Here is a 53,890-nt window from a genome sequence, read left to right as displayed (position 1 = left end):
CGTGGTCGCGGAGTTCTCGCTCGCGGCCGCCGTCGATCCCGAGCCCGCTCCGGTCGTCCCCGTCCCGATCCCGGTGACCCCGGCGCCGTCCCCCACGAGCACCAGCACCGTGCCGACCGCGCCTCGCACGGCCGTCCCCACCGCCGGCCACGCGCTGGCCGAGACCGGATCGGATGCCGGAGCGCTGCTGCCGATCGGCGCGCTGGCGCTGCTCGCCGGAGCCGCGGCCCTGGTGACCGCAGGGCTGCGCCGCCGCGTCAGCTGATCGTCCGCGGGGCGGGGCGCTCGGTCGTCTCGCCCCGCAGCGTCCGCAGCAGGAGCGTCGCCCCCGCGGTGGCGGCGGGGGTCGCGACCACGGCGCCGCCTGGGATCAGGAACGCCAGGTAGACCGCGACTCCGAAGCCGAGGGACATCCCTCGGCGCTCGCCGAGGAGTCGGCGGCGCTCGGCCAGGGTCATCCCGCGTGCGTCCCCCGCGAACCCGGTCAGTTCGAGGGCCAGGGCTCGCCCGCCGACGAGGGCGCCCGCGAGGAGGCCGATGATCTGGCCGACGACCGGGATCACGCCCAGCAGCACGAGCACGATCCCGATGCCCACCGAGGTGGCGATCAGCACGGCGGAGTCGCGGAGCGAGCGGCCGAGCCCGCTCCAGAACCCGGTCTCGCGCTCGTCGGGCACCCCGCCGAGCTCGTTCTCGACGCCGCGCCAGATCCGCTCGTAGAAGGGATCGCCCACGAGCAGCGTGACGGCTGCGAAGACCACGACCCCCAGGGCGACGAGCGCCCCGACCGCGGCGACCGAGATCGCCAGGCGCGCGCTCGACGCCCAGGCGTCGCTCCAGTCGTCGGCGAACGGCGTCAGCGCCGTGACGACGTCGCCCACGCGGGTCACGACCAGCACGAGCAGGCCGACGAAGACGAGGCCGACGATCAGGGGAGGGATCGCCCCCAGCAGCATCGCCCGGGGCGAGCGCACCCAGGTGCCGAAGCCGCGGAGGAAGAGGCGGGCGCCGAGGCCGAGTTCGCGGAGGACCGTCATGGTCCGATCCTCCCAGCCCCGTGCCGCGGCTGTCAGACGAGTTCGAACGGAGCGAGCAGGCCGGACATCGCCTTCGGGAGCGGCCTCGCGAACTCGTCGCGCCGCGAGGTCGTGACGCCCATCGCCACGAGGCCCTCGACGAGGCGGACGGCGGCCGAGACCCCGTCGATCACCGGCACGCCCAGCTGCCGCGAGAGCTCGCGGCAGAAGTCGGCCATGCCGGCGCAGCCCAGCACGATCACGTCGGAGCCGTCGGCCGCGAGCGCGGCGGCGCACTCCTCGAGCACGACCCGGCGGGCGTCGGAGCGGGGGTCGTCCAGCTCGAGCACCGGGATGTCGCAGGCGTGGACGCCGGCGCACGCCTCGCCGAAGCCCGCCCGGCGCGCGATGTCCCACGCGCGTCCGCTGGTCCGCGAGAGCGTGGTCACGACGCTGAAGCGGCGGCCGACGAGGGTCGCCATGTGCATCGCGGCCTCGGCGATGCCGACGACCGGGCCCCGCGCGAGCTCGCGGGCGGCATCGACCCCCGGATCGCCGAAGCACGCGACGACGTAGCCGTCGCTGCCCGCCGCGTCGCCCCGGACGATCTCGTGCAGCAGTCCCGGCACCGCCAGCGCCTCGTCGTAGTGGCTCTCGATCGAGGCGGGCCCCATCGGAGGCGTCACCGCTGCGATCTCGGTGCCGAGGGAGGCGACGGAGCGGGCGGCCCGGCCGATCGCCTCCGTCATCCGCTCGCTGGTGTTCGGGTTGACGACGGTGATGCGCATGGGTTCCTCGGGGACGTGGCGGGAGGGGGAGGGCGGCTGCCCGCAGCGGGCGGCCGCCCGGGTGGATCAGGCGGCGCTGCCGTCGCTGACGTTCTCGAGGTCCTCCTCGAGGCGCCCGATGCGCGGGGCGCGGCGCTCGAGCAGGGCCATGGCGATGAAGCCCAGTCCGCAGCCGAGGAACCAGCTGTAGTCGCCCAGCCAGGTGAAGGAGGGGCCGCCGGCCTCGGCGATCCAGCGGGGCACGAGCACCGAGGCGACCGACGGGACTCCGCCGATGACGGTGGCCCACACGGCGTTCGGGTTGAAGCCCCTCGAGAACCAGTACCGGCCCGTCTCGCTCATCGTGTAGAGGTCGTCGACCCAGACGCGCTGACGGCTGATCAGGTAGTAGCCGGCGATCAGCACGCCGAACAGCGGGCCGATGAGGGCGCCCAGGATGCCGAGCGTGTAGTGGATCGCGGTGTCGTTCGAGTACCAGTTCCACGGGGTCAGCAGCACCGAGCCGACCGCGGCGATCATGCCGCCCATGCGCCAGCTGATCTTCTTCGGGTTGACGTTCGAGAAGTCGAACGCGGGCGAGATGAAGTTGGCGACGATGTTGATGCCGATCGTCGCGATGACGAAGGTCAGCCCGCCGAGCAGCACCGCGAACCAGGTGTCGATCCGCTCGACCGTCTCGATCGGGTCGGTGATGAGCTCGCCGAAGACCGGCACGGTCGCGGACGCGGTGATGACGGTGAGGAGGGAGAAGAAGAGGAAGTTGATCGGGAGCCCGAGCAGGTTGCCCTTCTTCACCGCGCCGTAGCTGCGGGCGTAGCGCGAGAAGTCGCCGAAGTTGAGCATGGGACCCGAGAAGTAGGACACGACGAGCGCGACGGCCGAGATCATCACCGGCAGCGACGCGGCGAAGTCGAGGACCTCGCCCGAGCCGAGGTTGAGCGAGATGTTCTCCCAGCCCGCCTGCGACACCAGGTACACGGCCAGGACCAGCATCACCACGTAGACGGCGGGGCCGGCCCAGTCGATGAAGCGGCGGATCGACTCCATGCCCCGCCAGAACAGCGCGGCCTGCGCGACCCAGAGGATCGCGTACGAGAGGTAGCCGAGCGCGGAGAGTCCGAGGAAGGACGCTTCCGGGGTGTTCCAGGAGGCGAGGTCGGGGAAGAACTTGAGGAACACGATGTTCAGCGACTGCGCCGCCAGGTAGGTCTGGACGCCGTACCAGGCGATCGCGATGAGGCCGCGGATGATCGCGGGGATGTTCGCGCCGCGGATCCCGAAGATCGCCCGGTTGATCACGGGGTAGGGCACGCCGGTGATCTGGCTCGGCTTGGCGACGAGGTTGCAGAAGATCTGCACGATCACGATGCCGACGACCAGGGCGACGAGCACCTGCCAGCCGGCGAGGCCGAGCGCGAAGAGGGATCCGGCGGTGACGTAGCCGCCGACGCTGTGCACGTCCGACATCCAGAACGCGAAGATGTTGTAGCTCGACCAGCGCTGCTTCACCAGCGGAGCGAGGTCCTCGTTCGCCAGGCGGTCGTCGTAGCCGGGCTTGATCAGGGCGGCACCGACGGGGAGCTCGGCGGCGATGGGCGGGACGGTGGGCAGGTCGGTGCGGGGTGCGGTGGCGCGGTCGGTCATGGAGGATCCACCTCTGGCGGCCGGGCGCGGGCCCGGCTCGGATCGGATGTGTCAGGGTGGTCGTGGTGGCGGACCGAGGCGGTCGGCCGTCCCCGCGGAGTGCGTGAGGCGCTGTGCGTGGATGCTGTGAAGCAGTCGCTTCACAGCATGTGAACCTATTGCTTGACACCCCCGGGCTCGTTTCGGCTCCGTTACGGGTGTGTGACGATCGCCGGAGGAGGGTCGCCGATGCTCACCGACGCCCCCGAGCCCGACTCCGACGGGCTGCCCGTCGCGCCCTCCGGCACCGTCCCGACGGACGACCCCGTGGAGGTCGCGGCGAGCGCCCTCGCCGCCGGGACGGATCGCGAGCGTCTCGGAGCGCGCCTCCGTGAGCTGCGGCTCGCCTCCGGCCTGTCGCTGCGCGCCCTCGCCCGCGAGCTCGGCATCTCGGCCAGCGCGGTCTCGCAGATCGAGCGCGGCTCGATGCAGCCCTCGGTCGGGCGCCTGATCGCGGTCGTCGGCGCGCTCGGCGTGCCGCTCTCGGCGGTCTTCGACGAGCCGGCGCCCCCGTCGGTCGCGACGGCGGTCGTGCGGGCGGGGGAGGTCGCTCCGGTGACCCTCGACGGCGGAGTGCTCTTCCGTCGGCTCGCGCCCCGCTCGGTCGAGGCGGTCGACTTCTTCGAGTCGACCTATCCGCCGGGGTCGACCTCGACGGCGCACCGCCGGTTCCTCCGGCACGACGGCTTCGAGGTGGGCACGGTGACGCTCGGCGAGCTGACGGTGGAGTTCGAGGACGAGACCGTCGTGCTCGCGGCCGGGGACGGGATCACGTTCCCGTGCGAGCGCCCGCACCGGATGGTGAACCGCGGGGAGTCGACCGCCGTCGCGACCTGGCTGATCGTGCACCGCTGACGCGATCGGCGACGGCCCGATCGCGCGGCACCACCTGCGTATGGGAGAGTGTCGGCACTCCTCCACAGCGGGGGAGGTGGTGGTGACTGTCCACACCCCCGGGCGGAACGAGGCCGAGGGACCTCCTCGATGTCGGTGCCGACCGGTGTGATGTGCGCCTCGAGCGATTGGTGCGGAACATGGACGGACGGCAGGACAGCGGGCGGAGCGACGGGTGCCCGGAGTGGTGCGCGGGCGAGCACGACGACATCGGAGGGCGCGCCGAGCGGCTGCACCGCTCGGCGGCGAGCAGCGTGCCGCTCGTGCAGTGGCCGGACCGGGGGCCGCTCGGTCGGCCGGAGGCGCTGCTCGTGCACGTGTCCCTCTGCCGGCCGGGTCCGGCGGGCGAGGTGAGGATCCGCCTCGAGGCGGACGCCCTGGGGGTGCTCGATCTCGATCTCAGCGGGGCGGCGCGCCTGGCCGGGGCGATCGACGCCTCCCTGCTCCTACGCGGAGCCGCGCGATGAGACGCGGGGCGGATTCGGCGGCAGGAGCTCGCTCAGCTCCAGGTCGAGCGCCTCGCAGAGGGCGAAGAGCGTCTTCAGCTGCGGGTTCGCGGGAGACCCGGGCTTGGACTCGCCCTTCTCGAACTTCTGATAGGTGTAGCCGGCGAGGCCCGCGGCGTGGGCGATCCGCTCCTGGCTCTCGCCCTTGGCCATGCGCGCGCGGTGGAGGTTCGTTCCGAGCTCCCGGGCGTACTCGGCCCAGTCTCGTTCGGGGCGGGGTGTCGACATGCTGGCCAGCTTCCGAGAAGAAGGGTCGGGGGTCAGCCATACGCGCATGGGTATTTCGCGATGGCCATACGAGCGTGCCACCCGGAGGAGGGGGAGGCCTCCGGGGCCCGCGGAAGCCACCGCGTAAGATGTCCGGGTGCCAGTGAACCCCGAACTGACCGGTCGCGCCTTCGCGCCCACCGCGTCGTACCAGGTGGGGCGCGAGAAGGTGCGCGAGTTCGCCCGCGCCGTGTCCGCCGCCTCCCCGCTCCACCACGACCCCGAGGCCGCGCGCCTGGCCGGGTACGACGACGTCATCGCGCCGCCCACCTTCCCCGTGGTGATGCAGGAGCTCACGGTCGCGCAGCTGCTCGCCGAGCCCGACGCCGGGATCGACTACAGCCGGGTGGTCCACGGCGATCAGCGCTTCGTGCACTCCCGCGCCATCGTCGCCGGCGACGAGCTCACCGCGACCCTCGCCGTCGCCAGCGTCAAGCAGCTCGGACCGCACTCGATGATCGTCCTCGAGTCCACCGTGGCCGATGCGCACGGCGAGCACGTCGTCACCTGCATCTCCACGCTCGTCGTCAGGGGTGACGAGTGATCGCCGCGGTCCCCGTCCTCGCCGACCTCGAGATCGGGCAGGTGGTCGGCGAGCGGAGCTTCCACTTCACGCGCGACGTCCTCGTCCGCTACGCCGCCGCGTCCGGCGACTTCAATGCGATCCACTACCGCGACGACGTCGCGGCCGAGGTGGGCCTGCCCGGCGTCCTCGCGCACGGGATGCTCACGATGGGCACGGCCGTGCAGGTCGTGGCCGACTGGATCGGCGACCCCGGCCGCATCGTCGACTACCGCGTCCGCTTCACCCGCCCGATCGTCGTCGATCCCCGCGAGGGAGCCGATGTCCTCGTCGTCGCCAAGGTCGGCGAGCTCGACGTCGACGCCGGAGCCGCGCGCATCGACCTGGCCGTCACGGTCGCTGGCCAGGCCGTCCTCGGGAAGGCGCAGGCGCGCGTCTCGCTCGTCTGATCCGATGCCCGCGCCCTCCCTCTCCGAGCTGACGACCCTCCGCGTCGGCGGTGCACCCGAGCGCTACTACGAGCCCGCCACCACGGCCGAGCTCGTCTCGGTGCTGCAGGAGCTCTGGGCCGCCGACGAGCCCTGGCTGCTCGTCGGCGGCGGCTCGAACCTGCTCGTGGGCGACGACGGCGTCGAGGGCGCCGTGGTCCGGGTGCGGACGGCGGGAGTGGAACGGCTCGACTCCGACCGCCCCGGCGCGGTGCACCTGCGGGTGCAGGCGGGCGAGTCGTGGGACGGCCTCGTGGCGCTCACCGTCGAGCGCGGCTGGACCGGGCTCGAGGCCCTCAGCGGCATCCCCGGCACGGTCGGCGCGTCCCCGGTGCAGAACATCGGCGCCTACGGCCAGGAACTGTCGGACACCCTGGTGGCGGTCGACTTCCTCGACGAGGGCGCGCGGGAGCCGGTGCGCCTCACGGCCGCGGAGCTCGAGCTCGGATACCGCACCTCCGTCCTCAAGCAGGGGCGCCGCGGAGCGGTGCTCGCCGTCGAGTTCGCCCTCGAGGAGACCGACGGGGTCGGCGCGCCGATCGCCTACGCTCAGCTCGCGTCGGCCCTCGGAGTCGAGCTCGGCGACCGGGTCCCGCTGGACCGGGTGCGCGAGACCGTGCTGCGACTGCGCTCCTCGAAGGGCATGGTCCTCGACGCCGACGATCCGGACACCGCCAGCGCGGGGTCCTTCTTCACCAACCCCATCGTGACCCGTTCCGCCGCCTCCGGTCTGCCCCCGACGGCGCCGCGCTGGCCCGTCGAGCCGTCCGCCGAGGCCGATGTCGTCACCCCTCTGGACGCCGTCGCCGCGGGCGCGCCGATCGGACTGCCGGCGCCCGCCGCGCCTGACGCCCTCGTGAAGCTCAGCGCCGCCTGGCTGATCGAGAACTCGGGGATCACCCGGGGCTTCGCCCTGCCGGGGTCGCGTGCCGCCGTCTCGAGCAAGCACACGCTCGCCCTGACGAACCGCGGCGGCGCGCGTGCCGAGGAGATCGCGGAGCTCGCCCGCTACGTGCAGGGCCGCGTCCTCGCCGAGTTCGGCGTCCTGCTGCACCCCGAGCCCGTGGTGGTCGGCACCAGCGTCTGACACGCTGTCGCAGCGACAGGGGTCGCCGGATCGGGCCGGATCCTGCGTCGCGTCGGATCGGATGTCGCGCCGGATCAGGCGTCGCGCCGGATCCAGCGGAAGGTGAGCCGGCTCGCGATCAGGCCCAGCACGAGCCAGACGCCGAGGACGATCGCGACGCCGCCCAGATCCCAGGCGCCGTCCACCTCGAGCTTCTCGAAGTCCGACGGCAGGAACACGGCGCGCATGCCCTGAGCGATCCACTTGAGCGGGAACACGCTCGCGATGTTCTGCAGCCAGTCGGGGAGCGTGGTGAACGAGAGGTACGAGCCCGAGACGAACTGCAGGACGAGCAGCGGCGGCACGATGACCGCGGTGGCGCTCTTGCCCGAGCGGGGGAGCGCCGAGACCGCGATGCCCAGGATCGCCGAGGTGGCGACTCCGGCGAGGTAGACCCAGGCGAACGTGGCCCAGCGCCCGCTGTCGGTCGGCAGCTGGACCGAGAAGACCGTGGCGGCGACGACCAGGAGCAGCGCCGTCTGAGCGAGGCTCGTGACGAGCACCTGGCCGAACTTGCCGAGGAAGTAGCTCAGCACCGGCAGCGGGGCGCCGGCGAGGCGCTTGAGGGTTCCGTCGCTGCGCTCGACCGCGATGTCGACCCCGAGGTTCTGCACGCCCGAGAGCAGGATGCCCGCGGCGGCCAGCCCCGGGACGTAGTACTCGGCCATCGTGATGCCCGGGTCCTGCGGATCGGCCTGCATGACCGCGTTCTCGCCGAACGCGACCGAGAAGATCGTGAGCAGCAGCACGGGGAAGAGGAAGGTGAAGAAGACCTGGTCGGGGGCGCGGAAGTACGAGCGAACCTCGTAGCGGGCGCGCGCGGCGCCCAGTCGCAGGGTGCGGCCGGGACCGGTCCGCAGCCGAGTGCGGGGAGGGGCCTGGACCGCGGTGCTCATACCGTCTCTCCGATCACGTCGAGGGCGATGCCGCCGTCGCCGGCCCGGTCGTCCCGGATGAGGTCGAGGTAGATGTCCTCGAGACTGGGCCGCAGCACCTCGAGCGCCGGGGGCTCGCCCAGCCGGGCGCAGAGCTCGGCGACGAAGCGCGCCGGCTCGGTCGTGCGCACGCGGTGCGCGACCCCCGACTCCTCCCACTGCACGATCGGGACGCGCGCCTCGTCGCCGCCGATCTCGCCGACCGGGCCGATGGCCAGCAGGCGCCCGCCGGCGATGACGGCGGCGCGATCGCCGAGGCGGGCCGCCTCGTCGAGGTAGTGCGTGGTCAGGAGGATCGTGGTGCCCTCGCTCTTCAGCAGCGCGACGAGATCCCAGAACGAGTGCCGCGCCTCCGGATCGAAGCCGGTCGTCGGCTCATCCAGGAACACCAGCTCGGGGCGTCCGATGATGCCGAGGGCGACATCGACGCGACGGCGCTGGCCGCCCGAGAGCTTGCCGATGCGCGAGCGCGCCTTGGCGGTGAGCCCGACGGCCTCGATCGTCTCGTCGACGTCGCGCGGACGGGGGTAGAGGCTCGCGAAGTGCGCGATCTGCTCGCGCACCGTCGCGTTGCCGGATTCGCCGCTGGACTGCAGCACGATGCCCAGGCGCGACTTCCAGGCGAGGTCGCCGTGGCGGGGATCCACCCCGAGCACCGAGGCCTCGCCGCCGGAGCGGTCGCGATAGCCCTCGAGGATCTCGATCGTCGTCGACTTGCCGGCGCCGTTGGGTCCCAGCAGGGCGAAGGTCTCGCCGCGGTGGATGTCGAACGAGATCCCGGTCAGGGCGGGCGCACCGCCGTAGTCCTTGCGCAGATCGCGGACACGGACTGCGGCGTCGGGGGTCATCGCACCAGCGTGCCCTGTCGCGCGCCCGAGCGACAGCGCCGGCACCGCTTCGGCGCACCACTTGCGCTGACCCCGCTCTTCGCGCAGTCGCCGCCGCGCATCCTCAGCTGTCGAGGGCCCCTACGGCCTGTGAGCGGTCGCCCCTTGCTCCTTGCGGAGGATGTGCATCCCGAGCAGAGCACTTCCGCGACCGCTCGTCCTCGCCCGCCGCGGTCCCCTCCCCGAGCGCACCCTCAGCCGAGCGCACCACTCGGCCACCATCGCGGCCGAGCCCCCTTCCCGCCTGACGTTCTCCACGACAGGCACAGGCGAGCGCAGCGTCGCGAAGCCGAACCGGTGATCCGCGTGTCAGCGGATCGCCGTAGGCGGACGCAGGACGCTCTGCGGAACGCGATCGCTCAGCCGGCCGACCGCGGCCGATCGACGACGGAGGAGGAGAGAGGCGAATCGGCACCGCCGAACCGGTGATCCGCGTGTCAGCGGATCGCCGTAGGCGGACGCAGGACGCTCTGCGGAACGCCCCGCCTCGTCGAGTCGACCGCGGCCGATCGACGACGCAGGAGGAGAGAGGCGAATCGGCACCGCCGAACCGGTGATCCGCGTGTCAGCGGATCGCCGTAGGCGGACGCAGAACGCTCTGCGGAACGCGACCGCTCAGCCGGCCGACCGCGGCCGATCGACGACGGAGGAGGAGAGAGGCGGCCCGGCACCGCCGAATCGGCACCGCCGAACCGGTGATCCGCGTGTCAGCGGATCGCCGTAGGCGGACGCAGGACGCTCTGCGGAACGCCCCGCCTCGTCGAGCCGACCGCGGCCGATCGACGACGGAGGAGGAGAGAGGCGGAAAACTCAGCCAAACAGCTTCTGCAGCCGCTGCACGCCCTCGAGCAGCGCGTCGTCGCCGAGGGCGTAGGAGAGGCGCAGGTAGCCGCTGGGGCCGAAGGCCTCGCCGGGGACGGTTGCGACCTCTGCCTTCTCGAGAATCAGGTCGGCGAGCTCGAGCGAGGTGGTCGGCGTGACGCCGTCCCACTCGCGGTTCAGCAGCCCGCGGACGTCCGGGTACACGTAGAACGCGCCACCGGGGGTGGGGCACTCGACTCCGTCGATCGCGTTCAGCTCGGCCACGATGGTGCGGCGGCGGCGGTCGAAGGCGAGGCGCATCTCCTCGGCCGGCTCCTGCGGTCCGGTGAGCGCGGCGATCGCGGCCCGCTGCGAGATGTTGGAGACGTTGCTCGAGAGGTGCGACTGCAGGTTCGAGGCGCCGGCGATGGCGTCGGCCGGGCCGACCATCCATCCGACCCGCCAGCCGGTCATCGCGTAGGTCTTGGCGACTCCGTTGACGAGGATCGTGCGGTCGCGCAGCTCCGGAACGGCCTCCACGATCGAGGTGGCGCGCTCGAGGGGGCCGGCGTCGTCCTGCCCGTCGACCGCGTAGACCAGGTTCTGGTAGATCTCGTCGGCGATCACCCAGAGGCCGTGCTCCTGGGCCCACTCGCCGATCGCACGGGTCTGCTCGGCGGAGTAGACGGCTCCGGTGGGGTTGGAGGGGGAGACGAAGAGCAGCACCTTGGAGCGCTCGGTGCGGGCCGCCTCGAGCTGCTCGACGGTGACGAGGTAGCCCTGGTCGGCGCCCGCGAAGACGTCGACCTGCACGCCGCCCGCGAGCTTGATCGCCTCGGGGTAGGTGGTCCAGTAGGGGGTCGGCACGAGGACCTCGTCGCCGTCGTCGAGGAGGGTCTGGAAGGCCTGGTAGACGGCCTGCTTGCCGCCGTTGGTGACGACGACCTGCGAGGGCTCGACCGCCCATCCGGAGTCTCGCGCGGTCTTCTCGGCGATCGCCGCGCGGAGGTCGGGGAGTCCCGCCGCGGGGGTGTAGCGGTAGTTCTTCGGGTCGAGCACCGCGGCGGACGCGGCCTCGACGATGTGCTCCGGGGTGAGGAAGTCGGGCTCGCCCGCCGCGTAGGAGATGACGGGGCGTCCCTGCGCCTGGAGGGCCTTCGCCTTGGCGTCGACCTTGAGGGTCGCGGACTCGGCGATGGCGGAGATTCGGGCGGAGACGCGCGTGGGAGCAGACACGAGCGAAAGCGTATCCTCTGCGCGCGAGGGGGCGCATCCGGGCGGCGCGGCCCGGCTGGACACTCCTCTCGGGTCCACGTACACTCGTCCGAGGTAGTCGAACTCTGCCAGTCTTCACCGCGCCCGACAGGGTCGGAGGAGGGTGCAGCGGGGTTCGCCTCCTCCTCGGATGCTCGCAACGGCATCCATAGGGCGGTGGCTCAATTGGTAGAGCAGCGGTCTCCAAAACCGCAGGTTGCAGGTTCGAGCCCTGTCCGCCCTGCACATCGATGCCCGTCGCTCGCGGTCCCCGCGATGCAGCGGTCATCGGTCCAGGGTCGCCCGCAGGGCGGCCGGCCACACCGGAGGTTCCGGTGCGGGAAAGGTGCGTGCAGGTGGCCGGGAAAGCAGTCGACGAGCCGAGCGAGGACGTCGTCGCGATCGCGAATCAGCAGCGTGCGGCGCGGCGCAATCCGTTCGCGCGGATCGCCCTCTTCATCCGGCAGGTCATCGCCGAGCTGAAGAAGGTCGTGACGCCGACCAGGAAAGAGCTCGGCAACTACGTCGTGGTGGTCCTGATCTTCGTCGTCATCATGATGGCGCTGGTCTCGTTCCTCGACTGGGTGTTCGCGCTGGCCGTGACCTACGTCTTCGGCACACCAGCCGCCTGACCCGGTGGCATCCGACACCGCTTGGGCGGAGGATGCCGGCCACAGCGGTACGCGCCCTCGCGGCGCCGACCGCATCGATCGAGAGAGAGTTGTGACGAGTGTCTGACAGAAACCGCGACGACGTCGACTGGTCGACGGCTGCCGAGCAGTCGTCGGAGGTCGAGGAGGCGCAGGAGGGCGGCACCCTCACGCAGGCCGAGGACTCCAGCGAGCCCGCCGAGGAGGGCGCCCTGAGCGTCATCGACGAGAACGAGTCCGAGGAGGACCTGGCGTCCGACCTCGAGGCCGCGCTCGACGCCATCGGCTCGGTCGACGACCCGGAGGCCGACGCGGCCGTCGACGAGGCCGCTCACATCGACACCGTCGAGGAGGCCGAAGCGGCCCTCGAGGCCGTCGAGGACGAGGCCGAGGTCGCCGCGGAGGACGCGGAGGCCGAGGGCGAGGACCTCGCCGACATCGACCCCTACGAGGCCTTCCGCACGGAGCTCCGCGGCAAGCCGGGCAAGTGGTACGTCATCCACTCCTACGCCGGCTTCGAGAAGCGCGTGAAGTCCAACATCGAGAACCGCAAGGTCTCGCTCGAGGCCGAGGACTACATCTTCGAGGTCCAGGTCCCGATGGAGGACGTGGTCGAGATCAAGAACGGCCAGCGCAAGATGGTCACCCGCGTGCGCATCCCCGGCTACGTGCTGGTGCGCATGGACCTCAACGAGGACTCGTGGTCGGTCGTCCGCCACACCCCCGGCGTGACCGGCTTCGTGGGCAACGCCCACAACCCGACTCCGCTGCGCTTCGAGGAGGCCTTCACGATGCTGAAGAGCCTCGTCGAGATCAAGGACGTCGCCCCCTCGAAGGCGCCCGGTGCGAAGGGCCAGAAGCAGGCCCAGCGCGTGCTGCCCGCCGAGGTCGACTTCGAGATCGGCGAGACGATCACCATCAAGGAGGGCTCGTTCGCGGGTCTCCCCGGCTCCATCAGCGAGATCAAGCCCGAGAGCGGCAAGCTCACGGTGCTCGTGTCGCTGTTCGAGCGCGAGACCCCGGTCGAGCTCTCGTTCGACCAGGTCACCAAGCTCTGACGTCCTGACGTCGCGACGACGCCCTCTCCGCTCCGGCGGAGGGGGCGTCCGTCGTTCCGGGACGCGCTCGTCGGCGCCGCGTCGGTGCGATCTGCAGGGGATCCGACTGGAGGAGCGCTTTCCTCCGCATCGCTGGGGACGACCCGGCCCGATTCCCCTGCAGATCGTGCCGGTGCCCGCAGATGGGGCGGGTGCCCGCAGATGGTGCGGGGCCTGCAGACGGTGCGGGTGCCCGCAGACGGCAGCGGCGGGTGCGGATCCGCCCTGTCGGGAGTGGCGATACCCGTGTAAGCTCGTACGGGTTTTCGTGTCGGCGCCCGTCCGCGTGCGCGCCGTCCGACCCTCCTCCACCGCGATCCGACTCCGTCGGGTGCGCGGGAGAGCGGCCGGGAACCCCCGACCACTCGAACCCTGAGAAAAGGAATCAGAATGGCCCCCAAGAAGAAGGTCACCGGCCTGATCAAGCTCCAGATCAAGGCCGGCGCGGCGAACCCCGCGCCCCCGATCGGTCCGGCGCTCGGTCAGCACGGCGTCAACATCATGGAGTTCTGCAAGGCGTACAACGCGCAGACCGAGTCGCAGCGCGGCAACGTCATCCCCGTCGAGATCACCGTCTACGAGGACCGCTCCTTCACCTTCATCCTGAAGACCCCGCCCGCGGCGGAGCTCATCAAGAAGGCCGCCGGCGTCGCCAAGGGCTCCTCGACCCCGCACACCGTGAAGGTCGCGAAGCTCACCCAGGCGCAGGTCCGCGAGATCGCCGAGGCGAAGCAGGTCGACCTGAACGCCAACGACATCGACGCGGCCGCGAAGATCATCGCCGGCACTGCGCGCAGCATGGGAATCACCGTCGAGGGCTGATCCCATTCCAGCGCTTGCACGGGGTGATTCCCGTGCTGCGCGGACGGCGGCAGCCCGACGGTCCAGTGGACCGTCGTCCTCGGGAGACTGCGAGAAGTGACAGCGACCCTCAATGGGTCGCACGACACCTCCTCCTGGCCTCCGGGAGCAGCCACACCGCTCTGCGACTCGTCACGTCGCGTCACTTAAGAACTCAACATTCCGTGGGAGAGCCCGCCAGGCTCTAGAACCACATTCTCGTTTCAAGGAGAAACAACATGGCACAGAAGTCGAAGGCCTACCGGGCCGCCGCAGCCAAGCTCGAAGAGGGCAAGTACTACACGGCCGATGAGGCCGTCGCCCTCGCTCGCGAGACCGGCTCGGCCAAGTTCAACAGCACCGTCGAGGTCGCGCTGAAGCTGGGCGTCGACCCGCGCAAGGCGGACCAGATGGTCCGCGGCACGGTCATCCTCCCCCACGGCACGGGCAAGACCGCCCGCGTCATCGTCTTCGCGACGGGACCGGCCGCCGAGGCCGCGATCGCCGCGGGTGCCGACGAGGTCGGCGGCGCCGAGCTCATCGAGAAGGTCGCGGGCGGGTACACCTCGTTCGACTCCGCCGTCTCGACGCCGGAGCTCATGGGCCAGGTCGGTCGTCTCGGAAAGGTGCTCGGCCCCCGCGGCCTCATGCCCAACCCGAAGACCGGCACCGTGACCCCGGACGTGGCGAAGGCCGTGACCGAGATCAAGGGCGGAAAGATCGAGTTCCGCGTCGACAAGCACGCCAATGTGCACCTCGTCGTCGGCAAGGCCGCGTTCACCGAGGAGCAGCTCCAGGAGAACTTCAAGACGGCTCTCGACGAGATCAACCGTCTCAAGCCCTCCTCCTCCAAGGGCCGCTACATCCAGAAGGCCGCCGTCTCGACGACCTTCGGCCCCGGCATCCCGCTGGACGTCAACGTCCTGTCCTAGGACGCCGCTGCCCCGAGGCAGCACCGACAGGAGGGGGTCCGCGCGAGCGGGCCCCCTCCTTCGTCGTTCCCGGGGTCGGAGCCGGCCGCGCGGCGGGGCAGACTGGTCGTCGTGCTCCAGGATCAGCAGCGACCCTCCGACGACGCCCCGACCGCGGTCCGCCGAGCGGTGCCCGCGGACGCGCCGGCGCTGGCCGAGGTCGCCGCTCTCACGTTCCCGCTCGCCTGCCCGCCGCACACGAGCGACGAGGCGAAGGCCGAGTTCATCCGCACGGTGCTGTCCGAGGAGCGGTTCGCCGCGTACCTCGTCGACCCGCACCGGTCCCTGTTCGCGGCCGAGGACGCCTCCGGGGCGCTGGTCGGCTACACGATGCTGGTGCGGGGCGAGCCGGCCGACGAAGACGCGGCTGCCGCGATCAGCCGGCGCCCGAGCGTCGAGCTGAGCAAGTGCTACGTGCTGCCCGGTGGTCACGGCAGCGGGATCGCCTCGGCGCTGATGGCGGCGTCGCTGGACGATGCGCGATCGACCGGCGCGGCGGGCGTCTGGCTCGGGGTGAACCAGGAGAACGAGCGGGCGCGCCGGTTCTACATCCGGCACGGGTTCGCGGTGGTGGGCGAGAAGCGCTTCCTGGTCGGCGACCGCTACGAGGACGACTTCGTCCTGGAGCGCCCGCTGCCCTGATCCCCGTCGCGAGGGACCGCTCCGCGACGGGACGCGCACGGGAAGGCGCACCGGAGTGGCATCCCGCGGAGGACCGAGGTCAGCCCTCGCAGACGGTGAGCACGATCTTGCCGCGCGTGTGGCCGGTCTCGAGCTGCTCGTGCGCCTCGCCCGCCTTCTCGAGCGGGAAGACGCCGTCGATGAAGACGCGCACGTCTCCCGACTCGAGCAGGCGCGAGACCACGGCGAGCGTCGCTCCGTCGGGCGCGACCTTGAAGGTGGAGGCGCGCACGCCGGCGGCGGCCGCCTCCTCGAAGAACCCGGGCCAGCTGCCGGTCGGCGCGTTCACGACGAGTCCGCCGGGGCGCAGCACGCGCAGCGAGCGCGAGCCCGTGTCGTCGTGCACGTTGCCGACCAGGTCGATCACGACGTCGATGTCCGAGAGCATCTCGTCGAAGCGCTCGGCCGTGTGGTCGATCACCTGGTCGGCGCCCAGCTCGCGGAGCCACTGCAGATTGCGCGTGGACCCGGTGGCGGTGACCGTGGCGCCGAAGTACGAGGCGAACTGCACGGCGAAGTGGCCGACTCCGCCGGAGCCCGCGTGGATGAGGATCCGCTGGCCCTCGTGCGCCTTGGCCAGCTCGACCACCATGCCCCACGCGGTGAGCGCGGCCAGCGGGACGCCGGCGGCCTCCACGTGCGACAGCGTCGAGGGCTTCCGCGTGACCGAGACGCTGGGCACGCTGACGTACTGGGCGTAGGAGCCGGAGTACCGGGGCACCATCACGAACCCGTAGACCTCGTCGCCGGGCCGCAGCGGATGCGCGGGGTACGGGCTCTGCACGACGACGCCCGAGAAGTCGTGGCCGAGCACCGCGGGGTACGAGGCGATCTGGGAGGCGACTCCGCGGCCCGCCCTGGTCTTCACGTCGAGCGGATTCACTCCGGCCGCGACCACCTTCACCAGGAACTCGGCGTTGATCGCCGAGGGGGTCGGCACGGTCGCGAGGTGCAGCGCCGAGGCGTCGCCCGGGGCGTCGATCACCGCCGCCGTCATGGTGTCGGGGAGGACCACCTCCTCGGGGATCTCGCCGATCGTGAGGCCGTGTCCGAGCGCACTGCTGTGCATCATCGCCCTTCCTGTGTCCCGGCCCCGGTGGTGGTTCCAGGGGTGGGCGACGCGCTGGCGTGCGTCCCCCGACCCCGTCTCCGAGCGCCGCGATCAGTCAATCGAGGTAATGAGTCCGGGCTGTTACGGCGGTGTCACCCGCCCGAGAAGATTGGCTCTCCGTCCCCCGATGGGGAGGTGAGGCGGCGTCGGGCTCGGGGCGCAGCGGCGTCTGGCACGATGAGGGGATGCTGCGACGACGTGCCGGAGGCCCCCTGCTGATCGGCGGATCGGTCCTCGTGCTCGTCGGTCTGATCCTCCTGCTCGGTGCGCGGCTCAGCCTCTCTCGCTGGGTCTACGTCAGCGAGATGGGAGCGCCGGACATGCCGACGGCGGGCGCGGTGCGGATCGCGCTGCTGCTCGTCGCGGCCGGCGGCACGGCCGTCGCGCTCGGCGCCCGGCACGTGCGGTCCCGGCTGCTGCCCTCGCTCGCGCCCTCCCTCGTGCTGCTCGCCGCCGCCGCGTGCTTCGCGCTCGCGTCGCAGGTGACCTGCACGGCGGGGTGCCCGCTGCCGGTGGGGGAGAGCTTCAGCTGGCAGGACCTCATCCACACCAGCGCGGCGGTGCTGGGCTTCGCGTCGGCGTGCGTCGCGATGCTCCAGCTCGCGGCGGCACGGGAGCGCCCGGCCGTCGCCCGGCTCTCGCTCGTGGCCGGAGTGGCGGTGGCCGTGATCGCGGGAGCGGGCGCGATCCTGTCGCTCCTCCGGGTCTGGATGCGCCTGGGCGGAACGCTGGAGTTCGTCGCGACCGCCGTGGCCCTGCTGTGGCTCGCGACCGTGGGCCTGGTGCTCGCGCGGGAGGACCTCAGCGCCGCGCGAGCCAGTCGCGGACGCGACTCCGCAGCACCTCGGTCTGCCGCTCCTGGCCGTCGTCGCGCGCCGGCACCCGCTCGAGCTCCGCGTCGGGAAGACCTCTCGCCCACTGCTCCGCCACGGCGACCGGGTGCACCGGATCGCGCTCGGCGGCGATGACGAGGGTGCGCGCGATGACCTGCGACAGCTCGCCGGAGTCGCGGTACGCGGCGTTGCGGGGAATCTCGGCGAGGCGCACGGCGCGCTCCGCCGCCCGAGGCGCGCGGAACTGCTGCACGAGGCCCTGAGCCCCGGCGGGCGACTCCTCCACGGCCCGCTGGAAGAGGCCGGAGGCGCGGAAGAGCCGCTCGCCCCGCTTGGCACCGTGGTCGTGCAGCAGCTGCGCGAGGACGGGGAAGACGGCGAGGTTCTCGGGCATCGGCTCGGAGGTGAAGGCGGGGCGCACGAAGACCGCCCGGTCGATCGGCAGCACGCGGCGCGCGACGAGGCGCAGGGCGATCGCGGCCCCCATCGAGATGCCGAGGACCGTGAGCGGCTTGTGCGCGGCTCCGGCGCGGATCACCTGCTCGGTCACCTCGTCGGCGAGGGCGTCGAGCGAGAAGTCGGAGCCGGCGCCCACGAGGTCGGAGGCCCCGTGCGCGCGGACGTCCGGGGCGAGGACCTCGCTGCCGGGCGGGAGCGTCGGTCGGAGCAGGCCGAGCGGCTGCGAGCGGTCGCTGCCGAGCCCGTGCAGGAGGAGGACGGTCACCGCGCGCCCGCGCGGGTTCTCTCGTGCAGCTCGGCCATCAGCATGCCGGCGAGGCGGACGAGGACGTGGATCTCGTCCTCGTCGCGGTCGACCCAGCGGAACTCGGGCTCGGCGTCGATCGGCACGAAGTCGCGGTGCTGCTCCCAGACCACGAGCGTGCGCTCGGCGCCCAGGACGTACTGCTGCCAGAAGACCTGCCGCAGGTAGTGGCGCGGGATGCTGCGCCACGGCTTCGTGGTCGTCTTGATCTCGCAGAGCTCGAGCCGGCCGTCCTCGCGCAGGCCGATGCCGTCGGGGGTGGCGAGGTGGCGCCGCTCCTGGCTCGCGTGGAACAGCGTGCTGCTGGGCTCGATCTCGTGCTCGCGGAGAACCCAGGCGGCGATCTCGGGCTCGCGGGCCCGGCCGTGATCGGTGAACGCGTTGCCGCCGAAGCCGCTGCCGTAGAGCTTGTCGAGGGCGACGCGGTCGATGGCGGCCGTGGAGGAGAGGCGCGCGACGTCGGTGGCGGTGATGCCGCGGGAGCGGGCCCGGAGCCAGGCGACGCGATCGGTGGAGTGGGCGACGACCCGCTTCAGGTGGGGCGGCTCGGCCTCCCGGAAGACGGGCTGCGTCTCCCAGGGGAACGTGAGCTGCAGATCGGGCACCGATACATTCTGCGCCCGTTCCGAGGAGGTGCCGAATCGGCACGCGGGGCCGCGGTGTTCGCCGAGCGCGAGATCGCGGAGGCTCCTCGAGATGCCGGTCCGGTACGTCTCCGGCGGCGCGTCGCGGACCGGAGTGGCAAGTCGCGGACGCTCGACCGGCGCGGGAGAGCGTCAGGAGGCGGCGAGGAAGGAGTCGACGACCGCGGGGGAGAGGAGGTGGCGGCGGACCATGAGGGCCGCTCCGCGGACGCCGCCGCCGCGGTCGCCCGAGGCCTGCACGATGTCGAGGGAGCGGGTGGCGAGGGGGAGGGAGCGGCGGTAGACGACCTCCCGGACGCCCGCGAGCACCTCGTGGCTCGCCTCCGCGATGCTGCCGCCGATCACGATGACGGAGGGGTTCAGCAGGTTCACGCACGTGGCGAGCACCTCGCCGATGTCGCGGCCCGCCGTGCGGGTCAGCTCGACGGCGGCCGGGTCGCCCTGGGTCAGCAGCCGCACGACGTCGGAGGTGCTCGCGACCCCGCCGCCGAGCCGCCGGGCGATGGCGGAGCCGCTCGCGATGGCCTCGAGGTCGGCGTCGCCGTGATCGCCGGGGACCTGGACGTGGCCGAGGTCGCCCGCGGCGCCGAGCGCTCCCCGCTGCAGCGCGCCTCCGCTGACGATGCCCGCGCCGATGCCGGTCGAGACCTTCACGTACAGCAGGTCGTCGACGCCGGAGTAGTGATCGGCGTGCTCGCCGAGGGCGAGGAGGTTGACGTCGTTGTCGACGAGCACCGGCACCGGGAGCGACCGCGCCACGAAGGCGGGGATGTCGAAGCGGTCCCAGCCGGGCATGATCGGCGGCTTCACCGGGCGGCCCGTGGCGTGCTCCACCGGCCCCGGCACTCCGACTCCGACCCCGGCGAGCGGGCCGGCGTCCGGGAGGTCCGCGAGCAGGGCGGCGGCGGTCTCGAGAGCGTGCCCGAGGACGGCGAGAGGGCCGTCGGCGATCGCGATCGCCTCCCGTCTCTCGGTCAGGACGGTGCCGTCGAGGTCGGTGACCGCGATCGTCGCGTGGGCGGCGCCGAGGTCGACGGCGAGGAGGGTGCGGGCCGAGGCGTCGAAGGCGATCCGCGCCGCGGGTCGGCCGCCGGACGAGGGGGCGTCGTCGCGACGGACGACGAGGCCGGTGGCGGCCAGCAGGTCCAGCTGTGCCGAGACCGCCGCGCGGGGGAGGCCGGTCTCGGCGACGACATCGGCCCGGGTGCGGGCGCCGCCGTCGGCGAGCAGCAGCAGCAGCTCGCCGGGGGCGCTCGTGGCGGAACGGCGACGGGACGGCATGGCCGAAGTCAATCACAGCGCGGGGCCTTCTGCTCCGAGCCCGTCCGACTTTCTCCGCCTCCTCAAGAAGTTCTGCTTGTTGATGGTCAAAAGCCCGCGTAGGGTTCGGAGCACCCACGTTCGACGTCGATCAGGAGCACCCCCGGTGGCCACATCCACAGACCTCTCCGTCCAGCTGTACTCGGTCCGCGAGCCCCTCGCCACCGACTTGCCCGCCACCCTCGACCGCCTCGCAGGCATCGGCTTCACGAAGGTCGAGCTCTTCTCGTTCGTCGACCTCGCCGAGGGCTACCGCTCGGCGCTGCCCGCCAGCGGCCTGACCGCCCCGAGCGCCCACGCGCGCCTCCTCGGACCGCAGGAGGGCACCTCCGTCGACGAGATCCTCGACATCGCGGCCTCGCTCGGCGTGCAGACCGTGATCGATCCGCACGTCGACCCGACCCGCTGGACCACCGCCGACGATGTCGAGAAGATCGCCGACGAGCTGAACGCGCTCGTCGACTCCTCCGCCTCGCGCGGCCTCACCCTCGGGTACCACAACCACGCGTTCGAGTTCGAGAACCGCGTCGACGGCCGGAGCGCCTTCGAGCACCTCGCGAGCCTGCTCGACGACCGGATCCTGCTCGAGCTCGACACCTACTGGGCCGCGGTCGGCGGCGACGACCCCGCCGCGGTGCTCGGCCGCCTCGGCGACAAGGTCCGCTTCCTGCACATCAAGGACGGACCCGTCTCGAGCGACACCCAGCAGCAGCTGCCCGCCGGCGACGGCGCGATGGACATCCCGTCGATCCTCGCCGCCGCCCCGCAGGCGCTCGCCGTGCTCGAGTTCGACGCCTACGCGGGTGACATCTTCGAGGGCCTCACCACCGGCTTCCGCTACGTCTCGGAGCTCTCCGCATGAGCGGCGCGGGACGCGTCGGCGTCGGGGTCATCGGCGCCGGGAACATCAGCACCCAGTACCTGACCAACCTCACGGTCTTCCCCGACCTCGAGGTGCTCTTCGTGGCCGACATCGACCTCGAGCGCGCGCAGGCGCAGGCCGAGGCGTTCGGCGTGCCCGGATCGGGCACGGTCGAGGAGCTCCTCGCGCACCCCGGCATCGAGATCGTCGTGAATCTGACGATCCCGGCCGCGCACGTCGAGGTCGCCCGCCGCGCCCTCGAGGCGGGCAAGCACGTCTGGACAGAGAAGCCCTTCTCGCTCGACCGCGACAGCGGTGTCGAGCTGCTCGCCCTCGCGAAGGAGAAGGGCCTGCGCGTCGCGACGGCGCCCGACACCTTCCTCGGCGCGGGCCTGCAGACCGCCCAGCGCGTCATCGAGAGCGGAGCCATCGGGACCCCGCTGTCGGCGATCACGCTCTTCCAGGGCCCCGGCCCCGAGGGCTGGCACCCGAACCCCGAGTTCTTCTTCGCACCCGGCGGCGGACCGCTGCTGGACATGGGTCCGTACTACATCACCACCCTCGTGCAGAACCTCGGGCCGGTCGAGAGCGTCACCGCGGTCTCCTCCCAGGCCCGCGCGACGCGCGTCGTCGGCTCCGGACCGCGCGAGGGCACGGAGTTCCCCGTCACGATCCCGACCCACATCGGCGGACTGCTCCGCTTCGAATCCGGTGCCTCGGCGCAGGGCGTCTGGAGCTTCGAGTCGAGCATGCAGCGGATGGGCTTCGTCGAGATCAACGGCTCCGAGGGCACGCTCGTGCTGCCGGACCCCAACATGCACGACGGCGAGGTCACCCTGTACCGCCGCGGAGAGAAGGAGCCCGAGGTCATCGCGGCCACGGGCTCGACCTTCTCGCGCGGCACCGGTGTGCTCGAGCTCGCCCGGGCGATCCGGGCCGATCGGCCCGAGGCGGCGTCGGGCGATCTCGCGTACCACGTGACCGACGTGATGCTGTCGCTCCTCGAGGCGGCCGACACGGGCGAGAAGGTGCTCGTCGAGAGCACCGTCGCGCCGCGCCCCGCCGTCCCCGAGGACTGGGACCCGAGCGAAGCGACCCTGGTCTGATGAGCGGTGCCCTGCGCGTCGGCGTGCTCGGCGGCGGGTTCATGGCGGCCGTGCACAGCCGCGCGGCCCGCAGCGCCGGCGCGGTCCTGGCGGGCGTCGCCTCCTCCAGCCCGGAGAAGGGCGAGAGGGCGGCGGGCGAGCTCGGCTTCGAACGCGCCTACGCCGACGCGCGGGCGCTGATCGAGGACGACGGCATCGACGTGATCCACGTCTGCACGCCCAACGCCAGCCACGCCGAGCTCGCTCTCGCGGCGATCGACGCGGGCAAGCACGTGGTGTGCGAGAAGCCGCTGGCGGCGACGGTGGCGGAGGCCCAGGCGCTCGCGAGCGCCGCGTCGGCCGCGGGGATCGTCGCCGCCGTGCCGTTCGCCTACCGGTTCCACCCGATGGTGCGCGAGGCGCGCGCCCGGGTCGCCGCGGGCGAGACCGGTCGGCTGGTCACGGTGCGCGGCAGCTACCTGCAGGACTGGCTGCTGGGCGCGTCCGACGACGACTGGCGTGTGGATCCGGCCGCCGGCGGGCGCTCGCGCGCCTTCGGCGACATCGGCTCGCACCTGGTCGACCTGCTCGAATTCGTGTCGGGCGAGCGGATCGAGTCGCTCGCGGCGATCACGAGCACGATCCACGCCGAGCGGGGCGGCCGCGCGGTCGAGACCGAGGACGTGGCCGGAGCGATCGTCCGTCTGGCGGGCGGCGCCGTCGGCACCCTCCTGGTCTCGCAGGTCACGGCCGGGCACCGCAACGAGCTCGTGCTGGAGGTGTCGGGGCTCGAGGAGTCGCTGCGCTTCGAGCAGGAGCTGCCCGAGACGCTCTGGGTCGGGCGCCGCGACAGCGCGGTGCTCGTGCCGCGCGACGGCGCGATCCTCGCACCGGATGCGGCCCGCCTCTCGATCGTGCCCAGCGGGCATCCGATGGGCTACCAGGACGCGTTCACTGCGTTCGCCCGCGACACCTACGCGGCGATCGCCGGAGCCGAAGTCGAGGGTCTGCCGACGTTCGACGACGGACTCCGCGCCGCCCGCATCACCCAGGCCGTGCTCGACGCGGCCGACTCCGGCGCCTGGGTCACCGTGCCCGGCGCGCTCTGACACCCCTGTCGAAGGAGACAGCGCCATGAGCGAGAAGACCTACGCCGCCACGCACCCGGTGACCCTGTTCACCGGCCAGTGGGCGGACCTGCCCTTCGAGGAGGTGGCGCGCCTGGCGTCCGAGTGGGGCTACGACGGCCTCGAGATCGCGGCGTCGGGAGATCACCTCGACCTCCAGCGCGCCGACGAGGACGACTCGTACGCCGCGTCGCGGCTCGAGATCCTGGACCGCCACGGGCTCGAGGTCTTCGCGATCTCGAACCACCTCACCGGGCAGGCCGTCTGCGACGACCCGATCGACTTCCGCCACAAGGCGCTCGTGCGCGACTACACCTGGGGCGACGGCGACGCCGAGGGCGTCCGGCAGCGGGCGGCCGAGGACATGAAGCGCTCGGCCCGCGTGGCCCGGAAGCTCGGCGTCGACGTGGTCGTCGGCTTCACCGGGTCGAAGATCTGGCCCTACGTCGCGCAGTTCCCGCCGGTGCCCGCCTCGGTGATCGAGGAGGGCTACGAGGACTTCGCGACCCGCTGGAACCCGATCCTCGACGAGTTCGACGCCCAGGGCGTCGTGTTCGCGCACGAGGTGCACCCGTCCGAGATCGCCTACGACTACTGGTCGAGCGTGCGGACGCTCGAGGCGATCGACCACCGGAAGGCCTTCGGGTTCAACTGGGACCCGTCGCACATGATGTGGCAGAACATCGACCCGGTCGGGTTCCTCTGGGACTTCAAGGACCGGATCCACCACGTGGACTGCAAGGACACGCGGATGCGCCCGCAGAACGGCCGGGCCGGCGTGCTCGGCTCCCATCTGCCGTGGGGCGACCCGCGGCGCGGCTGGGACTTCGTCTCGACCGGACACGGCGACGTGCCGTGGGAGGACGCGTTCCGCGCGCTCGAGGCGATCGGCTACTCCGGCCCGATCTCGATCGAGTGGGAGGACGCGGGGATGGACCGTCTGCACGGAGCGGCGGAGGCCGTGGGGTTCATCCGCTCGCTGCTCTGGAAGACGCCGACGGCGTCGTTCGATGCGGCGTTCTCGACTCAGTAGGGGGACACTCCGCGAGATGCCACTCCGGTACACGAGTGCACGCGCTCACGGCTTCGCTTCCGGGTGGCTGGACCGAGGGTCTCCACCGATGAGGCGGGCGGCAGGGCGCTGCGGTTCGTCGTGCGGTCGCGCCTCGTCAGTCGGGCCGAAGGCCTGCCGGCCAGGGGTGCGCTACTGGACGCCCACGACGGGCGGCCGGCTGGGAGCGAGCGCGCCGGACACGAGAGCCTGCACCAGTCGATCGGCGTCGTAGTCTGAGTCGCCCGCGGCTCCGATGCAGAGGTTCCCGACACCCTTCAAGAGGCTGTACCCGTTCAGAACCGATTCCCGAGAGGGAGAACCTCGATCTGCCCGGGCCGCGTCGAGGAGAGACCCGCAGACGGGCACGAGGCGGTCGACGAAGTACGCGTGCAGAGCATCCGATCCGGCGCCGTCGCCCTGGAGCGCCCCGGCGAGACCGTGCTTCGTCACCAGGAAGTCCACGAACAGTGCCATCCACTCGCGCAGCGCTGCCTCCGGGGTCGCGCTCTCCGAGAGGAGCCGCGGCCCGGCCTCCGCGCACGCCTCGACCTGGTGACGGTAGACCGCGACGACCAGCTCGGGCCGAGTCGGGAAGTGGCGGTAGACGGTGCCCATCCCGACACCGGCTCTCGCCGCGATCTCGCGTACCGGGGCGTCGACGCCGGACTCCACGAACACCGCCGCGGCCGCATCCAGCAGGGCCTGCTGACTCCGACGGGGACGACCGACCGACCGCACAGCCTTCTGGTCGTCGTTCCGAGTGTCGGGCATGGATTCCTCCGCGTTCGTGGGACCGCTCGCTTGCATTACGGAGCGGTGCTCCGTAATGTTGCGGAGCAGCGCTCCGATAACCAGTATCGCAGTGCGGCTCCCTCGGAAGGAACTCCCATGCCCTCAGCACTCGTCTCCGCGCTGGACGACATCATCGGCGCCGGCAGCCCGGTCGTGTCCGTCGCGCCTGTCGGACTGCTCGCCCCGGATCGCCCCGTGCCGCTGGACGTCCGCGTGTCGGCACCCGCGACCGGCACGAACCTCCCCGTCGTCGTGTTCTCCCACGGCAACGGGTGGAACCTCGACGGCTACGCTCCCCTCACTGCCTTCTGGGCGTCGCGGGGCTTCGTCGTCATCCAGCCCACGCACCTGGACTCCCGCCGGAACGGATTCGGGTTCGACCACCCCGTCTTCCCCACCATCTGGACCGAGCGGATCGCCGACCTCACCCGCATCCTCGATCAGCTCGACACCATCGAAGCCGCTGTCCCCGGCCTCGCCGGCCGCCTCGACCGCGGCCGCATCGCCGCCACCGGGCACTCCTGGGGTGGTCAGACGGCCCAGTCGCTCCTCGGCGCACGGATTCTCGATGAGGACGGTCAGGTCGGTGAGGACATGTCCGACAGCCGCATCACCGCGGGCATCCTCCTCGCCGCCACCGGTCTCGGAGGCGACGACCTCCACCCGTTCGCACAGGCGAACTTCCCGTTCATCCGCCCCTCGTTCCGCGAACTCACCACCCCGACGCTGGTGATCGCCGGCGACCACGACCAGTCGAAGATGTCCAGCCGTGGACCCGACTGGTTCACCGACGCCTACACCCACAGCCCCGGCGCCACCGACCTCCTGACCTTCTTCGGCGCCGAGCACGCCCTCGGCGGGATCGTCGGCTACGAGGTCGCCGAGACCACCGACGAGAACCCGGAACGGGTCGCCGTCATCCAGCGGATGAGCACCGCCTACCTCCGCTCCGCCCTGAACGTCGACGCGACCAGCTGGGCCACCGCCCGCGAGGCGTTCCGCACCAGCACCGACCCGATCGGCCGCGCCGACAGCAAGTGACACCCCCGGCCCTCGCCGCGGCGGACGTCACTGGAGGTGCTTCGGCGGGGCCCGGACGAACCGCTCCACCCCGGCCTCGGCGAGGCGGACCTCGGTCGGGTCTCAGCGACGCCGTCGTCGACGGACGTCGCCAGGTCGGAGCCTCCGTACACGGGCGGGTCGAGGTTCCCGGCGTCGGCCGCGCATCGCGTTGCCGGCCTTCGGACAGCCGCTCGCAGGAGACGGAGGGGAGTCGACGTCGACCGATGCGAGAGAGGGGAGGAGGCTACTCGGCGGCCTTGGCGGCGCGCTCGGACTTCAGGCGGGCCTGCTCGCGGCGGACCTCGGCGTAGCGGTTCTGCTCGACGCGCAGCCACTCGGGGACCTCGTCGAGGAGGGCCTGGATCTCGTCGGTCGTGAGCGCGTCGGTGATGCCGCCGCGGGCGAGGCCCGAGATCGAGACGTTCAGCCGCGAGGCGATGACGGGGCGGGGGTGCGGCCCGTTCTCGCGGAGCTCGACGAGCCACGCGGGCGGGTTCGCGGCGAGCTCGTCGTACTGCTCGCGCGTGATCGCCGACTCCTGGAACTCCTCCGGGGTCGCGGGCAGGAAGATCTGGAGCTTCTTCGCCGCGGTCGCAGCCTTCATCGTCTGTGTCGCCTTGGCCATGCGGCAACCCTACCGTCGCGCGCACAGCGCCTACCCTGGTCGGATGAGCGACGAGCCGGACACCCCGCAGCAGGACGCCGACGTCGTCGGGACGGAGCGCCTGGACGAGGCTGCGGTCGAACGGTCGGAAGGGGACGAGCCGGGTGCGGACCTGCCCGATGCGGACGAGCCCGTCGGCCCGGTGTTCTCGGTCGCTCTCGCGCCGGGCGTCACCCCGACGAAGTGGACGCGCATCTGGGGCGATCGCCGCTCCGACCTGCCGCTGCGGGTGCTGGCGCTCGCCGAGGACGAGACGCCGCGCGCGCTGCTCGACGGCCGCGCGCAGGTCGCGTTCGTCCGCGGGGACGTCGACGCCTCCCTCCTCAGCGCCATCCACCTCTACGACGAGCAGCCCGTCGTGGTGCTCGGCCGAGAGCACGCCTTCGCCGACGCGGAGTCGGTCGACGTCGCCGATCTCGCCGACGAGCACCTGCTGCAGGAGCCGTCGGCCGTGCAGGAGTGGGCGGCCGTCGCGGTGGAGATCGCCGACGGCTCGCGACGTCCCCTGCCGCGGATGGCCGGCCTCGACGACGCCGTCGAGCAGGTCGCAGCGGGAGTGGGCGTGCTGATCGTGCCGCAGGCGATCGCCCGCGTGCACAGCCGGAAGGACGTGCGCGCAGTGCCGGTGACGGGAGTCGCTCCGACGTCCGTGCGCCTGGCCTGGGTCGCGGAGGAGAAGACGGACGACGTCGAGGACTTCATCGGCGTGGTGCGCGGCCGCAGCGCCAACACGACGCGGGGCACGGCGGCGACGCCGAAGGTGGAGTCGCGCGCGAAGGCGGCGAAGGCGAAGGCCCGCGAGGCACGGGAGAAGGCCGAGAAGGCGGGCGGCGGGAAGAAGAAGCCCGCGCGTCCCGGTCCGGCGAAGGCCGTCGTGCGGCGCACGCGGAAGCCCCGTGGCCGCTGACTGGAGTCTGCGCCCCGCCGTCGCCGGTGACGCGGAGTGGATCGCGGAGCTGCGGGCCGTCGTGATGCGCCCGGATCTGGAGCGCCTCGACCGGTACGACGAGCATCGGGTGCGGCACCGGTTCCTCGACGGCTTCGCGCCCGAGCGCACCTGCGTCGTCGCGGTCGACGGCACCGACTCCGGCTGCATCGCCTTCCGCCTCGAGGACGACGCCGTCTGGATCGAGCACTTCTACCTCGCGACCGCCGTGCAGGGGCGGGGGATCGGCTCCGCGGTGCTGCGGCGGATGATGGAGGCGGAGGCCCGCCCGGGGCTGCCGTTCCGGATCGACGTGCTGAAGCTCAGTCCCGCCCGCCGCCTGTACGAGCGGCACGGCTTCCGCTGGGAGCGCGCGGAGGAGTGGGACGACATCCTCGCGACGCCCGTCCCGCCGCTCGAGCGCTGACTCGGCCCGGATCTACACTCGCAGGATGCGCCACGGCATCGTCATCCTCCCGCAGGAGTCCTGGTCCACCGCCCGCCGGAAGTGGCAGTCGGCGGAGGGGCTCGGCTTCGATCACGCCTGGACGTACGACCACCTCTCGTGGCGCTCGCTGGCCGACCAGGTCTGGCACGCGACGGTGCCGACCCTCACCGGGGCGGCGCTCGTCACCGAGACCATCCGGCTCGGCACCTTCGTCGCGTCGCCGAACTTCCGGCACCCGGTGCCGTTCGCGAAGGAGATCGCGACGCTCGACGACATCGCCGGCGGGCGCTTCGTCCTCGGGATCGGCTCGGGCGGCACGGGATTCGACGCGTCGGTGCTCGGACAGCCCCCGTACTCGCCGCGGGAGCGGCACGAGCGCTACGTCGAGTTCGTCGCGGGGCTCGACGTGCTGCTCCGGCACGAGGAGCCCGGCTCGGGCGGCATCGACCTCGACGGCGAGTGGTTCACGGCGCGCGGGGCGCGCATGGTGGGCGAGCCCGTGCAGCGGCCGCGGGTGCCGTTCGTGCTCGCGGCGAACGGTCCGAAGGGCCTCGCGCTCGTGGCCGAGCGGGCCCAGGGCTGGGTCACGACGGGGCCGGAGGCGTCCTCGGGCGAGGAGTGGTGGGCCGCGGTCGGCGTCCTCGGCCGCCGCCTCGACGACGCACTGGAGGCGGCGGGCCGCGATCCGGGGACGCTCGAGCGGCACCTGTCCCTCGACTCCGGACCGCACTTCTCGCTCGAGAGCGTCGACGTGTTCGACGAGATGGTCGGCCGCGCCGCGGAGCTCGGTTTCACCGACGTGATCTCGCACTGGCCGCGCGCCGAGGGGATCTACGCGGGCGACGACGAGGTGCTGTACGAGGTGGCTGCGCGGTTCTGACGGGCGGGCGCCGGGTGGTGGCGGGTCTCGGTACGCCCCGGCTGCTCGACCAGCAGGGAGGCGCAGCTCGGGTGCGGGCGCGCTCTGCTGATCGAGTAGCCCGCTGGCGGGCGTATCGAGATCCGCGGGGCCTGAGTCGGGGGGGGTCTCGATACGCCCCTGCGGGGCTACTCGACCAGCAGGAATCGCGGGGCTGCTCGACCAGCGGGAGGGGCGTGTCAGAGGAGTGTGCGCACGAGCCGGCCGACCACCGGCAGCTCGGTGAAGCCCTCGGACGCGAGGAAGTGGCGGCCGCCGGGGACGACGTCCACCGGAGCGCCGAGCGCGGAGGCCAGGGAGTCCGTCGCGGAGGCGGGCACGAACGGGTCGTCGTCGGAGCGGACGACGTGCACGGCGCCCAGATGCGGGGCCGCCTCGGCGACCACGGAGGCCGGCTCCTCGCCGAGGAAGCCGTCGAGCGCCGGCAGGGCCGGGAGGTGCTCCACGAATCCCGACACCAGCACGGCGCCGTCGACGTGCGTGCCGGTGGCGGCGATCGCGCGGAGGGCGGTGATGCAGCCGAGACTGTGCGCGACCACGACGAGGCGGCCCGGTCCGCGGGCGGATCCCAGAGCCTCCGCGACGCTCGAGCGCCAGGCGGCCGCATCCGGAGCCATCGCGTCGGGCAGGACGACGCGCGTGACCGCCGCGCCGAGCGCCTCGGCCTCGCGCTCGAGCCACGGGAACCAGTGGGCGCGGACCGAGGCGCGGTAGCCGTGGACGATGAGCAGGCGCGAGGACATGCCGGGGACAACCGCGCGGCGCGGAGCAGGATTCCCGGCGGCCGGGGTCACGCCTCCGGGGTGAAGAACGCCTCGATCGCGCGGGCGAGTGCGACGAGGTCGTCGACGTGCGCGAGCTCGCGGGCCGAGTGCATCGAGAGCAGCGGAACGCCCACGTCGACGGTGGCGATGCCGAGGCGGGTCGCGGTGAGGGGCCCGATCGTCGAGCCGCACGGGACCGAGTTGTTCGAGACGAACTCCTGGTACTCGACGCCGGCCTGCGCGCAGACGGCCGCCCAGAGCGCGGTGCCCCGCGCATCCGTCGCGTAGCGCTGCGAGGCGTTGATCTTGAGCAGGGGACCTCCGCCCGCGACGGGGTGGTTCACCGGGTCGTGCCGGTCGGCGCGGTTCGGGTGCACGGAGTGGCCCGCGTCGGCCGAGAGGCACCAGGACGCGGCGATCGCGCGCGCCCGCTCCTCGACTCCGGCGCCGAGGGAGGCCGAGACGCGGTTCAGCACGTCCTCGAGGAACGGGCCGCTGGCTCCGGAGCGGCTGGCGGACCCGAGCTCCTCGTGGTCGAAGGCGGCGAGCACGCTGATGTGGCGCGGCGGGGCGGAGGCGGCGCTCGCCGCGAGCAGGGCGACGAGGCCGGCGTGGACGGAGCTGAGGTCGTCCATCCGCCCGGCCGCGAACAGCGCGTCGTCGAGGCCGAAGCGCCGGGGCGGCTGGGTGTCGCAGGTGACGAGGTCGTAACCGGCGATGTCGGACGCGTCGGTGAGGCCCGCCTCGGCGGCGAGGAGGTCGAGCAGATCGACCTCGGAGGAGTCGCCGAGGCCGAACACCGGCACGGTGTGCTTCTGCCGGTCGAGGGTCAGGCCCTCGTTCTGCTCGCGGTCCAGGTGGATCGCGAGCTGGGGGATCCGGAGGAACGGCCCGGTGCGCAGGAGCAGCTCTCGCCCGTCGTGCGTCACCACGCGGCCCGCCAGCTCGAGCTCCCGGTCGAGCCAGGAGTTGAGCAGCGGCCCGCCGTAGATCTCGACGCCGGCCTGCAGCCAGCCCTCCGACCCGATCGTCGGCCGCGGCTTGAGGGTGAAGCCGGGGGAGTCGGTGTGCGCGCCCAGGATCCGGAACGGCGTCACGGCATCGGCGGTGGCCGGGACGTGCCACGCGATGATCGCGCCGTCGCGCACGACGTAGTACCGGCCGGGCTCGGCGGGCCACGCCCGGGTCTCGTCCAGGCCGGTGAACCCTGCGGCGTCGAGTCGCCGCGCGGTCTCGGCGGCGGCGTGGAAGGAGGAGGGGGAGGCCGTCAGGAACTCGGCGAAATCGGCGATGCGGGCGTCACGATCGGTCATCCGTCCAGTGAACCATCCGGCTCTCGGGCTTCCGTGCGCGGAACTCGCAGGTTGCGCCGGGATCGGAGTCCCCAGGGCCGCGACAGCCCGTCAGGGGCGTCCGAGTCGACCGGGCGCGATGCTCTCGCCGCGCTCCTCGACATCGAGATCGGACCCGCCGAAGACATCGGGTCGGTGATGCGCTCGATCGCGCGGCGACGCCCGCCATCGGGTCGCTGCTGGGCGCCTCCAGTGTCGTCTGATCCGAGGTCCGACGGCTCGGCGCTGGCCGGAAGGTCGACGGGCCGGCGCTCTCGTCACGGGAGCGGCCGTCAGCGCGAGGTGACGGTCGCGTGGGGTCGCTGACGAGCGTCACGGCAGAGGCGCTTGCCACGAGCGAGCCACCTCGAGCGACGAATCGTCGTGAGCGATGAGCTCGGCGAAGCCCGGAGGGATGACGGCGAGTGCGGTATGCATCCGCATCACCACAGCGTGGTCGGTGCTCTCGTGCGTGCTGGTGCGGGAGGGGTCATCGGTGCCGAGGACGAGGAGGCTGGTGCCGCCGGCTGCAGCGAGGAGGCTCTGGACGGTCTCGCCGTGCGCGAACCGGAGGTCGACGGCGAGTGCGGGATGCTCTGTGCGCACGGACGCGACGACGTCGGCGATGTCGAGCCGGAGGCTGTCGATCTTCTGGTCGATGCGGGTGGCGGGGCAGTCGGCGCCGTCCTCCTCGATCGGGCGGAACCGCCAGCTCTGCACGATGACGAGGGGCTCGGACCGACGGTCGGCTTCGTCTGCGGCGAAGGCCAAGGCGGCCACTGCGGCGGCTGATCCGTTGTACCCGATGACGATTCCGGGGGCACCGTGGCTGGCGTCGATCGGCACGATGACGACGGCGATCGCGCCGCGTCGAGTCAGCACCATGCCGAGCGAGCGCTCGAAGCGGCGAGGATGCTCGTTGCGGGTGTCGGTGCCGACGACGAGGAGGGTGCCGTCCTGGCAGCGGCGTTCGAGTTGCTCGACGGGGTCGCCACGCAGAAGCTCGGCAGTGAAGCGGATCCCCGTGCGATCGCGTTGGAGTGCCGCGGCGAGGTCGTCGAGGGCCGAGTGCGGGATCGGGCGCGTGTCGGAGGGAGCGGTGACATGGCAGAGGACGACATGGCGATCGAGGAGGTACTCGCGGGTGATCGCCCAGTCGAGTGCGGCGAGGGCGGCGGTGGTGCCGGCCCAGGCGACGAGTGTGGTCATGACGATGTCCTCGGTCTGTCGCGGGTCATGTCGCTGGGAGCGCGTCGACTGCGGACGTCACCAGGGCAGTGTGTCCGACGATGGCGGCGCGGGCGCGGTCGAGCGCGGTGTGTTCGAGGTCGTCGCCGGTCTCGACGAGGAAGCTCATGGGAGCAGTGAGGGAGCGGAGCCCGTGACCGGCGGGGCGTCGCTCGACGTGATCGGAGGCGGCGCCGCTGAGGATGTGCGGGATGCCGGTGCGGGTACCGAAGGAGGCGGCCAGTGCGGTGAACGGGGGAGGCACGTGGAGCCGTTCGCGGACGCCGATACCTCCTGCATCGCTGTCGAGGCGGGCGTTCATCGTCCACTTGGGTGCCTCCGCCCGAGTGCGGACTGAGGAGATCCCATGACCACGCGTCGGTCCCCCGACGACGAGCAGGTCGACGCCCTCCAGGCGGAGTGCGGCGTTGACGTCGACGACCTCGACGTCGAGTGTCTCGGCGAGGCCACGGCCGATCGCTTCGGCGATGAGGTGGGTGGTTCCGAACTGGGATTCGTAGACGACGAGCGCGCGCACGGGGTGCCTTCCGATGAGTGGCGGCGAGGGCCTCCGTCTCCACTCTGCGCTCTGTTCAGCGGGCGGGAGTAGGGCCGTTGGTCCCCTTCCGCCGCACGCTCCGCGATCCTGATCCGGCGACGTACGCTCGCCCGATGACGAGCCCGCATCGCACGCCCCTTCCCTTCACCTGGCACCAGAAGCACAGTCGGTCGCTGACCTTCGGCGAACGGGCGGCGGATGTGCTGCGCAACTCGATGGGCAGCTGGCGGTTCGTCTTCGGTTTCGTCGCGTTCATGCTCGTGTGGGCGATCGTCAACTCGTTCGCGGCGGGGTGGGACGAGTACCCGTTCATCCTCCTGAACCTGTTCCTGAGCATGCTCGCGGGACTGCAGGGGGCGATCCTGCTGATCGCGGCGAAGCGTCAGGACGGTATCGCCGCGGCGCTCTCCCAGCACGATTTCGAGACCGACGTGACCGCGAGGGCTGACATCGAGGTGCTGCTCGAGATCAACCGCGAGCAGGCGCTCCTGCTGGAGGAGATGCGGGGGATCCTGCGTCGCCTCGACGAGGGGGCGCTCCCGGCGGTGCTGTGACCGGCCAGGCGCCGAGGACGAGGAACAGCAGGACGAGCTGGAGGACGACTGTCCCGAGGTGGATCGTGTGCAGGAACGAGCGATGAGGCGAGCGCCCGCGTCTCCTGTCGCGGAGCCCGGGACGTTCGACCCTGTCCGCACGGTCCGGCTCGGGCGAGTCTGGAGGGAGCCGGACCCGGCTGCCAGCAAGGGATGCCTGATGAATGCACAGCTCGTCGTCGGATGGGACGGGTCCGCTTCGGCGCGACGCGCACTCGAGTGGGCACTGGCGCAGAAGGCCGAGTCGATCCTCCTCGTCGAGGTCGTCGACGGTCTCGACCGGTACAGCGGCAACGATCTCAGCGCCGATCCGCGCGCGGGCGGAGCCGTCTCGGTCGAGACCGCGGCCGCCGACGCGGAGCGAGCGAACCCCGGCGCCGTGGTGCACACCCGCGTGCTGACCGGTCATCCGGTAGAGCAGCTCGCCCGCCTCTCCGGCCCCGGCACGCTGCTCGTCGTCGGCGACCGCCGACGCACCCTCCTCCCACTCCGCGGCGGCTGGAGCATCGGCGCCCGACTCGCCGGGAGAGCCGCCGGCCCCGTCGCGATCATCACCGAGGACGCGGCGGGCGACGGATCCGGGGTGCTCGTCGGGATCGACGACTCCGACGACGCCCGCGCCGCACTCGCGTTCGCCGCCTCCTGGGCGGCGCGCACGCAGCAGACGCTGCACGTTCTGCACGCCTGGCGCACGCCGTTCCTCTGGAACGACGGCGTCCCGCCCGAGACGCTCCTCGGGGACATCACGGCTCAGCACGCCGAGGTCCTCGCGGACGCCGTCGCCGAGGCGCGCCGGCTGCACCCCGGGCTGGTGGTCGAGGGCGTCGAGGTCGACGGGGTCGCGGCCCGATCTCTGCTCGACGCAGCCTCCGGTCGCGCGCTTCTCGTGGTCGGTGACGGAGGCGTCTCCCGCCTCGAGCGGATGCTGATCGGCTCCGTCGGCCACGACGTCCTCGTGAACCTGGCCGTTCCCACCGTCATCGTCGGTCGGCACAGCCCCGCTCCGAAGCCGAAGCCGAAGCCGATCGTCGAAGCGCCCGCCCGGCCTCAGGCACCGACCCGCACCGTCGTCGCCTGGGGCGGTGACGCCCCCTCCCGATCCGCGGTCGAGTGGGCTCTGATCCGTGAGACGTCCGGGAGCGTCGAGGTGGTCATGATCGCCGACGAGTCCGCGAGCGTCCCCGATTCGGTCGCCGCCGCCGAGGCGGTCGCGCTGGACGATCGGGAGCTCTCGCGGATGCTCGAGCAGGTCAGCGGCGCCGCTCCCGATGTCGCCCTGCACGGCCGGGTCGTCCGCGGCTTCGTTCTGCACACCCTTGCCGCGCTGACGCGACCCGACACCCTCCTGGTCGTGGGGACGGAGGATCGCGAGGGCCCGCGGTTGCGATTCGGGCTCTCGGTCGGCGCTCATCTGCCCGCGCTGGCTCACGGGCCGTTCGCGATCGTGCCGCAGACTCTGGACCCGGCGCTGACCGGCGTCGCGGTCGGCGTCGACGGCTCGGCAGCGTCGAACGCGGCGATCGTCGTCGCCGCGGCAGAGGCGGCGCGACGCGGGCAGACGCTGCACCTGGTGCACGCGTGGACCGAGCCTGCCCTCTACGACAGCACCTTCCTCCTCGACGGCGAGTTCATCCGCTCGCTCGAGGCCGACCACCGCTCGATCCTCGACGCTGCGGAGCGAGTCGCTCTGGGGAGCGGTTTCGACGTGCGCATCGAGACGCACCTGGTCGGCGGCGATCCGGCGCTTGCCCTCGCCCATCTGTCGCCGAAGGCGGCGACGATCGTCATCGGCACCCGCGGACTCTCGGGCTGGCGCCGACTGGTGCTCGGTTCCGTGAGCCGCGACCTGATCCTCAACCTCGACACGCCCCTCATCGTGATCGGCCACCCGGATGCGCGACCTCTCGATGCCGCCACCCGCGATCAGCACGAGGTGGTCTCCGCATGAGCATCCTCGACCTCCTCGAGACCGCCCCACCGGCCCGATGGCAGTCACGGGCACCGCAGGTCCTCTCGGACCGGTCCCTCGACGAGCTGGACGCCTGGTGGCGCGCCGCGAATTATCTGTCGATCGGGCAGATCTACCTCCTCGACAACCCGCTCCTGCGCGAACCTCTCGCCGCCGCTCACATCAAGGCGCGCCTGCTCGGGCACTGGGGGACGACTCCGGGGCTGAACTTCGTCTACGCGCACCTCAATCGCGTCATCCGCGACCGCGATCTGAACGTGATCTTCGTCACCGGTCCTGGCCACGGCGGCCCGGGGATGGTCGCGAACACCTATCTCGACGGCACCTACAGCGAGGTCTACGACGACATCGACCGCAGCGTCGACGGGATGCGGAGGCTGTTCCGGCAGTTCTCGTTCCCCGGCGGGATCCCTAGCCATGTGGCACCGGAGACGCCGGGGTCGATCCACGAGGGCGGCGAGCTCGGCTACTCGCTCTCGCACGCCTACGGCGCCGTCTTCGACAACCCGGACCTGCTCGTCGCGGCTGTCGTCGGCGACGGCGAGGCCGAGACCGGTCCGCTGGCGACGAGCTGGCACGGGAACAAGTTCGTCGACCCGCTGCACGACGGCGTCGTCCTGCCGATCCTGCACCTCAACGGCTACAAGATCGCCAACCCGACCGTCCTCGCCCGCATCCCCGAACGCGAGCTCGAGCAGCTGATGCGCGGCTACGGGCACACGCCGTACCTCGTGTCGGGAGGCTTCGACGGTGAGGATCCGCGCGCGGTCCACCGCCGCCTCGCCACCGCTATGGATCTGGCGCTGAATCAGATCGCCGAGATCAAGGCGGACGCGCTCTCCGGCAGGCTCGACGGGCGGCCCGCGTGGCCGATGATCATCCTCCGCACCCCGAAGGGCTGGACCTGCCCCGCGTTCATCGACGGCCTGCCCGCCGAGAACAGCTGGCGCTCGCACCAGGTGCCCCTCGCGAACGTGCGCGACAACTTCGAGCACATCGCGGTGCTCGAGCAGTGGATGCGCTCCTACCGCCCCGAGGAGCTGTTCGACGAGGCCGGCGCACCCGTACCCCCCGTCACCGCGCTCGCGCCGGACGGCGCGCGCCGGATGAGCGCGAACCCCGTCGCGAATGGCGGACTGCTGCGCCGGCCGCTCCGGCTCCCGGATTTCCGCGATTACGCCGTCGACGTGCCCTCGCCCGGAGCGACGACCAGCTCGGCGACGACCGTCCTCGGCACCTGGCTGCGCGACGTCATCGTCGCGAACCCGCACGACTTCCGCATCTTCGGACCGGACGAGACCGCGTCGAACCGGCTGCAGGCCGTGTTCGAGGTCACCGACAAGCAGTGGGACGCCCAGGTGCGCGTCGCCGACAGGGACAACCACCTCGCGCGCTCCGGCCGCGTCGTCGAGATGCTCAGCGAGCACCAGTGCCAGGGCTGGCTCGAGGGCTACCTCCTCACCGGCCGGCACGGGCTGATCAACTCCTACGAGGCGTTCGTGCACATCGTCGACTCGATGGTCAATCAGCACGCGAAGTGGCTGAAGTCGTCTCGCGCGATCGCCTGGCGCCGGCCCGTCTCGTCGCTGAACTACCTGCTCAGCTCCCACGTCTGGCGGCAGGACCACAACGGCACCTCGCACCAGGACCCCGGCTTCATCGACCACGTGATGAACAAGAAGGCCGACATCGTGCGGGTCTACCTGCCGTTCGACGCGAACACCCTGCTCTCGACCTACGACCACTGCCTCCGTTCCGTCGACTACATCAACGTGGTGGTCGCCGGGAAGCAGCAGGAGGCGAACTGGCTCTCGATGCCGCAGGCGATCGAGCACTGCACCCGCGGCCTCGGTGTCTTCGGCTGGGCCGGGTCGGAGATCGCGGGGGAGGAGCCCGACGTGGTCCTCGCCTGCGCCGGCGACGTCCCCACCCTCGAGGTCCTCGCCGCCGCGGCCCTGCTGCGCGCCGAGGTGCCGACGCTGAAGGTGCGGGTCGTCAACGTCGTCGACCTGATGCGCCTGCAGAGCGAGGGTGAGCATCCGCACGGGCTCAGCGACGCGGACTACGACGCCGTCTTCACCACCGACAAGCCCGTGATCTTCGCGTACCACGGCTATCCGTGGCTGATCCACCGGCTCACCTACCGCCGGCACGGGCACGCGAACCTGCACGTGCGGGGCTTCATCGAGGAAGGGACCACGACCACTCCGTTCGACATGGTGATGCTGAACGACCTCGACCGGTACCGGCTCGTCCTCGACGTGCTCGACCGGGTACCCGGGTTAGCGGCCCGCGAGGCGGGCTTCCGGCAGCGGATGCAGGACGCGCGACTCGAGGCCCGGGCGTACACGCGCGAGCACGGCGTCGACATCCCGGCCGTCGCCGAGTGGAGTTGGACAGGGAGCGGCCCGCAGGGCGCGACGTACCACCGCGTCGATGTCCACCCGCACGGTCACGAGGCGGCTGAGCGGGCTGCCGCGCTCCAGTAGGTCGCGCAGGGGGGAAGGGCCGGGCGGTCATCGCCCGGCCCTTCCTCGATCCCCGACCCTCAGGCCGGGACGAACACTGCGGGGCCGGCCAGGTTCATCAGGACGTCGTGAGTCGTCCGTCCCACGGCTGCTCCGCTCCGCCCGCTCGACGCTGCGAGGACGAGCAGGAGACTGGTGGGGGCGGCGTCCGCGAGAGCGACGGCCGCGGGGCGTCGGAGTCCCCGCACATGGACGGCCAGCCCCGGCGCTGTCTCGATCGCCAGCCGGCGCGCGGCCGCGAGAAGGCGATCGGACGCGCTGACCACGTCGACGTCGCGGTCGGCGCCGCCGAGGGGAGTGCTGACGTCTCCGTGGATCAGGGTCAGCTCCTCCCCGAGGGCGGCGGCCTCCGTCGCGGCGAACCGCACAGCGCGATACCCCGCCGAGCTGTCGGCGACACCGACGGCGACGCCGCGCCGCGTCCGGCCGGAGGCCTCCGGGATGATCGCCACCGGGCAGAGCGCTCCTGCCACGAGTCGCAGGCTCCGCGAGCCGAACACACGGCCGCGGAGGAATCCGGTCTTGTGGCTGCCGACGACGACGATCGCCGCCTCGGCGGACGCGGCGATCAGCTGCTCCATCGCGTCGCCGAGGACCATCAGCCCGCGCACCCGCCCGATGCCCGCCTGCGAGCGAGCGCTCATGACGGCACGGTCGAGGACGGAGCGGGAGGCGTCGTCGCCATCACCGTCGCGACCCGATGCGTGCAGGAACGCGAGATCGAGGTTGAGACGCGCGGCTCGCTCGATCGCCCAGCGCGTCGCCGCGTCGCTGGGACCCGAGCCGTCGACTCCGACCACGACCGGATCAGGCATCACGTCACCTCCTCACCCGAGCCTGATCGAGGCGTGGGCCCGTCCCCAGGGCCGAACGTCCCGATACCCGGAAGAGCCCTCGTTCACCCCGATACCGCGAACGAGGTGGTCACTTCTCGGGAAACGATTCCCCCGGTGAGGGGGCGCAGGCGATCATGGAGTGCTGGGTCAGCCGACCGACGGCGGAGCGGAGCACGCATGCCCCATCTCGACCCGTCGTCAGGCGAGGACCGCGTCGACGGTCCCTACCAGGACGGCGTGCAAGGCCGCCTGCGAGCGCTCCTGCGCGCCAATCGCGCCGTCGTCGAGGACATCGACCTCCCGGCCGTGCTGCGCCGCATCGTCGATGCCGCCGTCGAACTCGTCGACGCCCGGTACGGCGCCATCGGCGTGATCGGGAGTGATGGGTCACTGGAGGAGTTCCTCCACGTCGGGATGGAGCCCGACCTGGTCGCCTCGATCGGTCACCTCCCGGAGGGCCACGGCCTGCTCGGCGCGCTCATCGGCGATCCGCACCCGATCCGCGTCCCCGACCTGACCGTCGACTCCCGAGCCGTCGGCTTCCCCGCCCGGCACCCGCCGATGAAGTCGTTCCTCGGCGTCCCGATCCGCGTGCGCGATCAGGTGTTCGGCAACCTCTATCTCACTGATTCCCGCGCGGGCGCCTTCACCTCGAACGACGAGCACCTCGTCATCGCGCTCGCGGCGACCGCGGGCGTCGCCATCGACAACGCCCGCCTCTACGCCGAGACGCGCCTCCGCCAACGGTGGGCGCAAGCAGCGGCCGAGATGACCTCGGCGATCCTCGCCCCTGACGACGACGACGTCATCGGCCTCGTCGCCACGCGCATCCTCGATCTCGCCGGCGCGGATCTCGTCGGCGTCGTCTTCCCGACCGAGGACCCCGAGCAGCTGCGCATCGGTGTCGCCCGGGGGGTGGGGGCCGAGGCGTTCGAGGGCCGGATGATCGACGCGCGCGACTCGATCTCGGGGAGCGTCCTCGCCGGCGGCCAACCACGGGTGCTCGATCGGATCATGACGGCGACGAACGGCGGCACGCCCACGTCGGGCGGCCCGGTCCTCGCCGTCCCCCTGATCGCCGCCTCCCGGGCGCTGGGTGTGCTCGTCGTGACGCGCCGGCCCGGGCGTCCGCTCTTCACCACCGCCGACGTCGAGATGGCGTCCGACTTCGCGGCCTACGTCAGCGTCGCGATGGAGCTCTCGGCCGCACGAGCCGATCAGCAGCGGATGGCGCTGCTCGAGGACCGCGGGCGCATCGCCCGCGACCTGCACGACCACGTCATCCAGGAGCTGTTCGCCACAGGCCTCGACCTGCATCAGGCCGCCGGGGCGCTGCCGCCGGGACGGGCCGCGACGAGGATCGAGCGCGCGGTCGCGAGTCTGGACGAGAGCATCTCCCACATCCGGACGGTCGTGTTCGCCCTGACCGCGAACCACGACGGCAGCGGGACCGTCCGTCACCGGATCCTCGACCTCGCCAACGAGCTCGCGCCTGTTCTCGTGCGCACCCCGAACATCAGCTTCGCCGGCGCCGTCGATCTCCTCGTCGTCGACGACCTCGCGGACGACGTCCTCGCGGTCGCCCGCGAGGCCCTCACCAACATCGCCCGGCACGCGGAGGCGACCGTCGTCACTCTGCACCTGACCGTCGCCGACGGCGCCGTCGTCCTCGAGCTCAGCGATGACGGTGGCGGATTCAGGGAGGGCGGCCGGCGCAGCGGTCTCGCGAACCTCGAGCAGCGCGCTCGGGCTCGAGGAGGCTCGTTCACGATCACCAGCGTCCCCGGCGACACCCGCGTGCGCTGGAGCGTCCCGTTCCTCCCGACGATCCCCTCGGAGCAGTCATGACCCGCGTCTTCCTCCTCGACGACCACGAGATCGTCCGGCGGGGTCTCGCGGAGCTGCTCGGGTCCGAGCCCGACCTCGAGATCGTCGGTCAGGCCGGCACCGCCGCAGCGGGGCTCCGCGAGATCCTCGCGCTGCGCCCCGACGTCGCCGTGCTCGACGTGCGCCTCCCCGACGGCAGCGGCATCGACGTGTGCCGCGATGTGCGCTCCCGGGATCCGCGCGTCCGCTGTCTGATCCTCACCGCCTACGACGACGACAAGGCCCTCTACGCGGCTGTCATCGCCGGCGCCTCCGGCTATGTGCTCAAGGACATCCGCGGGAAAGGGCTCATCGACGCCGTCCGGGCCGCCGCCGCCGGTGACATCCTCCTCGAACCGGCGATCGTCGCCGCGGTCACCGCTCGCCTGCGCGGAGAGCACGCGGTCGACCCGCGCCTCGCCGGGCTCACCGAGCGCGAACGGCGGATCCTCGCGCTGATCGCCGACGGCATGACCAACCGGCAGATCGGCGTCGAGCTCTCCCTCGCCGAGAAGACGATCAAGAACTACGTCTCCAGCGTCCTGAGCAAGCTCGGCCTCGAGCGGCGCACCCAGGCGGCCGTCCTGCAGACAGAACTGCGCCCTCCCAGTCCGCGGTAGGGCCTGGGAGGGCGCAGTGGTGCGCCGTTCGATTCGGGTCAGACGGCGGTCTCGGTCGTCTCCTCGCGGGGGAGGACGATGTCGTTGATCCGCACGTTCACCGCAGTGACCTCGAGGCCGACGATGGTCTCGACCGCGAGGATGATCGCGGAACGGACGTCGGACGCGACCTTCTGCAGGCTCATCGGGTACTCGGCCGTGAAGGTGACGTCGATGCCGACCGTCTGCTCGGTCACGGCGACGGTGACGCCCTGGTGATGATTGACGGTGTTGAGTGCCCCGCGCACGGCACCGAGGACGCGGGTAGCGGCACCGCCCAGCTCGTGCACGCCGGTGACCTCCGACGCGGCGAGACCGGCGACGGTCGCGACGACGTCCTGGTCGATGGTCGTGGTCCCGAGCTCGCCGCCGATGGCGGTGGTCGAGACGATCGGGTCCGCGGTCGTGGGTGTGGCGGCCATGACGGCTCCTTCTCCGCCCGTCACCGGGCATCGCGGAGACGGCTCACGATCGCGTGTCTGCGATCGTGCCGCCGTTCCTGCGATCGACGCTACGGGGCGGGCTCCCGCGGTCGTAGGGCCGAAGGTCCCGGGCCGGGTGAGCGCGGATCAGGGTTCGAGGTCACCCGGATCCGCGGCGGGCGCGTCGGCGCCCAGGATGAGCACCGTCCCGCCCGGGTCGACGGAGAAGGCGGCGGCGTGTTCGACGGTCAGGGTGGTCTCCTCAGGAGGTTCTTCGGAGCGGGTCGCTCAGGTGCGGGGCCACGAGGATCTTCACCGCGGTCTCCTTGCGGTCGATGAGGGTGTCGAAGCCTCCGTCGATCAGGCGTTCCAGCGGGATGCGCGCGGTGATGAAGGGGGCGAGGTCGACGTTCCCGGACTGGACGAGGGCGATGGTCGCGGGGTGGTCGTCGACGTAGGCGATGGTGCCGCGGAGATCGATCTCCTTCAGCACCAGCTTCTGCATGTCGATGCTCGCCCGGCTGCCCCAGATGGAGACGTTGACGATCACGCCCGCAGGCTTCACGGCGTCGATGAGCTGATCGAGGACGGCGTTGACGCTCGTGCACTCGAACGCGACGTCCACGCCGATCCCGTCGGTGAGCTCGTGCACGCGGGCCAGGAGGTCCTCGGTCGTCGGGTCGATGACGACATCGGCCACTCCGGTCTCGCGGGCCATCGCCTGCCGGGCGGCACCGGGCTCGGAGATGATCACCCGGACGCCTTCCGCTGTGAGCACCGCGGCGAGCAGGAGGCCGATCGGCCCCGCTCCGCCGATGAGCGCCGTGTCGCCGCGCTGGGCCCCGCTGCGGGTGAACGCGTGGTGCCCGACCGCGAGGGGCTCGATCAGTGCCGCCTGATCGAGCGGGATGCCGCCGATCGGATGCACCCAGCGCCGGTCGACGACGACCGTCTCGCTGAGTCCGCCCCCGCCTCCCGCGAGTCCGATGAAGCCCATGCTCGTGCAGAGGTTGTAGTGCCCGGCAAGGCACGGAGCGCAGTGCCCGCAGACGAAGTACGGCTCGACGACGACGTTCGCGCCGACCTCGAGGTCGGTCACCCCGTCGCCGAGGGCGGTGATGGTGCCGCTGAACTCGTGCCCCATCGTGACCGGCACCTGCTCGTGCGTCAGCGGGTGGGGGTGCCCGGCGGGCGGGATGAAGATCGGACCCTCGAGGTACTCGTGCAGGTCGGTCCCGCAGATGCCGCACCAGGCGACGTCGATCGCCACGGTCCCGGGGCGGAGCTCCGGCTCGGGGACGTCGTCGAGGCGGATGTCGTGCGGGCCGTGGAAGCGTGCGGCTCTCATGAGGTCTCGATTCACGTGTCGGGGGGAAGGAGGGAGAGGGTCCCGCTTCAGTAGGAGGAGACGACGATGTCGTTCTGCAGGTGCGTGATGCTGGGCGAGGACCAGGCGGCGCGCTCGGCGGCGCGACGCTCGGGCCAGCTGCTGACGGTCCCGCTGAGAACGAGGCGCGTGCCGTCGAGGTGCGCGGTGACTCGTCCGGCGTCGACCGTCGCGTCGCGCACGAGCGCGTCGCTGATCCGGATCAGGGCGTCGGCCGCGCTGGGTCGTGCGCGCAGGGTGATCATCGACAGGACGTCCTTGATGCCGGGGACGTGGGCGAGCGCGTCGCGGGCGCTCTGACGCTCGAAGTCCCAGTGCACTTCTCCGGCGAGGACGACGGAGCGTCCGTGGATCTCGGCGGTCACGGTCTCGGGGATGAAGCGTCCGCTCGTGAGCGCGGTCTGCACGCTCTCGGCGAAGTCGCCGTCGCTGATCGACGCGGAGCGGGCGGAGTGGACGGTCAGCTCGTCGACGAGGGTGCGCACGCCGTGCACGCGGAGGGCCGCGGTGCAGGCGTGGAGGCGCTCGAGGTACGTGGGGGTCTCGCCCGAGAGGGTGACCGCGCCGTGGTCGACGGCGACTCCGATCGTGGCGGCGTCGACGTCCGGGGTCCAGTTCAACTCGTCCTGCACAGCGAGCTGGATCTGGTGATCGGTGCGTGCGGGGGCTGCGAGGGTCATGATGCGTCCTGCTCCGTGATCGCGGAGACGGCTCGCGACCGTGCGTGTGCGCTGGTGCCGCCGCTCCTGCTACCGACGCTAGGCACCGCTTAGGCGCGGCTGTAGTGCCGAAGGTCCCGGAACCGCCGGGACGGTGCGATCAGAAGCCGGGACGTTCGCCTCTATCCCTCCGCCGTTCGTCCGCGCACGCTCGAGAGAAGACCTCACCGCCGCACCGCGCGGCACCGGGGCGGAATCGAGCGTCATGACCGCGCCCATCGTCGTCGGGCTCTCCGACTCCTCCCACAGCAGGGCCGCCCTCGACTGGGCTCTGCGCCGTGCGGAGCGCACCGGCACCCCGGTCCTGGCCGTCTTCGTCTCCGACACCGATGCCGCTGCCGGGCATCCCGGCGCGGCGAGCCTCCAGGCGGCCCACGGCGAGGTCGTCCTCGCCCGCGACGCTTTCGGAGCAGCGTCCAAGGCCCCCGACATCTCCGTCACCACCGCGCTGCGCCGCGGCCGCCCCGTCGACAAGCTGACCGAGGACGCGCGAGGTGCCCGGATGATCGTCGTCGGAACCCACGACGACCGGAACGGGGCGGAGCCCGGCACCCGGCACTCGCCTGCCGTGGACCTCGCCGCGCTCTCGACAGCCCCGGTCGCGGTCATCCCGATCCCGCAGTCAGGACATCACGGCGGCATCCTCGTCGGTATCGACGGATCGCCGGCCGCACGCGCCGCGGTGCTCTTCGCCGCGAGGGACGCGGCCGAGCTCGACGAGCAGCTCACCATCGTCCACGTGTGGACACCGCTGCAGGCCTGGGTCCCCGGCTTCGTCCCCGACCAGGGCTTCTACGACCTGCTCCGGACCGCCAGCCTCGACCTGCTCGCCCTCGAAGTCGCCGCCGTTCACGCGCAGTTCCCGGACCTCGGCGTGCACAGCAGGTCCGAGACCGGTGACCCCGCGACCGTCCTCACCCGCCTCGGGAAGGACGCCCTCGAGATCGTCGTCGGCGCCACCTCCCGCCACGGCCTCCAGCGTCTCCTGCTCGGCTCCGTCGCGCACGACACGCTGCGCGGCGCCTCACGGCCCGTGATCGTCGTCCCCGACCCGGCGGTATCCGGATGACACTCGCCCGAGACCAGGAGAAGCCCATGAGCACCCGATCGAACACCACCCTCGTCGAGCTGACCACCGAGGAGTGCTGGCGTCTGGCGCGCTCGACGGACGTCGGCCGCCTCGCGGTCATCGATCACACCCCGTCCACTCGCGGCCCGAGCGCCACGATCGTGCCCGTCAACTTCCTCGTCCACGACGGAGCGATCTTCTTCCGCAGTGGCCCGGGCAGCAAGATGATGGACATCACCCAGCACCCGCGCGTCGCGTTCGAGTTCGACGGGCACCGCGGCCGGCGCTTCTGGTGCGTCGTCGTCCACGGCGACGCTCACCGGCTGAACTCCGACATCGACATCGAGAACTCGGGCATCCAGCAGCTCGAGGCGTTCCACGACGACGACAAGAACAATTTCATCCGCATCGACGTCGTCTCGATCACCGGCCGGTCCTTCTTCCGCTGGCCCGTCTACCGCCTCCGCCGCGCCCTCCGCGCGTACCGGGCGCGTCGCCCCAGCCCGACCAGCCTGCGGACCGCAGAGTAAGGAGCGCGCGCCGTCGGCCGCTCGGTGGAGACCTCACCGGGTCCTGAGGGGTCCGCCGCCTGATCATCACCCTGTCGTGCCGTCGCCGGCGTCACCGTACGACGACGCGGACGAAGGCGACCGGGCGCTCCGCCTCGGCGTTCACGTAGGCGTACTCGCGGGCCGTCGAGAACGCGACGTGCTGCCCGGTGGTGAGGGTCAGATCCTCCTCCCCGTCGCGTGCGAGGAGGAGGGTGCCGTCGGTGACGAGGAGCATCTCGTGCCAGCCGTCGGGGTCGGGCTGCGCGTCGTAGCGCTCTCCCGGCCCGAGCGTCCAGGTCCACAGCTGCGACTCCTCGCGGGAGGGGACCGAGGCGAGCAGCACGGCGACGCTCGCCGGATCCGCGCCGCGCCAGGCCACCTCGCCGATCGACGTCGCAGAGCCGCCGGGTGCCGAGACGAGCGCGGTGAAGCTGGTGCCGAGGGCCTCCGCGAGGCGGTCGACGCCGGTCAGGCTGATGTTGGCCTCTCCGGCCTCCACGTTCACGATCGTGCGCCGGCTGATGCCCGAGCGCTCCGCGAGCGCGGCCTGGCTGAGGCCCGCGTGCTGTCGGGCCTGCCGCAGGTTGCTGCCGACGTGGGCGAGGACCGAGGACGGTTGCATGCGCACTATTCTGCACCCTAGAGTGTGCAGAATGCTGCACTTCCCGCTCCTCCGCTCCCTCCGGTTCTCGAGGCCCGAGTGGGCGCTGATCGGCATCACCGCGGTCTGGGGCGGGACGTTCCTCGCCGTGCACGTGGCGATGGAGCACAGCGGTCCGCTGTTCTTCGTCGGGGTCCGCTTCGTCGTGGCCGGGCTGATCAGCGCCCTGGTCTTCCACCGGACCCTGCGCGGGATGCGGTGGATCGACCTCGGTGCGGGCGCGGCGATCGGGGTGATGATCGCGCTCGGCTACGGGCTGCAGACCTTCGGCCTGCAGAGCATCCCGAGCAGCACCTCCGCGTTCCTCACCGCCCTCTACGTGCCGCTGGTGCCGCTGCTGCAGTGGGTCGTCTTCCGGCGGCGACCGGGGGTCCTCACCCTGGTGGGCGTCGCGCTGGCGTTCGTCGGGCTCCTCTTCGTGGCCGGGCCGCAGCCGGGAGTCGCGCTCGGCGCGGGCGAGATCGCGACGCTCGTCAGCACGATCCCGATCGCCGCCGAGATCATCCTGATCGGCGTGTTCGCCGGCCGGGTCGATCTCGGGCGCGTGACCGTGGTGCAGCTGCTCGTCGCCGGCGTGCTCGGGTTCGCGGCCATGCCCGTCGCGGGAGAAGCGATCCCCGCGTTCTCCTGGGTGTGGCTCGTCGCCGCCCTCGCGCTGGGGGCGAGCAGCTGCCTCATCCAGCTGACGATGAACTGGGCTCAGCGCTCCGTCTCGCCCAGCCGCGCCACGATCATCTACGCCGCCGAGCCGGTCTGGGCCGGAGTCGTCGGCCGCCTGGCCGGCGAGCGGCTGCCGGGTCTCGCGCTGGTCGGCGCCGCGCTCATCGTTGCGGGGACGGTCGTGAGCGAGCTGCGGCCGCGGGCGCCACGCGTCTCTGGAGCGGAGCGCGCGGGCGGCGACTCCGTCGACGACGGGGCGAGGGACCCGGCCCCCGTATGACGACGGCCGCCTCTGCGGAGGGGCGCCCGTCGTCGGGGCAGCACGATCGCCTTCCCAGGGCGGGCGCCGCTCAGCGCAGCGCCCAGTAGGGCAGCGAGGCGACGACCGCGCCGAGCACGATCAGCACGGCGCCGGTCGTGGGCGAGGCCCTCACCTCGCCCGAGCCGAGGTGCTCGGCGACGTAGGAGAGCGCGTCGTGGGTCCGCTTCCGGGCGCGCAGTCCGACCGCGAGCAGCACGAGGCAGGGCAGGCAGTAGATCACGGCGTAGCCGGCGAGGACCAGCAGGCCCTCGGCGGGGCCGAGCCGGGCGTCGAGGAGGCGCTCGATCGCGATGAAGTAGGGGAACGCGTTGGGCAGGTCGGCGCCGGTGAGCAGCGCTCCGAACGGCAGCGCGGTCAAGGGGGTGAACCAGCGAGGGAGCGCGATGCGCCGGCGCGGCCGCGTGCGGAACCGCCGGATCCCCGAGACGACCAGCACGACCCCCGCTGCGGCGAACGCCAGGTAGCGGATGCCCTGCACGATGCCGTCCACGGCTCCGGCCGCCGCCCCCGCGCCGAGGAACAGGGCGGCGCCGGCGCCGAACACCGTGAGCGCGGCGCCGAGGACCGTCACGAGCGCCGTCAGTGCCGGACGGCGCGGGGCGGCCAGGAGGATGAGGGTCACCGCGACGATCGTCGCGGGGTTGAAGGCGTCGAGCGCGGCGAGCCCGGCGATCGCGAGCAGGAGCGGCCCGCTCACGGCGCGGCCCGGCGCACGGGGACGACGGGCAGCGCCCGGGTCCGCCTGCGCTGCATGGCGGGACCCTAGCGCACCCGCCGTCCGGCGAGCCGAGTGGAGCCGACCGGGTCAGCTCGACGTCAGGGCCTCGCGGAGCTTCACCCGCGAGCCCATCCGCAGCAGCGAGTTCGTGTAGATCGTGCTGGCCACGGCCATCACGGCGGTCGTCGCCACGATGAGGAGCGCCAGCGAGACGAGCGGCTCCCACCAGTCGGCCTCGCCGAAGAACAGGCGCACGGGCATCGCGACGGGAGCGCTGAACGGGACGTACGACAGGATCGTCATGACGAGCGCGTTGTCGCCGAAGAGCACGACTCCGAAGTACGGCACCATGACGAGCATCATCGCCGGGGTCATCACCGAGCCCGTGTCCTCCTGGCGCGAGACCAGGGCGGCACCGGCCGCGAAGACGCTCGCGACGAGGACGAACCCGAAGACGAAGAAGACGACGAACCAGATCAGCGGCGCCGACAGCAGGTCCAGCAGCTCGGTCTGGCCGGTGACCGCGAGCCCGAGGGCCGCCGCGGCCGCGATGGCGGCGGCGGTGCCGACTCCGATCACCGAGTTGCCGAGGATCTTCCCCGCGAGCAGCGCCCGGGCGGGAACGGCCGCGAGCAGGATCTCGACGATGCGCGACTGCTTCTCCTGCACCGTGTTCTGCATGATCGTCGCGCCCGAGCCGAGGACCGCGAGCATGAAGACCAGGCCGAAGGCGAGCCCGATGAGGGTGCGCAGACCGGACGGGGTCTCGGAGGCGTCGAGGAGCTCGACCGCCGGGCTGACGGAGAGCGAGGAGACGAGCCCCTCGGGGGCCTCGTCGAGGGCGACGACCGAGAAGCCGACCGCGGAGTCGTCGGGGACGAGGGCCGCGTCGACCGCTCCGTCGCGGACCAGGTCCTCCGCGTCGGCCCGTGTCGCGACCTCGGTGATCTCGAGGGTGTCCGCGTCGGCGACGGCGGAGGGCACGGATCCGACGACCGCGACCGGAGTCGCCTCGGCGGTGCGGTTGCCCAGCACGCTCGAGAGGACGATGCCGCCGATCACGAGGGCGAGGGTGATCACGGTCGACACGATGAACGCCTTCGAGCGGACCTGCGAGAGGATCTCGCGCTCGGCGACGAGGAGCGTCGCGCCCCAGGTGCCGAGCCTCGCGTCGCGGGGGGCGTCCGGACGAGGGGCGCCGCCGGTCGCGGGGGCGGGGGTACGGGTGCTGGTGCGGGTGCTGGTGCTCATCAGGCTGCTGCTCTCTCGTCGGCACCCGAGGGTGCACTGACCACGATGTCCCGGAAGATCTCTCCGAGGGTCGGCCTCACCGGCCGGAAGGACGACACGGTGCCCCGCTCGACCGCCGCGCGCAGGACCGCGTCGGCGGCCGCCGCGTCGGCGTGGAAGAGGGCCGACGTGCCGGCGAGCTCGGCCACCTCGACGCCGGGGAGTCCGCGGATCCAACCGACGTCGCCGGTCATCTCGAGCGACCAGCGGTCGCCGGAGTGCTGATCGCGCAGCGCCTCGCGCTCGCCGGCCGCCTGCACCCGGCCGCCCGCGATGATGACCAGGTCGTCGCAGAGCCGCTCGACCACGTCGAGCTGGTGCGAGGAGAAGAGCACCGGCACCCCGCGCGCGGCGTGCTCGGCGATCACGGCGACCACCTCGTCGACGGCCAGCGGATCGAGCCCCGAGAACGGCTCGTCCATGATCAGCACGTCGGGGTCGTGCACGAGCGCCGCGGCGACCTGGACGCGCTGCTGGTTGCCCAGCGACAGCGCCTCGAGCTTGTCCCGCCGGCGCTCGATGAGTCCGAGCCGCTCGAGCAGGTCGTCGCCGCGCTGCACGGCGGTCGCCTTGTCGATGCCGTGCAGGCGCGCGAGGTAGGCCAGCTGCTCGCCGATCTCCATCTTGGGATAGAGGCCGCGCTCCTCCGGCATGTAGCCGAAGCCGTGCAGGGCGGCCTGGCCCACGGGCGCGCCGTCGAGGGTCACGGTGCCGGAGTCGGGGCGGAGGACCCCGAGGATCATCCGCATGGTCGTGGTCTTGCCCGCTCCGTTGCCCCCGACGAAGCCGGTGAGCCGCCCGCGGCCCACGTCGAAGCTGACGTCGTCGACGACGCGGCGCTCGCCGAAACTGCGACTGATGTTCTGCACGCTGAGCATGCGACCTCCCGGGATCCGTTGACACCTCCACGCTAGGAGCGGGCCGGATCGAGCGCTTCCGGCCCGGGGGTGAACCCGCGTCTCCGCCTCGGGACGGAGGGAGGACTCAGCCCACCAGGCCCGACCGGTAGGCGTAGACGACCGCCTGCACCCGGTCGCGCAGCGCCAGCTTCATCAGCACGTTCGACACGTGGGTCTTCACGGTGGCGCGCCCGACTCCGAGCAGGTCGGCGATCTCGTCGTTCGAGAGCCCCTGCGCCATCAGCCGCAGCACCTCGACCTCGCGCGGGGTCAGCTGCTCGGGCCCGGTCGGCGCGGACGTCCGCGAGCGGTCGGCGGCCACGGCGCGCTCGATGACCGCGCGGGTCAGCTCGGGTGCGAGCAGCGCCTCCCCGGCCGCGATCGCCCGCACTCCGTAGACCAGATGCTCCGGAGGGGAGTTCTTCAGGAGGAACCCGCTCGCTCCGGCGTCGAGCGCCTCGAGCAGGTAGTCCTCGCGGTCGAAGGTCGTCAGCATGAGCACGCGCACCGGCGTCCGGGGATCGGCGAGCAGCCGCCTCGTCGCCTCGATCCCGCCGATGCCCGGCATCTCGACGTCCATGCACACCACGTCGGGGCGGGTGCGCGCGACGAGCTCGAGCGCCTCCTCGCCGCTGGAGGCCTCTCCGACGACGTCGATCCCGGGCTGCACCGAGAGGATCGTGCTGATGCCCTGGCGCATCAGGGCGTGGTCGTCGACGAGGACGACGCGGACGTCGCTCATGCCGAGACTCCCAGGGGGACGGCGACGCGGACGACCCAGCCGGAGCCGGCGCGCGGCCCCGCCTCGAGCGTGCCGTCCAGTGTCGCCGCGCGCTCGCGCATGCCGAGGAGGCCGAGGCCGCCGTTGCGCTGGCGGGGGCCCGGGCGGCCCAGTCCGTCGTCGGCGACCTCGAGCTCGACGGTGGACCCGCTGTAGCGCACGTGGACGCGCGCCCTCGTGCCGGGGCCGGCGTGCTTGAGCACGTTCGTCAGCGACTCCTGAGCGATGCGGTAGAGGTTCAGCCCGACCAGCGGCGGCACGTCGAACGGCTCGCCGACCTGCTCGAGCGTCACTCGGAGCCCGGCCGCCTCGGCGTCGGCGATCAGCGCGGGGAGGGAGTCGAGGCCGAGCGACGCGGTGACCGGGTCGAGCACGGACTCCTCGTCCCGGAGCGTGCCGAGGAGCTGGTACAGCTCGCCGACGGCCGCGCGCGACGTGCCCTCGAGGGCCTCGAGCTGCCCGCGGGCCCGGTCGGGGTCGGAGTCGAGCAAGGTCCGTGCCGCCGCCGCCTGGACGCCCATCAGCGAGACGTGGTGGGCCACGGCGTCGTGCAGCTCCCGCGCGATGCGCAGACGCTCGATCGTGATGGCCTGCCGGGCGACCTTGGCCTGCTCGTTTTCGAGCTGCCGGGTGCGGAGGTCGGTCAGGGCTCGCTGGCGCGCCGACGCCCACGCGTGATTGCCGAACCACCAGGACCCGGCGAAGTAGAGGACGTTGATCAGGATCTGCTGGAGGAGGTACGCGGCGACCGGAGTGAGCGCGCCGATGCCCGCGCCGTCGAACTCGAGGTCCTGCGTGCTCGCGCGGAAGAAGGTCACGAGCAGCCAGACGGCCATCCCGACGACCAGCACCCCGCGCGCCCAGTCCGCCCGCGCCCGCCGGGGCTCCCAGGCGCCCACGCTGTACATCGCCATGAAGAGGGCGATGTTGCTGATGGTGAGCTCCGGCACGCGCAGCTCGCCGACCAGGACGAAGGCCACCGCGGTCACGGCGAGCACCGGCACGGGGGCACTGCGGCGGACGGCGAGCGGCAGGATCACGAGGGCGAGGACGCCGATGCTCGCCGCGGGCTCGGCGCCGTCCGGGTACATCCCGATCGCGCGCCCGAGCACCAGCGAGAGGATCGAGGCGCCGAACAGGGCGGCGGCGGTCGCGGCGTCGGCCCGGCGCTGATCGGCCGTCACGGACGGCCTCCGCCACTGGCGCGAATCGGGGTCGGCAGTCATCTCGCGGGCCAATCTACCGGCGGCTCGCGGGAGGGGCGTCCCCCGCTCAGCGGAGGGCGCCGGACGCTCTCGCGGCCACGACGTCGTCGGCCCACCGCTCCCGCCCGTGCCGTGGAGAGACGTGCTTCACGGCGCAGGCAGGAGCACGGCCGGAACGTTGTCGACCTTCACCGAGTCGTAGTCGGCGTAGCCGTCCGGCACGTCGACGACGCTCATCCACCAGTTCAGGCTCTCGCCGCAGACGTCTCCTCGGATCGCGCTCACCATCTCGAGGCTGTCCGCCGGAGCGTCGGTCACGAAGGACGCGGGCACCGTCTCGCAGGTGGGTCCGGGGAGGACGACCGTGATCTGGTCGGGGAGCGGACCGGGACGGTAGGAGGCCCGGCTGCTGTCCGTCGCCCCCACGGGTCCGGGTGAGGTCAGGGAGGGGGCGGAGTCGAGCCGCAGATCCTGCACGGAGGAGTCCGTGATGACGAAGCGGACCGTCGGCGCCGGGCAGTCCAGCACGGCCGGATCCCGGCACTCCCGCTCGGGGGAGACGGCCTGCAGGAGGGCCCGGCCGAGCCGGAGCTCCTCCGGGACCTGCACGTCGAAGGCCAGGGATCCGTCGCTCGCGACGTCGACGTCGACACTCGCCCGCACCGGGTCCGCCTCCACGATGGAGCGGAGCTCGAACCGCTGCATCGTGCCCGTCTCGAGTCCGTCGCACGGCCCGTCCGGTCCGCGATGCACCGAGAGCACGCCGCCCAGCTCGATCTCGCCGATCTCGGACTGGAGGACGCACGCGTACTCCACCGTCACCGCGGTGCGGCCGGCTCCGGAATCGGTCGACCCCGCCGCCGAGCACCCGGGCACGGCGCCGACGAGGACGCAGACCCCGCTGAGCACCGCCTTCCTCCGGGTCATGAGGGGAGTCCTGGAGTCATGAGGGAAGTCAGGCACACGGCGGCCGGGAGGGCAACCGTGCTCGTCCGCCGAGAGCCGTCGGAGCAGCGCACCGCGGCCACCGGCGCGGTGGAGGGGACGCCTCAGCTCCCGGGATGGTGCACGGTGAACTCCACCCGCAGCGCCGGGGCCGTCCGGCGGTCGTAGACGATGGTGAGGTAGCGGCCGTCGATCCGCGCTCCGATCGCCACGAGGTGCGGTCCGGCCTGGAGGAGCCGGGCGCGGTGGGGCTCGCGGTCGACGATCACGCAGGTGCTCTCGAGCAGATCGCCGCGCGAGAGGCGGCCGGTCGTCGTGGCGGTGGGGACCTTCACGGGGACGTGGTGCGGGTCCTGGGCGCGGAGGACGTCGTTCGCGTGCGCAGCGAGTCGGAGCTCGAGGGAGTTCTTCGGCTCGGCCGGTCCGACCTTCGCGGTGCGGACGGCGTCCCAGAGAGTGGGGTAGCGGATGCGGACGACCTGCTCGATCATCCAGCGCGGGAGGGTCGAGGACTCCGCCCGTTCGATGGCGCGGGTCTGCTCGGGGGTCAGCGGGACGAAGTTGCTCGGGTGGTTCCGGTTCAGCGGGTGCCGGAAGTAGGAGTACGACAGCGAGGCGCCGACGACGCGGGCACGGGCGGTGATGGTCGTGGCCGTCAGCTCCGAGAGGTGGGGCTGGGGCGCGAAGCCGAAGACCTGGCAGCCGAGGGTGGCGAGGGTCGCCTCGATCCTGGCCGGGTTCTCGGCGTCGGATCGGGCAGCGTTCTCGAGTCCCGGTCTCGCGGCGGCCTCGGATCCGGATTTCGCGGGGTTCTCGGCGTCGGGTCTCGCGGGGGTGATCGTGGTCATGGGGTGATCTGCTCCAGTGGCATCGACGTGTCGGCCGGTCGCACGAGTGGTCCATGCGCGGGCAC

Annotated in this window: 56 protein-coding genes, 1 tRNA gene and 1 pseudogene (1 of these 58 cut by a window edge); 29 read left to right on the top strand and 29 right to left on the bottom strand. The window is 72.1% G+C overall.

Annotated elements, in window-relative coordinates:
• Window positions 1-265, top strand: the end of a protein-coding gene (locus IOC53_RS08240) for a hypothetical protein (protein WP_207404582.1). The gene continues 518 nt to the left of window position 1, outside the view; the window shows 265 of its 783 coding nt (coding positions 519-783); its start codon lies beyond the left edge, outside the window; the stop codon is at window positions 263-265.
• Here the strand turns inward: IOC53_RS08240 and IOC53_RS08235 are convergent.
• The 3 genes from IOC53_RS08235 to IOC53_RS08225 all read right to left on the bottom strand — a co-directional run bounded on the left by IOC53_RS08235 (window position 258) and on the right by IOC53_RS08225 (window position 3,448).
• Window positions 258-1,037 (bottom strand): EI24 domain-containing protein, encoded by a 780-nt coding sequence (locus IOC53_RS08235; RefSeq protein ID WP_207404579.1) that lies wholly within the window; start codon window positions 1,035-1,037, stop codon window positions 258-260. The two genes, IOC53_RS08240 and IOC53_RS08235, sit on opposite strands and share 8 nt — an antisense overlap.
• A 32-nt stretch (window positions 1,038-1,069) precedes the next feature.
• A complete protein-coding gene (locus IOC53_RS08230; RefSeq protein ID WP_207404575.1) occupies window positions 1,070-1,804 on the bottom strand; it encodes an aspartate/glutamate racemase family protein in 735 nt (244 codons plus the stop codon).
• A gap of 66 nt (window positions 1,805-1,870) precedes the next feature.
• Window positions 1,871-3,448 (bottom strand): NCS1 family nucleobase:cation symporter-1, encoded by a 1,578-nt coding sequence (locus IOC53_RS08225; RefSeq protein WP_207404565.1) that lies wholly within the window; start codon window positions 3,446-3,448, stop codon window positions 1,871-1,873.
• Window positions 3,449-3,676: 228 nt separating this feature from the next.
• Between IOC53_RS08225 and IOC53_RS08220 the strand changes: the two genes are divergently transcribed.
• Together IOC53_RS08220 and IOC53_RS08215 are read left to right on the top strand one after the other, a co-directional pair.
• Window positions 3,677-4,342: a helix-turn-helix domain-containing protein gene (locus IOC53_RS08220; RefSeq protein ID WP_207404561.1), complete on the top strand. Its 666-nt coding sequence runs from the start codon at window positions 3,677-3,679 to the stop codon at window positions 4,340-4,342.
• Between the two features lie 179 nt (window positions 4,343-4,521).
• Window positions 4,522-4,848: a hypothetical protein gene (locus IOC53_RS08215; protein ID WP_207404556.1), complete on the top strand. Its 327-nt coding sequence runs from the start codon at window positions 4,522-4,524 to the stop codon at window positions 4,846-4,848.
• On the opposite strand, the gene IOC53_RS08210 is transcribed toward IOC53_RS08215, so the two are convergent.
• A complete protein-coding gene (locus IOC53_RS08210; RefSeq protein WP_207404553.1) occupies window positions 4,828-5,115 on the bottom strand; it encodes a helix-turn-helix domain-containing protein in 288 nt (95 codons plus the stop codon). The genes IOC53_RS08215 and IOC53_RS08210 overlap by 21 nt on opposite strands.
• A gap of 136 nt (window positions 5,116-5,251) precedes the next feature.
• Between IOC53_RS08210 and IOC53_RS08205 the strand changes: the two genes are divergently transcribed.
• The 3 genes from IOC53_RS08205 to IOC53_RS08195 are packed head-to-tail and all read left to right on the top strand — an operon-like array spanning window position 5,252 to window position 7,252.
• Window positions 5,252-5,698, top strand: a complete 447-nt coding sequence (locus tag IOC53_RS08205; RefSeq protein WP_207404549.1) for a MaoC family dehydratase N-terminal domain-containing protein — start codon at window positions 5,252-5,254, stop codon at window positions 5,696-5,698.
• Window positions 5,695-6,126, top strand: a complete 432-nt coding sequence (locus IOC53_RS08200) for a MaoC/PaaZ C-terminal domain-containing protein (RefSeq protein ID WP_374070492.1) — start codon at window positions 5,695-5,697, stop codon at window positions 6,124-6,126. The genes IOC53_RS08205 and IOC53_RS08200 overlap by 4 nt, the downstream gene beginning before the upstream one ends.
• Window positions 6,127-6,130: 4 nt before the next feature.
• Window positions 6,131-7,252, top strand: coding sequence for a UDP-N-acetylmuramate dehydrogenase (locus IOC53_RS08195; RefSeq protein ID WP_207404547.1), 1,122 nt, complete (start codon window positions 6,131-6,133; stop codon window positions 7,250-7,252).
• A gap of 74 nt (window positions 7,253-7,326) precedes the next feature.
• Here the strand turns inward: IOC53_RS08195 and IOC53_RS08190 are convergent, their stop codons facing one another.
• The 3 genes from IOC53_RS08190 to IOC53_RS08180 form a co-directional block, all read right to left on the bottom strand.
• Complete coding sequence (locus IOC53_RS08190; protein WP_207404543.1) at window positions 7,327-8,187, bottom strand: ABC transporter permease; 861 nt, start codon at window positions 8,185-8,187, stop codon at window positions 7,327-7,329.
• On the bottom strand, window positions 8,184-9,074 hold the full coding sequence (locus IOC53_RS08185; protein ID WP_207404539.1) for an ABC transporter ATP-binding protein: 891 nt from the start codon (window positions 9,072-9,074) through the stop codon (window positions 8,184-8,186). Before IOC53_RS08185 ends, IOC53_RS08190 begins: the two co-directional genes overlap by 4 nt.
• Window positions 9,075-9,923: 849 nt before the next feature.
• Complete coding sequence (locus IOC53_RS08180) at window positions 9,924-11,150, bottom strand: pyridoxal phosphate-dependent aminotransferase (protein WP_207404535.1); 1,227 nt, start codon at window positions 11,148-11,150, stop codon at window positions 9,924-9,926.
• 189 nt (window positions 11,151-11,339) lie between these two features.
• Between IOC53_RS08180 and IOC53_RS08175 the strand changes: the two genes are divergently transcribed.
• The 6 genes from IOC53_RS08175 (at window position 11,340) to IOC53_RS08150 (ending at window position 15,368) form a co-directional block, all read left to right on the top strand.
• Window positions 11,340-11,412: transfer RNA gene (locus IOC53_RS08175), tRNA-Trp, on the top strand.
• 112 nt (window positions 11,413-11,524) lie between these two features.
• Window positions 11,525-11,800 carry a preprotein translocase subunit SecE gene (gene secE / locus IOC53_RS08170; protein ID WP_068208793.1) on the top strand — a complete coding sequence of 92 codons (276 nt, stop codon included), beginning with the start codon at window positions 11,525-11,527 and terminating at the stop codon, window positions 11,798-11,800.
• Between the two features lie 98 nt (window positions 11,801-11,898).
• Window positions 11,899-12,876: a transcription termination/antitermination protein NusG gene (nusG, locus tag IOC53_RS08165; RefSeq protein ID WP_207404531.1), complete on the top strand. Its 978-nt coding sequence runs from the start codon at window positions 11,899-11,901 to the stop codon at window positions 12,874-12,876.
• A 429-nt stretch (window positions 12,877-13,305) separates the two neighbouring features.
• Window positions 13,306-13,737, top strand: coding sequence for a 50S ribosomal protein L11 (rplK, locus tag IOC53_RS08160; RefSeq protein ID WP_055790620.1), 432 nt, complete (start codon window positions 13,306-13,308; stop codon window positions 13,735-13,737).
• 257 nt (window positions 13,738-13,994) lie between these two features.
• On the top strand, window positions 13,995-14,687 hold the full coding sequence (rplA, locus tag IOC53_RS08155) for a 50S ribosomal protein L1 (RefSeq protein ID WP_207404520.1): 693 nt from the start codon (window positions 13,995-13,997) through the stop codon (window positions 14,685-14,687).
• Window positions 14,688-14,798: 111 nt separating this feature from the next.
• A complete protein-coding gene (locus tag IOC53_RS08150; RefSeq protein WP_207404516.1) occupies window positions 14,799-15,368 on the top strand; it encodes a GNAT family N-acetyltransferase in 570 nt (189 codons plus the stop codon).
• A 79-nt stretch (window positions 15,369-15,447) separates the two neighbouring features.
• Here IOC53_RS08150 and IOC53_RS08145 read toward each other — a convergent pair whose 3' ends face one another.
• Window positions 15,448-16,476 carry an NADP-dependent oxidoreductase gene (locus IOC53_RS08145; protein WP_374070506.1) on the bottom strand — a complete coding sequence of 343 codons (1,029 nt, stop codon included), beginning with the start codon at window positions 16,474-16,476 and terminating at the stop codon, window positions 15,448-15,450.
• A 227-nt stretch (window positions 16,477-16,703) separates the two neighbouring features.
• Between IOC53_RS08145 and IOC53_RS18895 the strand changes: the two are divergent.
• A pseudogene (locus tag IOC53_RS18895) lies at window positions 16,704-17,288 on the top strand (DUF998 domain-containing protein); the annotation flags it as partial.
• 31 nt (window positions 17,289-17,319) lie between these two features.
• Here the strand turns inward: IOC53_RS18895 and IOC53_RS18890 are convergent.
• The 3 genes from IOC53_RS18890 to IOC53_RS08130 all read right to left on the bottom strand — a co-directional run bounded on the left by IOC53_RS18890 (window position 17,320) and on the right by IOC53_RS08130 (window position 20,039).
• Window positions 17,320-18,075, bottom strand: coding sequence for an alpha/beta fold hydrolase (locus tag IOC53_RS18890; RefSeq protein WP_307786112.1), 756 nt, complete (start codon window positions 18,073-18,075; stop codon window positions 17,320-17,322).
• Window positions 18,072-18,719, bottom strand: coding sequence for a YqaJ viral recombinase family protein (locus IOC53_RS08135; protein WP_207404509.1), 648 nt, complete (start codon window positions 18,717-18,719; stop codon window positions 18,072-18,074). Before IOC53_RS08135 ends, IOC53_RS18890 begins: the two co-directional genes overlap by 4 nt.
• A 171-nt stretch (window positions 18,720-18,890) precedes the next feature.
• A complete protein-coding gene (locus IOC53_RS08130; RefSeq protein WP_207404505.1) occupies window positions 18,891-20,039 on the bottom strand; it encodes an ROK family transcriptional regulator in 1,149 nt (382 codons plus the stop codon).
• Between the two features lie 145 nt (window positions 20,040-20,184).
• Here IOC53_RS08130 and IOC53_RS08125 point away from each other — a divergent pair, with 145 nt between their 5' ends.
• The 4 genes from IOC53_RS08125 to IOC53_RS08110 are packed head-to-tail and all read left to right on the top strand — an operon-like array spanning window position 20,185 to window position 24,185.
• A complete protein-coding gene (locus IOC53_RS08125) occupies window positions 20,185-20,940 on the top strand; it encodes a sugar phosphate isomerase/epimerase (protein ID WP_307786111.1) in 756 nt (251 codons plus the stop codon).
• Window positions 20,937-22,046, top strand: a complete 1,110-nt coding sequence (locus IOC53_RS08120) for a Gfo/Idh/MocA family protein (protein ID WP_207404501.1) — start codon at window positions 20,937-20,939, stop codon at window positions 22,044-22,046. Before IOC53_RS08125 ends, IOC53_RS08120 begins: the two co-directional genes overlap by 4 nt.
• On the top strand, window positions 22,046-23,134 hold the full coding sequence (locus tag IOC53_RS08115) for a Gfo/Idh/MocA family protein (protein WP_207404497.1): 1,089 nt from the start codon (window positions 22,046-22,048) through the stop codon (window positions 23,132-23,134). The genes IOC53_RS08120 and IOC53_RS08115 overlap by 1 nt, the downstream gene beginning before the upstream one ends.
• A gap of 25 nt (window positions 23,135-23,159) precedes the next feature.
• Window positions 23,160-24,185, top strand: coding sequence for a sugar phosphate isomerase/epimerase (locus IOC53_RS08110; RefSeq protein WP_207404494.1), 1,026 nt, complete (start codon window positions 23,160-23,162; stop codon window positions 24,183-24,185).
• A gap of 171 nt (window positions 24,186-24,356) precedes the next feature.
• Here the strand turns inward: IOC53_RS08110 and IOC53_RS08105 are convergent, their stop codons facing one another.
• Window positions 24,357-24,977: a TetR/AcrR family transcriptional regulator gene (locus tag IOC53_RS08105; RefSeq protein WP_207404490.1), complete on the bottom strand. Its 621-nt coding sequence runs from the start codon at window positions 24,975-24,977 to the stop codon at window positions 24,357-24,359.
• A gap of 117 nt (window positions 24,978-25,094) precedes the next feature.
• On the opposite strand from IOC53_RS08105, the gene IOC53_RS08100 reads away from it, so the two are divergent.
• Complete coding sequence (locus IOC53_RS08100) at window positions 25,095-26,039, top strand: alpha/beta fold hydrolase (RefSeq protein WP_207404486.1); 945 nt, start codon at window positions 25,095-25,097, stop codon at window positions 26,037-26,039.
• Window positions 26,040-26,304: 265 nt separating this feature from the next.
• On the opposite strand, the gene IOC53_RS08095 is transcribed toward IOC53_RS08100, so the two are convergent.
• Entirely contained in the window at window positions 26,305-26,685 is a 381-nt protein-coding gene (locus IOC53_RS08095; protein WP_242683089.1) for a DUF5997 family protein, read from the bottom strand.
• Window positions 26,686-26,728: 43 nt separating this feature from the next.
• Between IOC53_RS08095 and IOC53_RS08090 the strand changes: the two genes are divergently transcribed.
• Genes IOC53_RS08090 through IOC53_RS08080 form a run of 3 tightly spaced genes read left to right on the top strand, consistent with a single transcriptional unit; the run spans window position 26,729 to window position 28,977 of the window.
• Window positions 26,729-27,631, top strand: coding sequence for a LysR family transcriptional regulator substrate-binding protein (locus IOC53_RS08090; RefSeq protein ID WP_207404483.1), 903 nt, complete (start codon window positions 26,729-26,731; stop codon window positions 27,629-27,631).
• Window positions 27,621-28,076, top strand: a complete 456-nt coding sequence (locus tag IOC53_RS08085) for a GNAT family N-acetyltransferase (protein WP_307786110.1) — start codon at window positions 27,621-27,623, stop codon at window positions 28,074-28,076. The genes IOC53_RS08090 and IOC53_RS08085 overlap by 11 nt, the downstream gene beginning before the upstream one ends.
• Before the next feature lie 25 nt (window positions 28,077-28,101).
• A complete protein-coding gene (locus tag IOC53_RS08080) occupies window positions 28,102-28,977 on the top strand; it encodes an LLM class flavin-dependent oxidoreductase (RefSeq protein WP_207404479.1) in 876 nt (291 codons plus the stop codon).
• A gap of 218 nt (window positions 28,978-29,195) precedes the next feature.
• On the opposite strand, the gene IOC53_RS08075 is transcribed toward IOC53_RS08080, so the two are convergent.
• The 4 genes from IOC53_RS08075 to IOC53_RS08060 all read right to left on the bottom strand — a co-directional run bounded on the left by IOC53_RS08075 (window position 29,196) and on the right by IOC53_RS08060 (window position 32,876).
• Window positions 29,196-29,759 (bottom strand): alpha/beta hydrolase, encoded by a 564-nt coding sequence (locus IOC53_RS08075; RefSeq protein WP_207404476.1) that lies wholly within the window; start codon window positions 29,757-29,759, stop codon window positions 29,196-29,198.
• Between the two features lie 47 nt (window positions 29,760-29,806).
• The gene (locus tag IOC53_RS08070) at window positions 29,807-31,093 is read right to left on the bottom strand and encodes a M18 family aminopeptidase (protein ID WP_207404472.1); all 1,287 of its coding nucleotides are present in this window, start codon (window positions 31,091-31,093) and stop codon (window positions 29,807-29,809) included.
• 351 nt (window positions 31,094-31,444) lie between these two features.
• Complete coding sequence (locus IOC53_RS08065) at window positions 31,445-32,320, bottom strand: universal stress protein (RefSeq protein WP_207404468.1); 876 nt, start codon at window positions 32,318-32,320, stop codon at window positions 31,445-31,447.
• A 25-nt stretch (window positions 32,321-32,345) separates the two neighbouring features.
• Window positions 32,346-32,876 (bottom strand): flavodoxin domain-containing protein, encoded by a 531-nt coding sequence (locus IOC53_RS08060; RefSeq protein ID WP_207404459.1) that lies wholly within the window; start codon window positions 32,874-32,876, stop codon window positions 32,346-32,348.
• A 134-nt stretch (window positions 32,877-33,010) separates the two neighbouring features.
• Here IOC53_RS08060 and IOC53_RS08055 point away from each other — a divergent pair, with 134 nt between their 5' ends.
• The 3 genes from IOC53_RS08055 (at window position 33,011) to IOC53_RS08045 (ending at window position 37,948) form a co-directional block, all read left to right on the top strand.
• Entirely contained in the window at window positions 33,011-33,451 is a 441-nt protein-coding gene (locus IOC53_RS08055) for a DUF1003 domain-containing protein (protein ID WP_242683088.1), read from the top strand.
• A 199-nt stretch (window positions 33,452-33,650) separates the two neighbouring features.
• Window positions 33,651-35,438, top strand: a complete 1,788-nt coding sequence (locus tag IOC53_RS08050) for a universal stress protein (protein ID WP_207404456.1) — start codon at window positions 33,651-33,653, stop codon at window positions 35,436-35,438.
• Complete coding sequence (locus IOC53_RS08045; RefSeq protein ID WP_207404453.1) at window positions 35,435-37,948, top strand: phosphoketolase; 2,514 nt, start codon at window positions 35,435-35,437, stop codon at window positions 37,946-37,948. Before IOC53_RS08050 ends, IOC53_RS08045 begins: the two co-directional genes overlap by 4 nt.
• Before the next feature lie 59 nt (window positions 37,949-38,007).
• Here IOC53_RS08045 and IOC53_RS08040 read toward each other — a convergent pair whose 3' ends face one another.
• Window positions 38,008-38,802 (bottom strand): universal stress protein, encoded by a 795-nt coding sequence (locus IOC53_RS08040; protein WP_207404450.1) that lies wholly within the window; start codon window positions 38,800-38,802, stop codon window positions 38,008-38,010.
• A gap of 198 nt (window positions 38,803-39,000) precedes the next feature.
• On the opposite strand from IOC53_RS08040, the gene IOC53_RS08035 reads away from it, so the two are divergent.
• Window positions 39,001-40,671 (top strand): GAF domain-containing protein, encoded by a 1,671-nt coding sequence (locus tag IOC53_RS08035; RefSeq protein ID WP_207404448.1) that lies wholly within the window; start codon window positions 39,001-39,003, stop codon window positions 40,669-40,671.
• The gene (locus tag IOC53_RS08030) at window positions 40,668-41,309 is read left to right on the top strand and encodes a response regulator transcription factor (RefSeq protein WP_207404442.1); all 642 of its coding nucleotides are present in this window, start codon (window positions 40,668-40,670) and stop codon (window positions 41,307-41,309) included. The genes IOC53_RS08035 and IOC53_RS08030 overlap by 4 nt, the downstream gene beginning before the upstream one ends.
• 38 nt (window positions 41,310-41,347) lie before the next feature.
• Here the strand turns inward: IOC53_RS08030 and IOC53_RS08025 are convergent, their stop codons facing one another.
• The 3 genes from IOC53_RS08025 to IOC53_RS08015 form a co-directional block, all read right to left on the bottom strand.
• Window positions 41,348-41,770 (bottom strand): Asp23/Gls24 family envelope stress response protein, encoded by a 423-nt coding sequence (locus IOC53_RS08025; protein WP_207404438.1) that lies wholly within the window; start codon window positions 41,768-41,770, stop codon window positions 41,348-41,350.
• Window positions 41,771-42,032: 262 nt separating this feature from the next.
• Window positions 42,033-43,118, bottom strand: a complete 1,086-nt coding sequence (locus tag IOC53_RS08020; RefSeq protein WP_207404435.1) for a 2,3-butanediol dehydrogenase — start codon at window positions 43,116-43,118, stop codon at window positions 42,033-42,035.
• Between the two features lie 47 nt (window positions 43,119-43,165).
• On the bottom strand, window positions 43,166-43,837 hold the full coding sequence (locus IOC53_RS08015; RefSeq protein ID WP_207404430.1) for a BON domain-containing protein: 672 nt from the start codon (window positions 43,835-43,837) through the stop codon (window positions 43,166-43,168).
• Window positions 43,838-44,081: 244 nt separating this feature from the next.
• Here IOC53_RS08015 and IOC53_RS08010 point away from each other — a divergent pair, with 244 nt between their 5' ends.
• A complete protein-coding gene (locus IOC53_RS08010) occupies window positions 44,082-44,945 on the top strand; it encodes a universal stress protein (RefSeq protein ID WP_207404426.1) in 864 nt (287 codons plus the stop codon).
• Window positions 44,946-44,971: 26 nt separating this feature from the next.
• On the top strand, window positions 44,972-45,475 hold the full coding sequence (locus IOC53_RS08005; RefSeq protein WP_207404423.1) for a pyridoxamine 5'-phosphate oxidase family protein: 504 nt from the start codon (window positions 44,972-44,974) through the stop codon (window positions 45,473-45,475).
• A 91-nt stretch (window positions 45,476-45,566) separates the two neighbouring features.
• On the opposite strand, the gene IOC53_RS08000 is transcribed toward IOC53_RS08005, so the two are convergent.
• Window positions 45,567-46,118, bottom strand: a complete 552-nt coding sequence (locus IOC53_RS08000; protein WP_207404419.1) for a helix-turn-helix domain-containing protein — start codon at window positions 46,116-46,118, stop codon at window positions 45,567-45,569.
• Between the two features lie 31 nt (window positions 46,119-46,149).
• Between IOC53_RS08000 and IOC53_RS07995 the strand changes: the two genes are divergently transcribed.
• The gene (locus IOC53_RS07995; RefSeq protein WP_207404416.1) at window positions 46,150-47,097 is read left to right on the top strand and encodes a DMT family transporter; all 948 of its coding nucleotides are present in this window, start codon (window positions 46,150-46,152) and stop codon (window positions 47,095-47,097) included.
• Between the two features lie 70 nt (window positions 47,098-47,167).
• Here IOC53_RS07995 and IOC53_RS07990 read toward each other — a convergent pair whose 3' ends face one another.
• The 7 genes from IOC53_RS07990 to IOC53_RS07960 all read right to left on the bottom strand — a co-directional run bounded on the left by IOC53_RS07990 (window position 47,168) and on the right by IOC53_RS07960 (window position 53,825).
• Window positions 47,168-47,836 carry a GAP family protein gene (locus IOC53_RS07990; protein WP_207404413.1) on the bottom strand — a complete coding sequence of 223 codons (669 nt, stop codon included), beginning with the start codon at window positions 47,834-47,836 and terminating at the stop codon, window positions 47,168-47,170.
• A gap of 108 nt (window positions 47,837-47,944) precedes the next feature.
• Window positions 47,945-49,108 carry an ABC transporter permease gene (locus IOC53_RS07985; protein ID WP_207404403.1) on the bottom strand — a complete coding sequence of 388 codons (1,164 nt, stop codon included), beginning with the start codon at window positions 49,106-49,108 and terminating at the stop codon, window positions 47,945-47,947.
• Window positions 49,108-50,025 carry an ABC transporter ATP-binding protein gene (locus IOC53_RS07980; protein ID WP_207404400.1) on the bottom strand — a complete coding sequence of 306 codons (918 nt, stop codon included), beginning with the start codon at window positions 50,023-50,025 and terminating at the stop codon, window positions 49,108-49,110. Before IOC53_RS07980 ends, IOC53_RS07985 begins: the two co-directional genes overlap by 1 nt.
• Window positions 50,026-50,131: 106 nt before the next feature.
• Complete coding sequence (locus IOC53_RS07975) at window positions 50,132-50,788, bottom strand: response regulator transcription factor (RefSeq protein WP_207404390.1); 657 nt, start codon at window positions 50,786-50,788, stop codon at window positions 50,132-50,134.
• On the bottom strand, window positions 50,785-52,053 hold the full coding sequence (locus tag IOC53_RS07970) for a sensor histidine kinase (protein ID WP_207404385.1): 1,269 nt from the start codon (window positions 52,051-52,053) through the stop codon (window positions 50,785-50,787). The genes IOC53_RS07975 and IOC53_RS07970 overlap by 4 nt, the downstream gene beginning before the upstream one ends.
• A 126-nt stretch (window positions 52,054-52,179) precedes the next feature.
• Complete coding sequence (locus IOC53_RS07965; RefSeq protein ID WP_207404382.1) at window positions 52,180-52,959, bottom strand: hypothetical protein; 780 nt, start codon at window positions 52,957-52,959, stop codon at window positions 52,180-52,182.
• Window positions 52,960-53,081: 122 nt separating this feature from the next.
• Complete coding sequence (locus IOC53_RS07960; protein WP_207404379.1) at window positions 53,082-53,825, bottom strand: hypothetical protein; 744 nt, start codon at window positions 53,823-53,825, stop codon at window positions 53,082-53,084.
• Between the last annotated feature and the right edge of the window lie 65 nt (window positions 53,826-53,890).

Source organism: Rathayibacter sp. SD072, from assembly GCF_017355185.1.
In the GTDB taxonomy this organism is placed as follows: Bacteria; Actinomycetota; Actinomycetes; order Actinomycetales; family Microbacteriaceae; genus Rathayibacter.
This window is presented reverse-complemented; position numbering and strand designations above follow the sequence as displayed.

What these genes read in the sequence shown, in the direction of transcription:
- IOC53_RS08100 (WP_207404486.1), top strand. Translation starts at nt 25,095, where the DNA reads ATGCCCTCAGCACTCGTCTCCGCGCTGGACGACATCATCGGCGCCGGC.
- IOC53_RS08080 (WP_207404479.1), top strand. Translation starts at nt 28,102, where the DNA reads ATGCGCCACGGCATCGTCATCCTCCCGCAGGAGTCCTGGTCCACCGCC.
- IOC53_RS08050 (WP_207404456.1), top strand. Translation starts at nt 33,651, where the DNA reads ATGAATGCACAGCTCGTCGTCGGATGGGACGGGTCCGCTTCGGCGCGA.
- IOC53_RS08070 (WP_207404472.1), bottom strand. Translation starts at nt 31,093, where the DNA reads ATGACCGATCGTGACGCCCGCATCGCCGATTTCGCCGAGTTCCTGACG.
- IOC53_RS07970 (WP_207404385.1), bottom strand. Translation starts at nt 52,053, where the DNA reads ATGACTGCCGACCCCGATTCGCGCCAGTGGCGGAGGCCGTCCGTGACG.
- IOC53_RS08090 (WP_207404483.1), top strand. Translation starts at nt 26,729, where the DNA reads ATGAGCGACGAGCCGGACACCCCGCAGCAGGACGCCGACGTCGTCGGG.
- IOC53_RS08145 (WP_374070506.1), bottom strand. Translation starts at nt 16,476, where the DNA reads ATGCACAGCAGTGCGCTCGGACACGGCCTCACGATCGGCGAGATCCCC.
- IOC53_RS08225 (WP_207404565.1), bottom strand. Translation starts at nt 3,448, where the DNA reads ATGACCGACCGCGCCACCGCACCCCGCACCGACCTGCCCACCGTCCCG.
- IOC53_RS08065 (WP_207404468.1), bottom strand. Translation starts at nt 32,320, where the DNA reads ATGACCACACTCGTCGCCTGGGCCGGCACCACCGCCGCCCTCGCCGCA.
- IOC53_RS08015 (WP_207404430.1), bottom strand. Translation starts at nt 43,837, where the DNA reads ATGACCCTCGCAGCCCCCGCACGCACCGATCACCAGATCCAGCTCGCT.
- IOC53_RS08000 (WP_207404419.1), bottom strand. Translation starts at nt 46,118, where the DNA reads ATGCAACCGTCCTCGGTCCTCGCCCACGTCGGCAGCAACCTGCGGCAG.
- IOC53_RS08195 (WP_207404547.1), top strand. Translation starts at nt 6,131, where the DNA reads ATGCCCGCGCCCTCCCTCTCCGAGCTGACGACCCTCCGCGTCGGCGGT.
- IOC53_RS08040 (WP_207404450.1), bottom strand. Translation starts at nt 38,802, where the DNA reads ATGCCTGATCCGGTCGTGGTCGGAGTCGACGGCTCGGGTCCCAGCGAC.
- rplA (WP_207404520.1), top strand. Translation starts at nt 13,995, where the DNA reads ATGGCACAGAAGTCGAAGGCCTACCGGGCCGCCGCAGCCAAGCTCGAA.
- IOC53_RS08045 (WP_207404453.1), top strand. Translation starts at nt 35,435, where the DNA reads ATGAGCATCCTCGACCTCCTCGAGACCGCCCCACCGGCCCGATGGCAG.
- IOC53_RS08220 (WP_207404561.1), top strand. Translation starts at nt 3,677, where the DNA reads ATGCTCACCGACGCCCCCGAGCCCGACTCCGACGGGCTGCCCGTCGCG.
- IOC53_RS07985 (WP_207404403.1), bottom strand. Translation starts at nt 49,108, where the DNA reads ATGAGCACCAGCACCCGCACCAGCACCCGTACCCCCGCCCCCGCGACC.
- IOC53_RS07960 (WP_207404379.1), bottom strand. Translation starts at nt 53,825, where the DNA reads ATGACCACGATCACCCCCGCGAGACCCGACGCCGAGAACCCCGCGAAA.
- IOC53_RS08230 (WP_207404575.1), bottom strand. Translation starts at nt 1,804, where the DNA reads ATGCGCATCACCGTCGTCAACCCGAACACCAGCGAGCGGATGACGGAG.
- IOC53_RS08075 (WP_207404476.1), bottom strand. Translation starts at nt 29,759, where the DNA reads ATGTCCTCGCGCCTGCTCATCGTCCACGGCTACCGCGCCTCGGTCCGC.
- IOC53_RS08030 (WP_207404442.1), top strand. Translation starts at nt 40,668, where the DNA reads ATGACCCGCGTCTTCCTCCTCGACGACCACGAGATCGTCCGGCGGGGT.
- IOC53_RS08130 (WP_207404505.1), bottom strand. Translation starts at nt 20,039, where the DNA reads ATGCCGTCCCGTCGCCGTTCCGCCACGAGCGCCCCCGGCGAGCTGCTG.
- IOC53_RS08215 (WP_207404556.1), top strand. Translation starts at nt 4,522, where the DNA reads ATGGACGGACGGCAGGACAGCGGGCGGAGCGACGGGTGCCCGGAGTGG.
- IOC53_RS08010 (WP_207404426.1), top strand. Translation starts at nt 44,082, where the DNA reads ATGACCGCGCCCATCGTCGTCGGGCTCTCCGACTCCTCCCACAGCAGG.
- IOC53_RS08115 (WP_207404497.1), top strand. Translation starts at nt 22,046, where the DNA reads ATGAGCGGTGCCCTGCGCGTCGGCGTGCTCGGCGGCGGGTTCATGGCG.
- IOC53_RS08185 (WP_207404539.1), bottom strand. Translation starts at nt 9,074, where the DNA reads ATGACCCCCGACGCCGCAGTCCGTGTCCGCGATCTGCGCAAGGACTAC.
- IOC53_RS08190 (WP_207404543.1), bottom strand. Translation starts at nt 8,187, where the DNA reads ATGAGCACCGCGGTCCAGGCCCCTCCCCGCACTCGGCTGCGGACCGGT.
- IOC53_RS08005 (WP_207404423.1), top strand. Translation starts at nt 44,972, where the DNA reads ATGAGCACCCGATCGAACACCACCCTCGTCGAGCTGACCACCGAGGAG.
- IOC53_RS08025 (WP_207404438.1), bottom strand. Translation starts at nt 41,770, where the DNA reads ATGGCCGCCACACCCACGACCGCGGACCCGATCGTCTCGACCACCGCC.
- IOC53_RS08095 (WP_242683089.1), bottom strand. Translation starts at nt 26,685, where the DNA reads ATGGCCAAGGCGACACAGACGATGAAGGCTGCGACCGCGGCGAAGAAG.
- IOC53_RS08120 (WP_207404501.1), top strand. Translation starts at nt 20,937, where the DNA reads ATGAGCGGCGCGGGACGCGTCGGCGTCGGGGTCATCGGCGCCGGGAAC.
- rplK (WP_055790620.1), top strand. Translation starts at nt 13,306, where the DNA reads ATGGCCCCCAAGAAGAAGGTCACCGGCCTGATCAAGCTCCAGATCAAG.
- IOC53_RS08110 (WP_207404494.1), top strand. Translation starts at nt 23,160, where the DNA reads ATGAGCGAGAAGACCTACGCCGCCACGCACCCGGTGACCCTGTTCACC.
- IOC53_RS07965 (WP_207404382.1), bottom strand. Translation starts at nt 52,959, where the DNA reads ATGACCCGGAGGAAGGCGGTGCTCAGCGGGGTCTGCGTCCTCGTCGGC.
- IOC53_RS08020 (WP_207404435.1), bottom strand. Translation starts at nt 43,118, where the DNA reads ATGAGAGCCGCACGCTTCCACGGCCCGCACGACATCCGCCTCGACGAC.
- IOC53_RS08105 (WP_207404490.1), bottom strand. Translation starts at nt 24,977, where the DNA reads ATGCCCGACACTCGGAACGACGACCAGAAGGCTGTGCGGTCGGTCGGT.
- IOC53_RS07995 (WP_207404416.1), top strand. Translation starts at nt 46,150, where the DNA reads ATGCTGCACTTCCCGCTCCTCCGCTCCCTCCGGTTCTCGAGGCCCGAG.
- IOC53_RS08235 (WP_207404579.1), bottom strand. Translation starts at nt 1,037, where the DNA reads ATGACGGTCCTCCGCGAACTCGGCCTCGGCGCCCGCCTCTTCCTCCGC.
- IOC53_RS07975 (WP_207404390.1), bottom strand. Translation starts at nt 50,788, where the DNA reads ATGAGCGACGTCCGCGTCGTCCTCGTCGACGACCACGCCCTGATGCGC.
- IOC53_RS08210 (WP_207404553.1), bottom strand. Translation starts at nt 5,115, where the DNA reads ATGTCGACACCCCGCCCCGAACGAGACTGGGCCGAGTACGCCCGGGAG.
- IOC53_RS08055 (WP_242683088.1), top strand. Translation starts at nt 33,011, where the DNA reads ATGACGAGCCCGCATCGCACGCCCCTTCCCTTCACCTGGCACCAGAAG.
- IOC53_RS07980 (WP_207404400.1), bottom strand. Translation starts at nt 50,025, where the DNA reads ATGCTCAGCGTGCAGAACATCAGTCGCAGTTTCGGCGAGCGCCGCGTC.
- IOC53_RS08035 (WP_207404448.1), top strand. Translation starts at nt 39,001, where the DNA reads ATGCCCCATCTCGACCCGTCGTCAGGCGAGGACCGCGTCGACGGTCCC.